General features: G+C 63.9%; 49 protein-coding genes (2 of these 49 cut by a window edge). 25 read left to right on the top strand and 24 right to left on the bottom strand.

The window, feature by feature from the left end; genetic code table 11:
* On the top strand, window positions 1-3 hold the 3' portion of the coding sequence (locus M2342_RS16660) for a hypothetical protein (RefSeq protein WP_264571838.1). The gene continues 303 nt to the left of window position 1, outside the view; 3 of the gene's 306 nt are visible here — the last part of the coding sequence; its start codon lies off the left edge, out of view; it ends in the stop codon at window positions 1-3.
* Window positions 4-136: 133 nt separating this feature from the next.
* On the opposite strand, the gene M2342_RS16665 is transcribed toward M2342_RS16660, so the two are convergent.
* The 4 genes from M2342_RS16665 to hisS form a co-directional block, all read right to left on the bottom strand.
* Window positions 137-922 (bottom strand): DUF4167 domain-containing protein, encoded by a 786-nt coding sequence (locus tag M2342_RS16665; RefSeq protein WP_264577223.1) that lies wholly within the window; start codon window positions 920-922, stop codon window positions 137-139.
* Window positions 923-1,195: 273 nt separating this feature from the next.
* A complete protein-coding gene (gene prmC, locus M2342_RS16670) occupies window positions 1,196-2,023 on the bottom strand; it encodes a peptide chain release factor N(5)-glutamine methyltransferase (protein WP_264579891.1) in 828 nt (275 codons plus the stop codon).
* Between the two features lie 82 nt (window positions 2,024-2,105).
* Window positions 2,106-3,185: a peptide chain release factor 1 gene (gene prfA, locus M2342_RS16675; RefSeq protein WP_264579892.1), complete on the bottom strand. Its 1,080-nt coding sequence runs from the start codon at window positions 3,183-3,185 to the stop codon at window positions 2,106-2,108.
* On the bottom strand, window positions 3,182-4,507 hold the full coding sequence (hisS, locus tag M2342_RS16680; RefSeq protein WP_264579893.1) for a histidine--tRNA ligase: 1,326 nt from the start codon (window positions 4,505-4,507) through the stop codon (window positions 3,182-3,184). Before hisS ends, prfA begins: the two co-directional genes overlap by 4 nt.
* A 95-nt stretch (window positions 4,508-4,602) precedes the next feature.
* Between hisS and M2342_RS16685 the strand changes: the two genes are divergently transcribed.
* The 4 genes from M2342_RS16685 to ppa all read left to right on the top strand — a co-directional run bounded on the left by M2342_RS16685 (window position 4,603) and on the right by ppa (window position 9,212).
* The gene (locus M2342_RS16685) at window positions 4,603-5,010 is read left to right on the top strand and encodes a GFA family protein (RefSeq protein ID WP_264579894.1); all 408 of its coding nucleotides are present in this window, start codon (window positions 4,603-4,605) and stop codon (window positions 5,008-5,010) included.
* Window positions 5,011-5,134: 124 nt separating this feature from the next.
* Window positions 5,135-6,598: a carotenoid oxygenase family protein gene (locus tag M2342_RS16690; RefSeq protein WP_264579895.1), complete on the top strand. Its 1,464-nt coding sequence runs from the start codon at window positions 5,135-5,137 to the stop codon at window positions 6,596-6,598.
* Window positions 6,599-6,685: 87 nt separating this feature from the next.
* Window positions 6,686-8,641 carry a M61 family metallopeptidase gene (locus M2342_RS16695; protein ID WP_264580068.1) on the top strand — a complete coding sequence of 652 codons (1,956 nt, stop codon included), beginning with the start codon at window positions 6,686-6,688 and terminating at the stop codon, window positions 8,639-8,641.
* A 19-nt stretch (window positions 8,642-8,660) separates the two neighbouring features.
* The gene (gene ppa / locus M2342_RS16700) at window positions 8,661-9,212 is read left to right on the top strand and encodes an inorganic diphosphatase (protein WP_181558429.1); all 552 of its coding nucleotides are present in this window, start codon (window positions 8,661-8,663) and stop codon (window positions 9,210-9,212) included.
* A 95-nt stretch (window positions 9,213-9,307) separates the two neighbouring features.
* Here ppa and M2342_RS16705 read toward each other — a convergent pair whose 3' ends face one another.
* Window positions 9,308-9,727, bottom strand: a complete 420-nt coding sequence (locus M2342_RS16705; RefSeq protein ID WP_181561271.1) for a hypothetical protein — start codon at window positions 9,725-9,727, stop codon at window positions 9,308-9,310.
* Window positions 9,728-9,883: 156 nt separating this feature from the next.
* Here M2342_RS16705 and gyrB point away from each other — a divergent pair, with 156 nt between their 5' ends.
* Window positions 9,884-12,418, top strand: coding sequence for a DNA topoisomerase (ATP-hydrolyzing) subunit B (gene gyrB, locus M2342_RS16710; RefSeq protein ID WP_181558428.1), 2,535 nt, complete (start codon window positions 9,884-9,886; stop codon window positions 12,416-12,418).
* Between the two features lie 889 nt (window positions 12,419-13,307).
* Here gyrB and M2342_RS16715 read toward each other — a convergent pair.
* Window positions 13,308-13,685 carry a winged helix-turn-helix transcriptional regulator gene (locus M2342_RS16715; RefSeq protein ID WP_264579896.1) on the bottom strand — a complete coding sequence of 126 codons (378 nt, stop codon included), beginning with the start codon at window positions 13,683-13,685 and terminating at the stop codon, window positions 13,308-13,310.
* A gap of 86 nt (window positions 13,686-13,771) precedes the next feature.
* Between M2342_RS16715 and M2342_RS16720 the strand changes: the two genes are divergently transcribed.
* Together M2342_RS16720 and M2342_RS16725 are read left to right on the top strand one after the other, a co-directional pair.
* Window positions 13,772-14,392 carry an FMN-dependent NADH-azoreductase gene (locus M2342_RS16720; protein ID WP_264579897.1) on the top strand — a complete coding sequence of 207 codons (621 nt, stop codon included), beginning with the start codon at window positions 13,772-13,774 and terminating at the stop codon, window positions 14,390-14,392.
* Window positions 14,393-14,436: 44 nt separating this feature from the next.
* The gene (locus M2342_RS16725) at window positions 14,437-15,075 is read left to right on the top strand and encodes a DsbA family oxidoreductase (RefSeq protein ID WP_264579898.1); all 639 of its coding nucleotides are present in this window, start codon (window positions 14,437-14,439) and stop codon (window positions 15,073-15,075) included.
* A gap of 66 nt (window positions 15,076-15,141) precedes the next feature.
* On the opposite strand, the gene M2342_RS16730 is transcribed toward M2342_RS16725, so the two are convergent.
* Complete coding sequence (locus M2342_RS16730; RefSeq protein ID WP_264580069.1) at window positions 15,142-16,041, bottom strand: LysR family transcriptional regulator; 900 nt, start codon at window positions 16,039-16,041, stop codon at window positions 15,142-15,144.
* Window positions 16,042-16,175: 134 nt separating this feature from the next.
* Here M2342_RS16730 and M2342_RS16735 point away from each other — a divergent pair, with 134 nt between their 5' ends.
* Both M2342_RS16735 and M2342_RS16740 read left to right on the top strand, forming a co-directional pair.
* Window positions 16,176-16,505, top strand: coding sequence for a nuclear transport factor 2 family protein (locus M2342_RS16735; RefSeq protein WP_264579899.1), 330 nt, complete (start codon window positions 16,176-16,178; stop codon window positions 16,503-16,505).
* The gene (locus M2342_RS16740) at window positions 16,502-17,281 is read left to right on the top strand and encodes an SDR family oxidoreductase (RefSeq protein ID WP_264579900.1); all 780 of its coding nucleotides are present in this window, start codon (window positions 16,502-16,504) and stop codon (window positions 17,279-17,281) included. The genes M2342_RS16735 and M2342_RS16740 overlap by 4 nt, the downstream gene beginning before the upstream one ends.
* A 276-nt stretch (window positions 17,282-17,557) precedes the next feature.
* Here M2342_RS16740 and M2342_RS16745 read toward each other — a convergent pair whose 3' ends face one another.
* From M2342_RS16745 to M2342_RS16765, 5 genes are all read right to left on the bottom strand, one after another.
* Window positions 17,558-17,734 carry a hypothetical protein gene (locus tag M2342_RS16745; RefSeq protein ID WP_264579901.1) on the bottom strand — a complete coding sequence of 59 codons (177 nt, stop codon included), beginning with the start codon at window positions 17,732-17,734 and terminating at the stop codon, window positions 17,558-17,560.
* A 383-nt stretch (window positions 17,735-18,117) separates the two neighbouring features.
* Complete coding sequence (locus M2342_RS16750) at window positions 18,118-18,774, bottom strand: flavin reductase family protein (protein WP_264579902.1); 657 nt, start codon at window positions 18,772-18,774, stop codon at window positions 18,118-18,120.
* Window positions 18,775-19,013: 239 nt separating this feature from the next.
* A complete protein-coding gene (locus M2342_RS16755) occupies window positions 19,014-19,775 on the bottom strand; it encodes a UTRA domain-containing protein (RefSeq protein ID WP_264579903.1) in 762 nt (253 codons plus the stop codon).
* A gap of 130 nt (window positions 19,776-19,905) precedes the next feature.
* Entirely contained in the window at window positions 19,906-22,734 is a 2,829-nt protein-coding gene (locus tag M2342_RS16760) for a TonB-dependent receptor (RefSeq protein WP_264579904.1), read from the bottom strand.
* A gap of 375 nt (window positions 22,735-23,109) precedes the next feature.
* Window positions 23,110-23,652: an HD domain-containing protein gene (locus M2342_RS16765; RefSeq protein WP_264579905.1), complete on the bottom strand. Its 543-nt coding sequence runs from the start codon at window positions 23,650-23,652 to the stop codon at window positions 23,110-23,112.
* A 150-nt stretch (window positions 23,653-23,802) separates the two neighbouring features.
* On the opposite strand from M2342_RS16765, the gene M2342_RS16770 reads away from it, so the two are divergent.
* From M2342_RS16770 to phnX, 5 genes are all read left to right on the top strand, one after another.
* On the top strand, window positions 23,803-25,938 hold the full coding sequence (locus M2342_RS16770) for a phosphocholine-specific phospholipase C (protein ID WP_264579906.1): 2,136 nt from the start codon (window positions 23,803-23,805) through the stop codon (window positions 25,936-25,938).
* An 88-nt stretch (window positions 25,939-26,026) separates the two neighbouring features.
* Window positions 26,027-27,931: a metallophosphoesterase gene (locus M2342_RS16775; protein WP_264580070.1), complete on the top strand. Its 1,905-nt coding sequence runs from the start codon at window positions 26,027-26,029 to the stop codon at window positions 27,929-27,931.
* Between the two features lie 55 nt (window positions 27,932-27,986).
* On the top strand, window positions 27,987-29,273 hold the full coding sequence (locus M2342_RS16780; protein ID WP_264579907.1) for a DUF5690 family protein: 1,287 nt from the start codon (window positions 27,987-27,989) through the stop codon (window positions 29,271-29,273).
* Complete coding sequence (locus M2342_RS16785; RefSeq protein WP_264579908.1) at window positions 29,251-30,420, top strand: TIGR03364 family FAD-dependent oxidoreductase; 1,170 nt, start codon at window positions 29,251-29,253, stop codon at window positions 30,418-30,420. The genes M2342_RS16780 and M2342_RS16785 overlap by 23 nt, the downstream gene beginning before the upstream one ends.
* Window positions 30,411-31,226 (top strand): phosphonoacetaldehyde hydrolase, encoded by an 816-nt coding sequence (gene phnX, locus M2342_RS16790; protein WP_264579909.1) that lies wholly within the window; start codon window positions 30,411-30,413, stop codon window positions 31,224-31,226. Before M2342_RS16785 ends, phnX begins: the two co-directional genes overlap by 10 nt.
* A 297-nt stretch (window positions 31,227-31,523) precedes the next feature.
* Here the strand turns inward: phnX and M2342_RS16795 are convergent, their stop codons facing one another.
* Window positions 31,524-34,409 carry a TonB-dependent receptor domain-containing protein gene (locus M2342_RS16795; RefSeq protein ID WP_264579910.1) on the bottom strand — a complete coding sequence of 962 codons (2,886 nt, stop codon included), beginning with the start codon at window positions 34,407-34,409 and terminating at the stop codon, window positions 31,524-31,526.
* Window positions 34,410-34,593: 184 nt separating this feature from the next.
* Here M2342_RS16795 and M2342_RS16800 point away from each other — a divergent pair, with 184 nt between their 5' ends.
* From M2342_RS16800 to M2342_RS16810, 3 genes are all read left to right on the top strand, one after another.
* Window positions 34,594-35,118 (top strand): MarR family winged helix-turn-helix transcriptional regulator, encoded by a 525-nt coding sequence (locus M2342_RS16800; protein WP_264579911.1) that lies wholly within the window; start codon window positions 34,594-34,596, stop codon window positions 35,116-35,118.
* A gap of 178 nt (window positions 35,119-35,296) precedes the next feature.
* A complete protein-coding gene (locus M2342_RS16805) occupies window positions 35,297-35,791 on the top strand; it encodes a GFA family protein (RefSeq protein ID WP_264579912.1) in 495 nt (164 codons plus the stop codon).
* A gap of 152 nt (window positions 35,792-35,943) precedes the next feature.
* Window positions 35,944-37,776 carry a diguanylate cyclase gene (locus M2342_RS16810; RefSeq protein ID WP_264579913.1) on the top strand — a complete coding sequence of 611 codons (1,833 nt, stop codon included), beginning with the start codon at window positions 35,944-35,946 and terminating at the stop codon, window positions 37,774-37,776.
* A gap of 166 nt (window positions 37,777-37,942) precedes the next feature.
* On the opposite strand, the gene M2342_RS16815 is transcribed toward M2342_RS16810, so the two are convergent.
* The 3 genes from M2342_RS16815 to M2342_RS16825 are packed head-to-tail and all read right to left on the bottom strand — an operon-like array spanning window position 37,943 to window position 42,119.
* The gene (locus tag M2342_RS16815) at window positions 37,943-39,472 is read right to left on the bottom strand and encodes a DHA2 family efflux MFS transporter permease subunit (protein ID WP_264579914.1); all 1,530 of its coding nucleotides are present in this window, start codon (window positions 39,470-39,472) and stop codon (window positions 37,943-37,945) included.
* Window positions 39,473-39,499: 27 nt separating this feature from the next.
* Window positions 39,500-40,654, bottom strand: coding sequence for an HlyD family efflux transporter periplasmic adaptor subunit (locus tag M2342_RS16820; RefSeq protein ID WP_264579915.1), 1,155 nt, complete (start codon window positions 40,652-40,654; stop codon window positions 39,500-39,502).
* Window positions 40,647-42,119 carry an efflux transporter outer membrane subunit gene (locus M2342_RS16825; protein ID WP_264579916.1) on the bottom strand — a complete coding sequence of 491 codons (1,473 nt, stop codon included), beginning with the start codon at window positions 42,117-42,119 and terminating at the stop codon, window positions 40,647-40,649. Before M2342_RS16825 ends, M2342_RS16820 begins: the two co-directional genes overlap by 8 nt.
* 90 nt (window positions 42,120-42,209) lie before the next feature.
* On the opposite strand from M2342_RS16825, the gene M2342_RS16830 reads away from it, so the two are divergent.
* Complete coding sequence (locus M2342_RS16830; protein ID WP_264579917.1) at window positions 42,210-42,848, top strand: TetR/AcrR family transcriptional regulator; 639 nt, start codon at window positions 42,210-42,212, stop codon at window positions 42,846-42,848.
* A 90-nt stretch (window positions 42,849-42,938) separates the two neighbouring features.
* Complete coding sequence (gene ald / locus M2342_RS16835; RefSeq protein WP_264579918.1) at window positions 42,939-44,057, top strand: alanine dehydrogenase; 1,119 nt, start codon at window positions 42,939-42,941, stop codon at window positions 44,055-44,057.
* Here ald and M2342_RS16840 read toward each other — a convergent pair.
* Both M2342_RS16840 and M2342_RS16845 read right to left on the bottom strand, forming a co-directional pair.
* Complete coding sequence (locus M2342_RS16840) at window positions 44,054-44,977, bottom strand: hypothetical protein (RefSeq protein ID WP_264579919.1); 924 nt, start codon at window positions 44,975-44,977, stop codon at window positions 44,054-44,056. The two genes, ald and M2342_RS16840, sit on opposite strands and share 4 nt — an antisense overlap.
* Before the next feature lie 2 nt (window positions 44,978-44,979).
* Entirely contained in the window at window positions 44,980-45,987 is a 1,008-nt protein-coding gene (locus M2342_RS16845) for an aldo/keto reductase (protein ID WP_264579920.1), read from the bottom strand.
* Window positions 45,988-46,156: 169 nt separating this feature from the next.
* Here M2342_RS16845 and M2342_RS16850 point away from each other — a divergent pair, with 169 nt between their 5' ends.
* From M2342_RS16850 to M2342_RS16865, 4 genes are all read left to right on the top strand, one after another.
* On the top strand, window positions 46,157-46,717 hold the full coding sequence (locus tag M2342_RS16850; RefSeq protein ID WP_264579921.1) for a nuclear transport factor 2 family protein: 561 nt from the start codon (window positions 46,157-46,159) through the stop codon (window positions 46,715-46,717).
* Window positions 46,714-47,205, top strand: coding sequence for a nuclear transport factor 2 family protein (locus M2342_RS16855; protein WP_181558419.1), 492 nt, complete (start codon window positions 46,714-46,716; stop codon window positions 47,203-47,205). The genes M2342_RS16850 and M2342_RS16855 overlap by 4 nt, the downstream gene beginning before the upstream one ends.
* A 132-nt stretch (window positions 47,206-47,337) precedes the next feature.
* Window positions 47,338-47,514, top strand: coding sequence for a YezD family protein (locus M2342_RS16860; protein WP_264571822.1), 177 nt, complete (start codon window positions 47,338-47,340; stop codon window positions 47,512-47,514).
* Window positions 47,515-47,619: 105 nt separating this feature from the next.
* On the top strand, window positions 47,620-50,070 hold the full coding sequence (locus tag M2342_RS16865) for a TonB-dependent receptor (protein WP_264579922.1): 2,451 nt from the start codon (window positions 47,620-47,622) through the stop codon (window positions 50,068-50,070).
* A 183-nt stretch (window positions 50,071-50,253) separates the two neighbouring features.
* On the opposite strand, the gene M2342_RS16870 is transcribed toward M2342_RS16865, so the two are convergent.
* A complete protein-coding gene (locus M2342_RS16870; protein ID WP_264579923.1) occupies window positions 50,254-51,720 on the bottom strand; it encodes a carotenoid oxygenase family protein in 1,467 nt (488 codons plus the stop codon).
* A gap of 217 nt (window positions 51,721-51,937) precedes the next feature.
* Between M2342_RS16870 and M2342_RS16875 the strand changes: the two genes are divergently transcribed.
* The gene (locus M2342_RS16875) at window positions 51,938-54,223 is read left to right on the top strand and encodes a S8 family serine peptidase (protein ID WP_264579924.1); all 2,286 of its coding nucleotides are present in this window, start codon (window positions 51,938-51,940) and stop codon (window positions 54,221-54,223) included.
* 99 nt (window positions 54,224-54,322) lie between these two features.
* Here the strand turns inward: M2342_RS16875 and M2342_RS16880 are convergent, their stop codons facing one another.
* From M2342_RS16880 to M2342_RS16900, 5 genes are all read right to left on the bottom strand, one after another.
* A complete protein-coding gene (locus tag M2342_RS16880; protein WP_264579925.1) occupies window positions 54,323-54,682 on the bottom strand; it encodes a HesB/IscA family protein in 360 nt (119 codons plus the stop codon).
* Between the two features lie 118 nt (window positions 54,683-54,800).
* Window positions 54,801-55,298, bottom strand: coding sequence for an SUF system Fe-S cluster assembly protein (locus M2342_RS16885; protein WP_181558413.1), 498 nt, complete (start codon window positions 55,296-55,298; stop codon window positions 54,801-54,803).
* Entirely contained in the window at window positions 55,295-56,506 is a 1,212-nt protein-coding gene (locus M2342_RS16890) for a cysteine desulfurase (RefSeq protein WP_264580071.1), read from the bottom strand. The genes M2342_RS16885 and M2342_RS16890 overlap by 4 nt, the downstream gene beginning before the upstream one ends.
* A 301-nt stretch (window positions 56,507-56,807) precedes the next feature.
* Complete coding sequence (locus tag M2342_RS16895) at window positions 56,808-57,560, bottom strand: SufD family Fe-S cluster assembly protein (RefSeq protein WP_264580072.1); 753 nt, start codon at window positions 57,558-57,560, stop codon at window positions 56,808-56,810.
* Window positions 57,560-57,671: the end of a hypothetical protein gene (locus M2342_RS16900; RefSeq protein WP_264579926.1), read on the bottom strand. The gene runs 233 nt beyond the window's last position; only the last 112 of its 345 coding nucleotides appear in the window; its start codon lies off the right edge, out of view; the stop codon is at window positions 57,560-57,562. The genes M2342_RS16895 and M2342_RS16900 overlap by 1 nt, the downstream gene beginning before the upstream one ends.

Here is a 57,671-nt window from a genome sequence, read left to right on the forward strand (position 1 = left end):
TAGGCCCACTCAGCGCCTGAAACGACAAGAGCACGATCAGCCTGCATGGCCGATCGTGCTCTTTTGATTTGGTCGAACCGGATCACAGCCCGGCCCGCGACGTCCGCACCTTCAAAGAGCGCGGTTCCGGATCAGATCATTCCGCCGCTTCGGTCGCACGAGGGCGACGGCCCCGGCGCGGCTTTGCGGGCGCTTCCGTGGCGTCATTCGCCTCTGCCGGCGCTTCGGCCCGATCCTCGGACTCGTCCGATTCGATGCGGGCGATGGAGGGCGGCAGACCGGGAAGGCCGATCTCGCCCTCATCCCGATCGGTTTCGTCATCATTGGCAACGCGCGGACGGCGCGGCTGACGCTCTTTGCGTTCAGCACGCTCCGGGCGCTCGGCGCGTTCCGGGCGTTCAGCACGCTCGGGCCGCTCTGCCCGTTCCGCACGCTCGCCCTGGTCCTGACGCGGCTCCTGCCGTGCCGGGCGATCCTGCCCGTCCCGGTCCCGCCCACGATCGCGGCGCGGGCGCTCGTCCTGATTGCGATTGTCCTGCTGACGGAAATCCTGATGGCGCGGTGCGAACTCGTCGCCATCCTCGCTGCCGTCGATCAGCTCGTCATTGTCGAAGCTGTTGTCCTGATCGCCATCGTCGTTGCGACGGAAGCGGCCCTGCTGCTCCTCCTGCCGCGCACGGTTGTCGGCGAGGACGCGAAAATAGTGATCGGCGAACTGCAGATAATATTCCGCGTTCACCCGATCGCCGGACATCTGGGCGTCGCGCGCCAGATTGCGATATTTTTCGAGAAGCTGAGGCGCATTGCCCCGTGCGCGGCTGTCGATCCGGTTGCCCGAATCGCCGTTACCGCGATTGCCTCCGCCCCCTTGGCGCGGGTTATTCCGACCGCGACGGCGACCGGCCTGACGATTATTGATCAAAGGTTCGTCCCTATGCTCTCGACTAAAACCCGGCGTTCCCGATCAATGGCCCCAAGCGCTATACAACACATCGTTGGCGGAACGGTTTTGACACCGCTCTCGCCCCGCGCTTCGGCCAACGGCTCCAATTCCAGAACGCCGCCAAAACTGTGGGAGCAGACCACTCACGCAAGCGCTTCGCGCGTTTGCAACAGTGGTCCTGAAACTGGCAGATAGTCGTTCCCGTGCATCAAACCAAGCGAAAATCGTTGGGAGCCGTGAAAAAGCGCAGCCCTATGCCCTGGTGAGCACCAGCGCCCGCGCCCGCCCGGCCAGATCGCGGCGCACCGCGACATGGAAGCCGGCTTCCCGAAACAGTGCGCCGGCCGTCTCCTCCTGGTCGAAACCGATCTCGAAGATCGCTGCGCCTCCTGCGGCGAGGCGGTCGCCCGTCTGCGCGGCGAGCCGCCGATAATCGTCCAGCCCATCGGCTCCTGCGAACAGGGCGCTGGCTGGCTCATGATCGCGCACCTGCCGGGGCAGCATGGCGGACGTGCTGATATAAGGCGGGTTGCAGAGAATGAGGTCGAAGCACTCCTCGATCCCGTCGGCCCAGTCCCCCGCGCGGATCTCCGCCCGCGCCTCCATCCCGCAAAGCCGGACATTCGCCCGTGCGATCTCGATCGCAGCCGCAGAGGCATCGACGCCGACACCGCTCGCCTCCCGCCAGACATCCAGCGCCGCCAGCAGCAGCGCCCCCGAGCCGGTGCCGAGATCGAGGATGCGTCCCGGCGGCCGCCTCCCCTCGAACTGCGCGATCGCCGCCTCGATCAGGGTCTCGCTGTCCGGTCGCGGCACGAGCACGCCCGGCGCGACCTTCAGGGTCAGCGTCCAGAAATCCCGCGTGCCGGTGATGTAGGCGATCGGCTCATGCGCCAGCCGCCGGGCGAGCAGCGCATCCGCGCCCTCGGGGCAGGAGAGCCGGGGCAGGGCAAGGATCATCTCCTCGCGGCTCATCGCCAGCGCGTGGGCGGCAAGCAGTTCAGCATCGAGCCGGGGCGTATCGCTGACCGCGCCCAGAGCGGTCGTGGCGGCGCGCAGCCAATCGGCCAGCCCGCTCACAAGCTCGTGCTCCTGCGAAGGCAGGAGCCCAGGGCAAAGCAGCCCCCCGCTCCCGGCTTCATGGTCGACACACCCCCGCCGCTCACGCCGCCATGTCGAGCTGCGCCAGCCGCGCAGCCTCATCCTCGGCGATGAGCGCGGCGATCACCTCGTCTAGTCCAGGGCCTTCGAGAATTTCCGGCAGGCGATGCAGGGTCAGGTTGATGCGATGATCGGTCACGCGGCCCTGCGGGAAATTATAGGTGCGGATGCGCTCCGAGCGGTCGCCCGAGCCGACCATCGCCTTGCGCGCGCCCGCATGCTCCGCCTGCGTGCGCTCGCGCTCGGCTTCATAGAGGCGTGTGCGCAGCACCTTCATGGCCTTCGCCTTGTTCTTGTGCTGGGACTTCTCGTCCTGCTGCGTCACGACGAGACCCGTCGGCAAATGGGTGATGCGCACGGCGCTGTCGGTCGTGTTCACATGCTGCCCGCCCGAGCCGGACGAGCGATAGACGTCGATCCGCAGGTCAGTCGCCTCGTTGATCTGCACGTCGACATCCTCGGCCTCGGGCAGCACGGCCACGGTCGCCGCCGAGGTGTGGATGCGCCCGCCGCTCTCCGTCACCGGCACGCGCTGCACGCGATGGACGCCGCTCTCGAACTTCATGCGCGCGAACACCCCAGTGCCGGTCACGCTGGCGATCACTTCCTTGAAACCGCCCGCTTCGGACGCGCTGGCCGAGATGATCTCGACGCGCCAGCCCTGCGTCTCGGCATAGCGCTGATACATGCGGAACAGATCCCCGGCGAACAGTGCAGCCTCATCGCCACCCGTGCCGGCGCGAATCTCCAGCATGGCCGGACGGGCATCCGCCGCATCCTTGGGCAGTAGCGCCACGGCCAGCGCATGTTCGGCCTGCGGAAGCCGCGCGCGCAGGCTCTCCAGTTCCTCCTGCGCCATCGCCTTCATTTCGGGATCGGCGAGCATCGCCTCCAGCTCACCCTGCTCGGCGCGCAACGCCACAAGCGCCCGCGCGGCCTGCACCACCGGCTCTAGTTCGGCATAATCCTTGGACAGCCGCACGAACTCCGCCGGATCAAGATCCGGCCGGGCCATCTGCGCCTGCACCTCCTCCTGCCGCCGGAGGATCGCAGCGATGCGATCGGGGGAGATGGTGGTCATGCCCCGATGTCGGTCAGCAGAACCGTTGCGTGAGGAACCAGACCATCCACGTGATCAATTTCAAAGCTTCGACGGATAATTGCTTCTAGTTTTTTGGGCTCAAGGGAAGTGTCGAGGTCTTCCCGGCCAAATGCCAAACGAGCACAAACAGCCCCGGATGGGGCCGAGCCGGGCAGATTGGTCTTGATGATCCAGTCCGAATTGAGGCTACGTGCCTTTTGATAACGCTTCTTGAGGGATCCCGACACGATCGGTTCAACGGTGATTCCGTTGCGCCGGAAAAGTGAAGCAATCTGGAGAGCGAACATCTCCGAACCAATATCGTCGGCAACCACTACGAGTTCAGGGCGCTGCTCTCTCGGCGCATCCAGCAGCATCCCCAGCCGCTCAATCCCCGCCGCCCAACCGACCGCCGGCGTCGCCGGGCCGCCCAGCGTCTCGATCAGCCCGTCATAGCGGCCACCGCCCAGCACCGTCCCCTGCGCGCCCAGCCGATCCGTGACGAACTCGAAGGCGGTGTGGCGATAATAATCCAGCCCGCGCACCAGCCGGGCATTGCGGGTCCACGCCACGCCAGCCGCCTTCAGCCCGTCGGTCACCTTCTCGAAGAAGGCCTGCGCCTCGTCGGTCAGATAGGCGTCGATATCCGGCGCGTCCGCCACGATTGCCTGATCGCGCGGGTCCTTGCTGTCGAGGATGCGCATCGGGTTCTTTTCGAGCCGGGTCAGACTGTCTTCGCTCAGGCTCGCCTTGTGGCCTTCGAAATGCGCAACCAGCGCAGCGCGCCAGGCATCACGGCTTGCGGCATCCCCCAGCGTGTTGAGCGTCAGCGTCACGCCCTCGCTGATGCCCAGCTCCTTGAGCAACTGATCGGCGAAGATCAGCAGCTCGGCATCGGCCAGCGGCTCGGCCGCGCCGATGATCTCGGCATCGATCTGGTGGAACTGGCGATAGCGGCCCTTTTGCGGCCGCTCATAGCGGAACAGCGGCCCGTGCGTCGCAACCTTGAGCGGCGCATATTGCTGCCAGCCCTCGGTGATATAGGCCCGCGCGATGCCGGCGGTGAACTCCGGACGCAGCGTGAGCGAATCCCCGCCGCGATCCTCGAAGCTGTACATCTCCTTGGAGACGACATCGGTGGTTTCGCCCAGCGAGCGGGAGAAGACTGCCGTCTGTTCGAATACCGGCACTTCGATCCGCCGGAAGCCATAGAGTTTGCGGACTTTCTCGAACGTTTCGAGCACATGCGCGAAGCGGTCCGCGCTGTCGCCGATCATATCCTGAGTGCCGCGAACGGGCCGGGGTGTCTCGATTTTCGCCATGGCCGCGCCTCTAGCGGGAATCGCGCTTTAAGGAAACCGGCTTGCAAGGGCAGCTTGTTCTCTTTATGTTCCTTCGTGAGCTTGGGGAGACAGTGATGAGCGACAGCTTCGAAGGCGGATGTCAATGCGGCGCGGTGCGTTACCGGGCAACAGGAACGCCTGAGCATGTGGCGCTCTGCCATTGCGCGGACTGCCGCAAATCATCTGGCGCGCCGATGGTGCTCTGGGCCGCCTTTGCGGAAAAGGCGGTGACGGTGCTGACTGGCAATGTCAGCGATTATCAGTCCTCCCCGTCCGTGACCCGGAGCTTCTGCCCCGTCTGCGGCACGGGCCTGTTCTTCACAAATCCGGAGGCCTTGCCCGGGCTGATCGATATCCAGGCCGCCACGTTCGACGATCCCGAGGCGCTGCCGCCGCAAGTGCAGATCCAGACCGCCGAGCGGCCGCACTGGATGACCACACTGGACGCCCTTCCGACGTTCGAGCGCTTTCCCGGCGAATAAGGTTCGCCCCGTCCTTTTCCTCCGAAGCGCGCGACAAGGCTGAGGGTTTGACACGGATCAACGCCGCCCCTGCCGAAAGCGGCCATTCACTCGACTTGTTGAGAGATCAATCAAGGAGAGTCGGATGGCCCACTACCCCAATACGCCCGGCATGACAGGCGTGCTGCGCCCGTTGCGCATCGAAGGCGACATTCTGGATATGGAAGTCGAGGGGGAAATCCCCACGCAACTCAATGGCACCTTCCATCGCGTCCACCCCGATGCGCAATTCCCGCCGATGTTCGAGAACGATCAGTTCTTCAATGGCGACGGCATGGTCAGCCTGTTCCACTTCCATGATGGCAAGGTCGATTTCCGCCAGCGCTACGCGCAGACCGACAAGTGGAAGGCCGAGCGGGCCGCCGGCAAGTCGCTGTTCGGCATGTATCGCAATCCGCTGACCGATGACGAGAGCGTCAAGGGCATGATCCGCGGCACGGCCAACACCAACGTCATGGTCCACGCTGGCAAGCTCTATGCAATGAAGGAGGACAGCCCCTGCCTCATCATGGATCCGCTCAGCCTGGAAACCGAGGGCTACACGAATTTTGACGGCAAGATCAAAAACCAGACCTTCTCCGGCCACGGCAAGATCGACCCCGTCACCGGCAATTTCTGCAACCATGGCTATGCCGCGACCGGCGTGCTGACCGATGATGTCAGCTATTTCGAGATCGACCCGCAGGGCAATGTGCTGTTCGAGACCTTCTTCAAGGTCCCCTATTACTGTATGATGCACGACTTCGGCCTCACCCAGGATTATGTGATCTTCCACATCGTGCCGATCACCGGCAATTGGGATCGGCTGAAAGCCGGCAAGCCGCATTTCGGCTTCGACAAGACGCTCCCGGTCTACCTCGGCGTGCTGAAGCGCGGCGCTGATGGCTCCGACATTCGCTGGTTCAAGCGCGACAACTGCTTCGCCAGCCATGTCATGAACGCCTATCAGGACGGCACCAAGATTCACTTCGACACCTGCGAGGCGAAAGGGAACAGCTTCCCCTTCTTCCCAGACATTCATGATGACAGCTTCGATCCGGTGGCCGCGCGTCCCTTCCTGACCCGCTGGACGGTCGACCTGGCCTCCAACGGCGACGAATTCACCAGCATCGAGAAGCTCACCGACTGGATCGACGAATTTCCCCGCATCGACGAGCGCTTCGTCGGCCAGCCCTATCGCCACGGCTGGGGCCTGGTGATGGACCCGGACATGCCGATGGACTTCCTCCGTGGTCGCGCCAGCGGCTTCAAGATGAACAAGATCGGCCATTGGGATCTCGTCGCACGCACCGAGGATTGCTGGTGGGCGGGTCCGGAATCGATCATCCAGGAGCCCTGCTTCGTGCCGCGCTCGGCCGATGCGCCGGAGGGCGATGGCTACATCATCGCGCTCGTGGACAATCTCATCACCAACTATTCCGACCTGGTGGTGCTCGACGCGCTCAACCTGCCCGCCGGGCCAATCGCCCGCGCCAAGCTGCCCATCCGCATCCGCTCGGGCCTGCATGGCAATTGGGCGGACGCCAGCAAGCTGCCGCGCGCGGCCTGAGGCCGAGCATAGGATATAGACCGAGGGGGTGGACGCCTTGCCACCCCCTTGTCATGCTGGGCGCATCTATTTCCCCGGAGTGCCATGATGCGCCGTTGCCTTTTGCCTGCCCTTCTTCTGCTGACTCTGCCCGCAAGCGCGCTTTTCGCTCAGGATGCCGCCGCGCCGCCGCCGCGCTCTGCCCCCGCGGCTCTCCCGATCCTGAGCACCGTGCCGCAAGCGCGGGACATCGCCTGGACCAGCGGCACGCTCAAGCTGGAGGTGGATGCGACCGATGTGGACCGGCGCATCATCACCATCCGCGAGACCATCCCCATGTCGACCGGTGGCCCGCTGACCCTGCTGCTGCCGGAATGGCTGCCGGGCCACCACGCCCCGCGCGGGCAGATCGAGAAGATCGCGGGCCTGAGCTTCACCACGGCGGACGGCCGGCCGTTGCGCTGGAAGCGCGACCCGCTCAACGTCTACGCCTTCCACCTCTCCGTGCCGGACGGGGCAGGCGCCGTGATCGCCAATTTCCAGTTTCTGGCGCCCACCGCGGGCAATCAGGGCCGGATCGTGATGACCGACTCGCTGCTCAACCTGCAGTGGGACAGCGTCTCGCTTTATCCGGCCGGCTTCTACACCCGCCGCATCCCGATTCAGGCCAGCGTCACGCTACCGGAAGGCTGGAGCGCGGCGACTGCGCTGGCCAGTGAGCGCGACGGCAAGACGGTCCGCTACGAGGAGACCGATTACGAAACGTTGGTCGATTCGCCGATCTTCGCAGGGCTCCACAGCCGCGAGATCGCGCTGGCGCCAGACGTGCGGCTGAGCGTCTTTGCCGATACGCCGGAAGAACTCAAAGCCACCGAGCCGCAGATCAACCTGCATCGCCGCCTTGTCGATGAGGCGGTCGCGCTGTTCGGCGCGCGCCATTATGATCGCTATAATTTCCTGCTCTCCATCTCGGACAAGCTGGGCGGCATCGGCCTGGAGCATCACCGGCTCAGCGAAAATGGCGTCCCGCTGGGCTACTTCACGCAATGGGAGGCTGCGCTGGGCGACCGCGACCTGCTCGCGCACGAATTCACCCATAGCTGGAACGGCAAATATCGCCGCCCGGAGATGCTCTGGACACCCGATTTCGCCACCCCCATGCAGGACGATCTGCTCTGGGTGTATGAAGGCCAGACCCAGTTCTGGGGCTATGTGCTCTCCGCCCGTTCGGGACTGCTGAGCAAGGCCGAGACGCTCGATGCGCTGGCCGCCATCGCGGCGCGGCTCGACGCGACCAGAGGCCGCACCTGGCGCCCGGTGATCGACACCACCTACGATCCGATCATCGCGGCCCGCCGCCCCAAGGCCTGGACGAGCTGGCAGCGCCCGGAAGACTATTATAATGAAGGCCTGATGATCTGGCTGGAAGTGGACGCCATCATCCGCCGCGAAACCGCCGGCGCGCGCGGCATTGATGATTTCGCCAAGGCCTTCTTCGGCGTGAACGATCGCGACTGGGGCGTGCTGACCTACAATCGTCAGGATGTGATCGACACGCTGAACGGCGTCGTCGCTTATGATTGGGACGGGTTGCTGCGCGAGCGGATAGAGCAGACCAATAGCGAGGTCACCAAGGCCGGGTTCGACCTAGGCGGCTACAAGCTGACCTACGGCCTTATCACCAACTCGACGATTCGGGCCGCCGAGACCGTGGGCAAATATGTCGACCAGAGCTTCGGCCCCGGGCTGATCGTCGGGGAAGATGGCGTCGTGCGCTCCGTCATCTGGGATAGCCCCGCCTTCAAGGCAGCCATCGCGGTCGGCGATTCGATCACGGCGGTTGGCGACACCGAGTTTTCCGCCGATGTCTTCCGCGAGGGGGTCCGGGCAACGGCCCAAAAACATCCGCTCGTCCTGACCCTGAGGCGGGACAAAAGATATCGCACGATCACGCTCGATTATTCCGGCGGCCTGCGCTATCCGCGCCTCGAAAAATCACAAGAGGGTTCAACCAGTCTCGACCGACTGCTGACAGCGCGGACCGGCGAGACTTCCGTCAATTAACCTGTGGGTGCGAAAAACCATGAACATCGATATGATTCCTGTCGGCAGCAATCCGCCGGAAAGCCTCAATGTCGTCATCGAGGTGCCGACCGGTGGCGAGCCGGTGAAATATGAGTTCGACAAGGCATCGGGCGCCCTCTTCGTCGATCGCATCCTGCACACGCCGATGCGCTACCCCGCGAATTACGGTTTCGTGCCGCACACCCTCTCGCCCGATGGCGATCCGCTCGATGCGCTGGTCGTGGCCCGCTCGCCCTTCATCCCGGGCTCAGTGGTGCGCGCGCGCCCCATCGCCGTCCTCAATCTCGAGGATGAGCATGGTGGTGACGAGAAGCTGCTCTGCGTCCCCGACGACGCGACCTTCCCTTATTACGCCAATGTGACCGAGAAGGAGCATCTGCCCGACATCGTGTTCAAGCAGGTCGAGCACTTCTTCACGCACTATAAGGATCTTGAGGCCGAGAAGTGGGTGCGTGTCGGCACCTGGGGCAACAGCGCGGAAGCTCGCCAGATCACGCTGGAAGCCATTGAGCGCTACCAGCAGAACAAGGCCGCGAAGAGCGCCGCCTGATCGTTTGGCCCACTGCACGGGCCCCGCAGATACAGAAAGAGGCTCCCAGCGCACCGCCGGGAGCCTCTTTTTTATAAGATCATGCCGGAATGAGTTCAGCTCGCGGTCTTCACCTTCTCATAGGGAACGAACTTGCCGAGGCTGACGAAGCCGCGCGGGAAGTGGCCGGCGCGATCCACCAGCCGGACGATATCGACATCGCACAGCTGCGAGCTGCTCGTCTTGGTGACGAGAATATCGTCATCGTCGAGGGACGAGGCGCCGCTCACCGGCCGGTTGACGTAAAGCTTGCCGCCGACCTCATAGATGATCGCCGTCTTGTCGATGATCTGCGTCGAGCGCACGCTGCTCAGGCTGATGCACCGGACCGGCTCTCCGGCGGTGCGCCCTTCCAGCGCCTTGGCGAGCTTGGCGTCAGCCTTGGCCTGCGCCTCTGCTGCGCGAGTCGATTGGGCGGCGGCGGGCACCGTAGCGACCATCGCGACCCCGATAATGCCTGTGAACAGGCGAGACATGAAACGCATCCTGCGTCCTTTCCGGTTTCCCATTTCCCGCGCCCGATTGCCGCTCTACCCCCTTCTGCCTGAATGGGCCATGAGCGCCCCTTCCCGCGCGGTGAAAAAACAGCATTTCGCTTCCGTTCGTCGCCCCCTTTTCCTATAGGCTGGGGCATGACGGACAATAGCAATACGACCCCCGCTCAGAACGCAAATGATTATGGTGCCGACAGCATCAAGGTGCTGAAGGGCCTGGACGCCGTGCGCAAGCGCCCCGGCATGTATATCGGCGATACCGATGATGGCTCCGGCCTGCATCACATGGTCTTCGAGGTGAGCGACAACGCCATTGACGAGGCGCTGGCCGGACATTGCGATCTGGTGCTGATCGAGCTGAACCCGGACGGCTCCGTTTCGGTCGAGGATAATGGTCGCGGCATCCCGACCGACATTCACCGCGAGGAAGGCGTTTCGGCGGCCGAGGTCATCATGACCCAACTGCACGCCGGCGGAAAGTTCGAGAACACCTCCGACGACAATGCCTATAAGGTCTCCGGCGGCCTGCACGGCGTCGGCGTCTCCGTCGTCAACGCGCTTTCCGAGTGGCTGGAGCTGACCGTGTGGCGCGAAGGCAAGGAGCACTGGATGCGCTTCCGCTATGGTGATGCGGAAGGCCCGCTCGTCGTGCGCGGCGATGCGCCCGTGGTCGACGGCAAACCAAAAAAGGGCACGCGCGTCACCTTCCTCGCCTCGACCGACACGTTCAAGAACGTCACCGAGTTCGATTTCGACAAGCTGGAGCATCGCTATCGCGAACTGGCTTTCCTCAACTCCGGGGTGCGCATCCTGCTGCGCGACAAGCGCCATGAAGAGGTGAAGGAGCACGACCTGTTCTACGAGGGCGGCATCGCGGCCTTCGTGAAATATCTCGATCGCAACAAGAACGCTCTGATGCCCGACCCCATCGCCATCTCGGCGGACCGGGACGGCATCGGCATCGATGTCGCGCTGGAGTGGAACGACAGCTATTACGAGAACGTCCTCTGCTTCACCAACAACATCCCGCAGCGGGACGGCGGCACTCACCTGGCGGCCTTCCGCGCCGCGCTGACCCGCACGCTCAACAGCTATGGTGACAAGTCCGGCCTGCTCAAGAAGGAGAAGGTCAGCCTGACCGGTGAGGACATGCGCGAGGGGCTGACCGCCATCGTTTCGGTCAAGCTGCCCGATCCCAAGTTCAGCAGCCAGACCAAGGACAAGCTGGTCTCCTCCGAGGTGCGCCAGCCGCTTGAGAGCCTGATGGCCGACAAGATGCAGGAGTGGCTCGAGGAAAATCCCGGCCACGCCAAGTCGATCATCCAGAAGGTCGTCGATGCCGCCGCCGCGCGCGAGGCTGCCAAGAAAGCTCGCGAACTGACGCGCCGCAAGGGCGTGATGGACATCGCCTCCCTGCCCGGCAAGCTCGCCGACTGTCAGGAGCGCGATCCCGCCAAGTCCGAACTGTTCCTCGTCGAGGGCGATTCGGCCGGTGGCTCCGCCAAGCAGGGCCGCGACCGGCATTTCCAGGCGATCCTGCCCCTGCGCGGCAAGATCCTCAATGTCGAGCGGGCCCGGTTCGACCGGATGCTGGCTAGCCGCGAGATCGGCACGCTCATCCAGGCGATGGGCACCGGCATTCGCGACGACTTCAATCTCGAGAAGCTGCGCTACCACAAGATCGTCATCATGACGGACGCCGACGTGGACGGCGCGCACATCCGCACGCTGCTGCTGACCTTCTTCTACCGGCAGATGCCGCAGATCATCGAGGCAGGCCATCTCTACATCGCCCAACCGCCGCTCTACAAAGCCACGCGCGGGCGCAGCGAAGTCTACCTGAAGGACGAGGCCGCGCTCGACCAGTATCTGGTCGACAATGGCGTCGATACACTGGTGCTGGAGACGGAAACCGGCACCCGCTCGGGTCAGGACCTGCGCGACCTCATCGACCATGCCCGGCGCAGCCGCGCGCTGATGCGCTATGTGCCGCGTCGCTATGACGGTGCGATCGTCGAGGCGCTGGCGCTGGCTGGCGCGCTGGCCTTCGATCTCTCCGACGATGCCCGCGCGCAGGCGCTCGCCCGCGCGGCGGAATGGCTGGACCGGACCGACGAGGAAGGCCGCTGGACCGGCCGCCTCTCGGCCGAGGGCGGCTATCATCTCGAGCGGCTGGTGCGCGGCGTGACCGATCATCACATCATCGAGCCGGCCTTCCTCAATTCCGCCGAAGCCCGCAAGCTGGATACGCTGACCAAGGAGCAGGCGAGCCTGTACGCCAGCCCAAGCCACCTGCTCGCCGCACGCGCGGCCGCCGCTCAGGCGCAGGCCGAGAGCGAGACGGAAGACAGCGACGGCGAAGAGACCGCCGCACCCACCGCTGCGCAGGCGCGCGGCGTGCGGATCACCCGCCCGTCCGAACTGCTCGACGCCGTGCTGGCCGCCGGCCGCAAGGGCCTCGCGATCCAGCGCTACAAGGGCCTCGGCGAGATGAACGCCGACCAGCTGTGGGAAACCACGCTCGACCCCAATGTGCGCTCAATGCTCCGCGTCGAGATCGAACAGGCGGACGTCGCCGACGAGATCTTCACGCGCCTGATGGGCGATATCGTCGAACCACGCCGCGAGTTCATCCAGGACAACGCCCTCAACGTCGCCAATCTCGACGTTTGAGGCGGTGTAGGTTGTAGGTCTTGCCGGTGTGCCGGTCCGCCGACCGGAACGATATTGTCGTCCACGTCCATAAACTTACGTGGACGCAGCCGGTGCCTCGTTGATCTCGCTGCTGATGAAGTCCAAGCTGGCTAGGCGGCTATTGGCCGGGAACCGGATGCCGTGAGATGGTAAGATACTGATCGCAACTCCTCTGTGCAGTGAGGAACTGCGATAGGATCGGAACCGCATTGAATGCCGGGGCACCTTGCTCCCCAGGATGACTGCCTGTGCCATGCCGTTCATCCCAAGGCGGCAGCGTGACGATGATGGCGCCCCTGCCGGGATCATGACGCATGGGTTCTCCCGGCACGGAGCATCATAACGCTCCAAATCAGCCATGAGCTCACCGATCAGCCTCAGCGCCCGGGCGCGCGGTCACGGGAGGCTCCGTCAGCGAAGGCGAAACCGCCACTTACTGCTCCCGCCGGGAACCCATCATGTCAGCCGCGGGCGAAGGGAGGAAAGGGCCGTAGGAACCATCGAAGCCCAAGCTCACGAGATTGGCATGTAACTGCTTGATCATGCACTTCTCCTTTACACGAGCAGTCCATCTTTCGCCTGAGCCAGGCCGCCAGCAGCTCGAAGAGCGGGTCGAGCTTGCTCGGCCCCTCCGGTGCCTCGCAAGCCAGGTCTCGACGGGGCCTGACCGCAGACATTCGAGAAGGGCATTTCCAGAAAGAAGACCGGTGCGCTCGGCGATCTGCCAGATCCACAGGTAATCGCGGTAATCCCAGCGCCAGATGACGCAATAGCCCATGTTCAACCCTGCTGCCCCGCTCAAAGTCAGGGACAGTTTGTATTAGGGGGGCACTTCCCAGCAGCAATCAACAATGGGATCCCCTAGGCCCTAATTCGAATCATACCGGCTGCGGGCGTTCTGGATGTTTTCCTGATTGGCGTTGGCCCACACGGTTAGCGCCATGACAGGCCCAAGGAGCGAAACGCCCATTCCGGTCAGCTCATAATCCACGCGCGGCGGGATCGTCGGAAACAATGTCCGCTTAACCAGTCCGTCGCGTTCCAGTCCGCGCAAGGTGATGGTTAGCATCCGTTGCGAGATGCCATTGATCCGACGGCGGAGCTCATTGAACCGTACCGGCCCATCTTTGAGTGTGGCGATAATGTACAGGCTCCATTTGTCGCCCACCAAGTCGAGAATTTCCCGAACCATCCGGCAATCTTCCCCAGGGCCAGGGGTAGGAAAATCAATGTCACCTGGTTTCATTCGAGTGCCTTCTTGCGAGGGATGATTTGGTCACTTTAATAGTGTCAGTAACATTAAGTTACTACCCTGTCTTCGTCGGAGTGACCATGACCAACATTCTCCTCGTTACATCGAGCCCTCGCGGTGCCGAGAGCCTGTCCACCCGCTTCGCGACCGAGATCGCCGAGGGCCTCCAAGCGCGCTTGGGCGGTACTCTTCTGAGGCGTGACCTTTCGGTCAACCCGCCGCCACATATCGGCCAAGCCTATATTCACGGCCGCGGCGCGGCGCCTGAGGCGCGCACGCCCGAGCAGGTCGAGGCTGTCGGCCTCGCCCAGAAACTGGTCGATGAGGCGAAGGCAGCTGAGGTGATCGTCCTGGGCTCCGGCATGATCAACTTCGGCCCCTCTTCGCAGCTCAAAGCCTGGTTCGATCATATCACATGGCCGGGCGTGACCTTTGGCTACAACAAATCCGGCAGCCCACGCGGATTTCTGACCGGCAAGAAAGTCTATCTCATCACCGCCGCAGGCGGCGTCCTCTCCGACGGCGAATGGGCTGCGTACGATTTCCAGACCGGCTATCTGCGCCATCTTCTGGCCTTCATCGGCTTGACCGACGTCGAGATCGTCCGGGTGGAAGGCACTGTCTTGGGGCCTAAAGCGGCTAAGGGCGCCATCGCCGCTGCCGAACGTCAGGTTCGCGCAGTCCTAGAAAATGCGGCCTGATTCTGAGGTCGTTCATCCACAGCGTCGATCCTAGGAGCGATATCATGCTGCAAATCACGCTATATACCGAGATCAGCTGTCCCTGGTGCTTCATCGGGCACCACCGTCTCGACAAGGTTCTGGCCGAGCGCTTCCCCCAGCTCGACGTGGATATCCGTCAGCAGGCGGTCCTTCTGCTTCCGGATGCACCACCAGAGGGCCTGTTCATTCCCGACCTCCTTCGCTCGCGTTATGGCGTGACGGATCCCAAGGCGGCGTTTGCCCGTCCCGAGGCAGAGGCGCGCATGTCGGGCCTCCGCCTTGACCTGAGCCGGCAACGCTGGGCCTACAGGACGCAGCCCGCGCACGGGCTCATCCTTGCGGCCCGCGAACGAGGAACCCAGCATCGACTGGCGGTAGCGATCACCGACGCTTATTTTCTGGAAGCGAGGAACATCTCGAAGGCCGATGTTCTCGCCGATATCGCCATAGCCCATGGATTTGAGCGCGATGAAGCCCGTGTGATCGCGCTTGATCCCGAGCAGCACCGCCGTGCCGAGCAGGAGGCTGCGCAATCGACAGCTGCCGGAGTCCGATCCGTCCCGCACTTCGTTTTCGGCGGGCGCATCGCCGTCAACGGAGGACGTAGCGAAGACGAATTGGCATCGGCCATTCGTCAAGCAATGGGCACCGTCTTCAGCTAGCCGCAGCGCCCGGTTGATAGAGGCTCCATAACGCGCAGCGGACTGTTCGAGAAACTGCCTTCCATGTCAGAGGTCATGTGCGCACTTGCGCGCCAAATCGACAAAAGCCTTGAATGCGGCAGATGGATTGCGCCGGCTGGGATAGTAGAGGGCAAGTGGCGCGATGGGTGAGGTCCAATCCTGGAGGACTTGCACCAGGCGTCCGTCGGCGAGTTCCTTCCTGACGTCGGACTCCATGAAGAAGCCAATCCCGACGCCGTTCAACACGGCCGTGCGGGACAGGCTGGCTTCATCCAGAGTGATCGGACCCTTGACATCCAACTGAACGGATTGCCCGTTTTTCTCGAAATGCCAACGGAACAACGCGCCATTGGGTAGCCTGACGCGGAGACATTGATGGGAATGCAAGTCGGCTGGAACCTGGGGCTTGCCCTGCTTTTCAAAATAGTCCGGCGTGGCGACGACGGCGAAATGACGGGAAGCGCCGAGAGGCACGGCGATCATGTCGCTGGGAACCAAGTCCGCAGATCGAACGCCGAGATCGAAGCCTTCACCGACGATATCGACCAGCCGCCCCTCCGTGACGAGGTCGATGTGGACCTGCGGATAGCGGCGCAGAAACGGAAGCACGAGCGGAACCATGATTTCCCGTGCCGCTGTCGGAAACGCGTTGATCCGCAAGGTTCCCGAAGGCACGTCCTGCTGCGATCGCACGGCCTCCATCGCCTCATGGATCTCCTGCAACGCAGGCCCCATCCGGGCGACGAAGGTGTGCCCCGCATCGGTCAGCGAGACGCTCCGGGTCGTTCGGTTGAAGAGGCGCACACCAAGCTGACGCTCCAGCTTGCCGATGGCGTTGCTCAATGCAGACGTGGAGGTGCCAAGATCGATCGCGGCAGCACGGAATGATCCCCTGCGCACGATTGCCACCACCGCGTCGAGTTCGGTCAGACTATGACGTTTCATTGTCCCGATAACCGCAATACTGCATCCCACTTTATCCCGATTTTCGTGCGCCCGGTCCAACGCTAAATTGGTGTCCTCCGCACACAGATTGATGACCACCCGGTCATCCCAGCTTGCGGCAGGAATGAAGACCTATGACGATCGACTTGCCCGACGCCATCGCCAGCTATTTTGCCGCCGATGAAACAAAAAGTGCCGAGCGCGTGGCGCAGTGCTTCACGGAAACAGCTATCGTGACGGACGAAGGGGAAACCTATAGCGGACGCGAAGCGATTCAGGCTTGGAAGGCCTCTTCCTCTACGAAATACAGCTATACGGTCGAGCCGTTCTCGATCGCGGCAGATGGCGACCGGCTGGTGGTGACAGGTCATCTGGAAGGCGACTTTCCGGGAAGCCCGATAGACCTGCGTTATATCTTCGTCCTGGACGGCGAGAAGATCGCGGCTTTGGAGATCGTCCTGTGAGCCCGTTTCTCACGCTCCAGGGCAAGCGGGCCCTGATCACCTCCGGGACCCGGGGCGCCGGAGCGGCAACGGTCCGTCTCTTTCGTGACCTGGGGGCCCAGATCCTGACCACAGCGCGGACCCAGCCAAGTGGCATAGCAGATGAAGAATTCGTCGCCGCGGATCTGACCACTTTGGCAGGATGCGCGCAAGTCGCGGCAGGGGTTCGAGAGCGCATGGCCGGCGTGGACATCATCGTCCACATGCTGGGCGGCTCGTCGTCTCCTGCAGGCGGCTTCGCAGCCCTGGGCGAAGAGCAATGGCAGAAGGAGCTCGACCTCAATCTCATGCCGGCAATCCGGCTCGATCGGGAGTTGGTGCCGGACATGGTGTCTCGCAGGAGCGGCGTCGTGATTCACGTCACCTCGATCCAGCGCGAAATGCCCCTACCGGACTCGACCACCGCCTACGCTGCCGCCAAAGCGGCGCTGTCGACGTACAGCAAGGCGCTCTCGAAAGAAATATCGCCCAAAGGCGTGCGGGTGATGCGCGTTTCTCCCGGCTGGATCGAGACAGAAGCATCGATCGACCTCGCCACTCGGCTGGCGGGAGAACATGGCGGCGCCGTGGAACGCGGCAAGAAGATGATCATGGATGCCCTGGGCGGGATCCCGATCGGCAGGCCCGCGAGGCCCGACGAGGTTGCCAGCCTCATCGCGTTCCTCGCCTCCGATCGTGCCGCAGCCATTACCGGCACCGAATATGTCATCGACGGCGGAACTGTGCCGACCGTGTAATGCGCCAGCTGCCGGAGGATGGCCCCTGACAGCGGGGCCGACGGACGCGTCGGATCACGCTTCCTCGTACGAGAACGGGTCACTGCCGCCGAACGACCGACCGCTTCAGCCAAACCTGCGGTTGGAAACGACGCGTTGTACCAAGTCCCGTCATTCACTACCGCGCGCGTCGCATGAACGAAGAGCGAATTTCGACGACACGGCTGAATTAACCTCCTGGCGTCAACAGTCCCGATCGACATCATTGGCGCGCCGGGCTGCTTTCCGACGACCTCGTCATAGCGATCGTGCCTGCAATCCATCCTCGGCGCTGCTTCGCCGCCCGCCCATACGGTCGCAGCAGGTCAGGATGCGGATCTTTTGATCCTTCGGTTCGGCGTTCTGGCCGCCGATTGCGTCATGCCTGATCCCGATCCTGTCCGCCTTGTGCTCGGACGGGCCAGAGCCGAGCATGTCGAATGTCTGCTCATCGGCGGTCGCCCCGTCGTTCAGGGAGGGCAATGCACCGGGATCGATCTGCGCGCACTTGAAGCGCGGCTCGTCAAAGAAGCGCGAGATGCCTTCGCCCGGTCAACGGCGGATGAAGGAGACATAGCACAGGCCAAGTCTGCCATCGGACGCTACTACTGCTGCGAATAGATACGTCGATTGCCGGTTCAACCGGGATCGGGCGCGTCAGATTCTTAAGAGCAATCGCGCCTGACAAACGGCCTCGCCCCCCGTTCGGCAAGGTCGCTCGCCGTTTCGGCCCGTCAACCGCTGCAACGGTCGTCGGTACCGATGTCGCCCAGTTGGGAGACTGGGGGAAGCGTAAGCTAGGGATTTCGGGCAGGCGGTTACTTGGAAAACTCTCGCTTGCGATCGACGGGCGTAACCGGGCCGCGTCGCCATTTCTGGACCAGAGCATCGGCACGCGTCTCATAATAATCGGCCGGGCCGCCCCCGCGGGACACCGGCACGGCATGGGTGGTCTGATAGATGCCGTCGAGGATGCAGTCCTGATTGATGTGCACATGCACGACCTGGCCGAACACCACGCGGAAGTCGCTGGGAACGCCATCCAAATCCTTGAGGTGGACAATCTCCGTCACCTTGCATTCGAACTGGGCTGGGCTCGCCGCCACGCGCGGCGGTGCGACATCGATCGAGGCGATCTTCTCGATCCCTGCCATCTCGAACTCGTCGACCTCCGGACCCACCTCGTCCCCGGTCAGGATCATCACGTCAGTGACATCGCGGCCAACCAAGTTCCACACGAATTCACCGGTTTCCCGCGCATTGCGGACGCTGTCCTTCTCCCCGCCGGACGAGAAGCCGATGATCAGCGGGCGATAGCTGGCGATGTTGAACAGGCTGAACGGGGCGAGATTCGCGACGCCGTCGGCGCTGACCGTACTGATCCAACCGATCGGGCGGGGCGCGACGATCGCGTTCGCCGGCTGATGCTTGAGACGATGGCCCTCAGCGGGGCGATAGGAGTGAAATTCTCTCATGATGGCACAAGTTCCCTGGCAAGCTTCGTATAGCCGGAATTATTTCCGGTTCCTGACTCGCTAGGCCTATAAATCGTGTCTGCGCCTGCGTCTAAGACATTTTTGGACAAGCCGATGGGACGTTTCCCATCGCCAATCAGCTCCGCCGCGCTGGGCGGTCGCAGGTGGGCCATTGTGCGGTAGCTGTCCTTCATCGTCGCCCTGCGGATCATTGCGACACGAAGTTGCCAGTCGTCAGTTCAGGATTGCGGCGGTTTCACACTGGTATCGACATGCACACGGATTGCGTCGTGCCGCCAGAATTCCTGATCATATTCAATCACCCGGCCCTGCTCGTCAAAGCTGGTGCGCACCACCAGCAGACCGGGTGTACCGGTCTTGACGCTCAGCCCGTCCGCAGCGGACTTCACCAGCGCGCACGGACGCATGTCCACCCGGTTGCGAGCCACCGAAAGGCCGTAGCGGTTGCTCAGGATCTGCGTGAGCGAACCGTTGAGATCATGGTCCAGCAGTCCTGGGGCCAGCGCACAATCCACCATGATACGCTCGACCAGTACAGGCCGCCGGTCGATGGAGCGGCGACGGGAGATCATGAACAGGCGCGACCCCGGCGCCACTCTGAAAATGTCTGCCACGGCCGATGCGGCAGGGATTTCCTCCGTGCTCAGCGTCTCCGTCGCGGGCAAGCGGCCCTGCTCGGTGACGTACGTCATGAACCCCGCCCAACGGGTCGGATCGTAAGTCACCGGCGGCGGGGAGACATACCAGCCGGAGCGATCGCGCCGGTAGATCAGTCCCTCGGCCTCGAGCTGGAACAGCGCCTCGCGTATAGTCCCGCGCGCGGCGCCGCTCTCGGTCTGGAGTTGCCGCTCCGACGGGAGGCGCGTGCCGGGCGGCAGTTTGCCGGCATCGATGCCTTCCGCGATGCGATCGCGCAGGGCAAGATATTGGGGCATGGCCTGGGGCGGCTTGTCGGGGTCCGGTTGTGCTTTGCTGGTCATGCCCGTGGAACGATCGCTCTCGATGCGCGATCATGCGTTGCGGCCTGCCTGCTGGCAAGCGCTACGAAGAAAGAAGCGCCGGATGCCATAGCGGCATCCGGCGCCCGATCATCTTAGCTTAACACGTGGATCAATACACATAGGTTAGACGGAATGTGTAAGTGCGCCCCGGCTCCATATAATCCTTCTGATAGCTCGGATTATCGCCCTTGGTGGTGTAGTATTTCCAATCATCGAGCAGGTTGCCGACGTCGAAATCAAAAGCAAGCCGATCATTGACGTTGTAGCGCGTGTGCAGATCGACACTGCGATTGTGCTGCACCCACTTGTCCACGGCATTGTCGCGCAGGGATTCGATGAACTTGCCGCGATAATTGTACGAGATTTTGGCCTCGAAACCATATTTCTGATAGGTCAGCGCAGCATTGTACAGCACGCTGGGCGTGTTGATTAGCGACGTCGGGCGACCCTTGCGATAGTCAAGGCCCGTCTCGGCCGAGCTGTGCTGGAGCGTGAGATTGCCCGAGAAGCCGAAGCCATCGAATGGGGCCGGCAGCCCCTGGAAGCTGCGGATGAGATTGAACTCGACGCCATAGACTTCCGCCTTCTCGCCGTTCTTCGGCTGGCTGATCTCGATGGTGCCGTTCTGCGTGTCGGCATTCACTTGGCTGCCGTTGGTGAAGATGAAGTTGTCGATCCGCTTATAGAAGCCGGCGACCGAGACGAGGCTCGACGCATCGGGATAATATTCCATGCTGAGGTCGGCATTATAGGACTTGGCAGGCTTCAGGTCCGGGTTGCCGCGGCTGATTGCAATGATCTCATTCGTGGCGGAATCGCGCGTAACGCTTTGACCGGATGAGATATAGCCATATTCAGGCGGTGAGTAGCCCGTCCACAGCGCGCCGCGCACGACGAGGCTGTTCGTCGGCCGGAAGGTGGCGGTGAGGCTTGGCAGGAACTGGGTGCTATTGCTGTCCGTGCTGTCGAAGCCGCTGTTGTCGCCGTCATCGCTCCAGAACTCGTTATGAACCTCCCGATGCTCCATGCGGGCACCAGCGACGAGGCTGGCCCGCTCGTCGCCGAACTTCGCCAGAGCGTAACCTGCCCAGAGGGTCTCACGCCCGCTCTTGTCATCGCGAAGCAGGTCTTCCTCATCGACCCCGGAGCCATTCACCTTCGCGGCAGCGTCAATCGCGGCGATGACGGCGGCCGGGTTGAAGACGGCGCCATAATAATATTCGCCGCTGAGCATGCTGGTGACGTCCTTGTCGATCAGCCCCGACGTCGCCAAAGTCTTGCCGTCGAGCGAGGTGCCGGAGAAATCGCCATCGTAGAGCGGCGTGTAATCATATTTGCGCTTGGACCGCAGCCATTTGACGCCTGCCTGCACATAATCGAGCACACCGCCGACCTCATAGGTCAGGTCCGCCTTGATGGCGAAGCGATCGTCGCTCTGCTTGTCGCGAGAATGGCTGGCACCATCGAACGGGAGCAGGCTGGGATCGCGCTCGACGAATTCTGCGAACGCAGGCATGCTGGCATGCGGGAAGCGCGGATCATTGGAGACCCAGTCGAGACCGGTGGCGTTGAGCGGGAACGTACACTTGTCGCAATTGTAGCCGACCGAGTAGTTTTCCGGGTTCTCGCGCGAACCGCCGGAGTAACTGCCGCTGAACACCAGCGTCATCTTGTCGGACTGCCAGCGCCCGCCAGCTTCCACGGTGCCCAGCGTCTGATTGAGATTGATCGTGTTCATGCTGCGCGCGAACTGGAAGGCTTCCGGATTCCAGACGCCCGAGCGACCTGCCAGAGACCAGTAGCCGCGCGTTGCACGGTCGAGATCCGAGATCACGCCGTCGCCATCCTGATCGACGATCTGAGCCGTCGTGTAGCCATAGGTCTTGTACGTACTGCCGTTGCGAATGATCTGGCCGTCGACCATCTGCGAGGGTTGCAAGAGGCTCGTATCCTCGACATTCGTCTGGACGAGCCGCGCCGTCGGGCGATTGCGGTAATCAGTGTAATCATTGGTGCCGCGCTGTTCCTGCCGGGCGATCTGGCCCCGCACATAAAGCTCCAGCGCATCGCCCTTATAGTCGAGGCTGAAATTGCCGCCGTATCGCGTCTGCTCCAGGCGGCGGTAATCGAGATCGATGCCGGGCAGGTGCATGTTGGCTTCGGAGATGGCTTCTTCCGAATCCTTGCGCCACTTGTGCGGCTCCCATTCGCCGTCATTCTCGGTTTCCTGGCCATTGCCATGGCTCACGCCGTAATAGCCGGTCACGAAAAAGCCCCAGCCGTCTCCGAACTTCTTGCCGAAGTCGAGTTGGCCTTGGTAGCTCTCCGCATCCTCGCCGGCGGAATGTGCGCGCCCGTTCAGCCCGGCAGAAGCGTAGGCGCGCAAGATGGTCGGCTTGGAAAAGTCGAACGCGGTAGGGGTGCGGAAATCGATGGCACCCGCAATGGCATCGCCGTCCATGTCCGGCGTCCGCGTCTTGGACACGCGGATGGCGGCAAGGCCATTGGGCGGCAGGACGGTCAGCGACACATCGCGGCTGCCGGGATCGGTCTGGGCGACGCGCACGCCGTTGATGCTAACCGCATTATAGGTGCCTGAGAGACCACGGATCGCGACATATTCGCCCTCACCCGTATCCTGATTGACGATGACGCTGATGCCGGGAACACGAGCGATGGCATCCGCCACATTCGCGTCGGGCAGCTTGCCCAGATCGTCGGCCGAGACCTCTTCGATGACGTTGAGCGCGTCCTTCTTGGCGGCAATGGCGCTTTCCGTGCTGAGGCGCTGGCCGGTGACGATGATGGTGGCAGACTGGTCGGCGTCCACCTCCGCCTCTGCCGCGTGAGCGGCAGTGCCGGTAAAAAGGATGGCGCCGGCCGCAGCCGAGCCGAGCAGATGCCGTGAAAAACGGCGCGCAGAGTAAGATACGGTCATTGATACCCCCTCGATATCCTCGAGCAAAACCCATGCGGCATCACAGGAGAGAACATCGTTCGTTCTCCGGGAGCCGCGACGTCCGTCCGGATGCAGCAACTACATTATCTTGTCCGCGCCCCATTCGGTGCGCCGCGACTCATCGCCTCGGCGCAATTGGTCTACACCAGTTTAAAATGACATCGGCGTGACAGGAACAGGGGCAGACGGTCAGCAATGTTCAAAAGAGCACATATGCTGTTGATTTTCGATGCCACTTTTTCTCGCACCTGCACAACGGCTGCGCAATCGGCATAACCGTGCAGATTCTCCTTGTACGCCATGGTTCGACCATGACCTTCCGGGACGCAAAGCAAAAAGGGCAACTGCCCTCGCCTATTTGCGGGCGGCAGCGAGGCTTTCCAGCAAGGGAAAATAGCTCTCCAGAGGCGGGACAAGCAGACCTGGCTGCTTGCCGGCATCATCATAGCGACGCAGGTGGATGCTATCCTCGAAGAAATGCTCAGCGGCAAATCGGTTCGCTTCGTCAACCACCATAGGGCCGCCTTGCAGGCGCAGGCTCAGCACAGACGCATCACTCAGACCCTCAGTATAGCCGCGCTCAACAGCACACAGATAGCGCTTCGCGTCGACGTGCATCCGCACTGGTTCCGTCACCGCCGGCCCGAACCATTGTGCCAAAAAGGCGGCGCCGGTCACCTCGTGGCGCGCATCGACATTCAACTGCTCGGCCGCATGGCCCGCGTCATCGATGAACTGACCGATGTCGTGCAGGAGCGCCGCAGCGACCAGACTGTCCGTTCGGCCGTCGCGCCGGGCCAAGCAGGCGCATTGCAGCGCGTGAGCCAACTGGGTGGCATTCTCGCCATAATATTCCCGCCCGAACCGGTCGAACATCATCCGGATCTGATCGATCATGGTGGCCGTTACTGACAATATATCCCCCTGCCGGCCTGCTGCCGGCGCTCCAGCGCATCCGGGTCCAGCGACCTGTCGCTAAACTGTCTTTATTGGACTATACCAGAAGACAGGATCGTGGCTCTATCGCAGGGATCGGAGGAAGGGAAGATGATTCGAGGGGACAGGCGGGATTTTCTGCGACTTGCGGGAGGCAGCGCCATCGCTGCCGCCTATCCCGGCCTCATCGAGCGCGCCCTCGCGGTGGCCCCCGCCAGACGTTCCGGCACGCTGCAGGATGTCGATCACATTGTGATCCACATGCAGGAGAACCGCTCGTTCGATCATTATTTCGGCCGGATGCGCGGCGTGCGCGGGCTGGGCGACCCCCGCCCCCTGCGGCTGCCCGGCGGGCGGGCGGTCTGGGCGCAGCCCTCCGGCGAGCATCCTGACGGGCACGTGCTCCCCTATCACGGTGATTCGGCCACCACGCGCGCCTTCTATGTCGACGGCGCAGACCAGTCTCACCAAGAGAACATGTGGATCTTCAATAGCGGGCGCTATGATCGCTGGGGCCACACCGGCGAACTGAAGCACCGCATGCTCCACTATGACGCGAGCGATCTGCCCTTCTATTTCGCCCTCGCCGACGCCTTCACCGTCTGCGACGCCTATCACTGCTCGACGATGACGCAGACCTACCCCAATCGCCTGCATCTCTTCACGGGATGCAATGGCGGCGGGACGGTCGGCGGCGATCCGCAGATGAACAATTATGGCGAGGACGAAACGCCGAGCGCCGACATGCGCGAGGACAGGAAGCTGCGCGAAGACGCCTATAACTGGACCACTTATGCTGAGCGCCTGCAGCAGGCGGGGATCGACTGGAAGGTCTACCAGGAATACGACAATTTCGGCGATAATCTGCTCTCGGTCTTCCCGCCGTTCCGCCCGTGCACGCCGGAGTCCGAGCTGTACAAGCGGGGCCGATCGTGGGTCAGCGAACATAAGGACGGCGCAGATCGCAAGCGCTCGGACGGCGAGCAGCTGGTGGCGGCCTTTCGCGACGACATTGCCAATGGCCGCTTGCCACAGGTGAGCTATGTCGTGACGGCAGCCGCGCTGTCCGAACATCCCAAAGCCGAGCCTTCGACCGGCGAGCATGTGACTGCCGGACTCATCAACGCGCTGGTCGATCACCCGGAGGTGTTCGCCCGCACCGTCTTCATCCTCAATTATGACGAGGCCGGCGGTTTTTACGATCATATGCCGCCGCCGGTGCCGCCGGTCGGCCGCTATCGTGGCCACTCGACAGTGCCGCTCGACGGGGAGACCAAGGATACCACCGGCGAGCCCGTGAAAGTGCCGGGGCAGAACCCCATCGGCCTCGGCATCCGCACCCCGACGATCGTCGTCTCGCCCTGGAGCCGGGGCGGTCAGGTCTGTTCGCAGCTGTTCGACCATACCTCCGTCATCCGGCTGATCGAGGAGCGCTTCGGGGTGCAGGAGCCCAATATCAGTGCCTGGCGGCGCTCGGTTTGCGGCGACCTGACATCCACCCTCGATTTCTCGAAGGCGGACGTCGATCTATCCCAGCTCGACTTCAGCGTGACCGCTGATTTCGCCAGCCGCAATGCGGTCTCCAAGGCGGCCGCAGAGTTCGGCATTCCCGCCAGCCAGGCGCCCGGTGGGCAGTATGAGGGGCAGCGGCCCCACCGCCCGTTGCCCTACCGCTTCGATACCGCAGCCACGCTGCCCCCGGCGGACAAACTGCGTATCGAGATGCGCAACAGCGGCCCGGTCGGGGTCACCTTTACCGTGCATGACAATCTCGACCGTGAGGAGCCCTGGCACTTCACAATCGGGGCAGGACACAGTCATGCAGAGGAAGACTGGTATCCGGGCGGCGCGGCCGACCGCTACGATCTCACGCTGCGCGGGCCGAACGGCTACTGGCGCCGCTATGTCGGACCGTGGGATGGGCATGTCGAGGCCAGCCTTGTCGAACATGCCGACAAGGGCGCAGTGGAATTGCGCCTCGCTAACAGCGGCCCCCAGCCGGTCACGTTCCTCGCCGCGATGGATGGGGCCTATCCAAACACCGGCGCGCGCGACCGCAGGCTCACGGTGGCGCCGGGCGCAACGGGCGAGCTGCTATTCCCGCTCGACGCCAGCGACCATTGGTATGACCTTACCGTCACCACCGATCGCGATCCGGCTTTCCTGCGGCGCTTTGCCGGCAAGGTAGAAACTGGGAGGACCGGCAGGACGGACCCTGGCATCGGGGTAATGCGGCTGACGGTATGAGGGCGGCGCCGTGGACACGAACTGCCCCACGCCACCACGTTTCGGACAGCGGCTCGCAATGCTACCTCGGCGGGCAGCGTTGCTCCCTGTGCTCGCTGTGCTGACAGCCGGCACGCTGCCGACGGCGGAGTGGCACTTCGCGCCGGACTATACGCTCATCCCGGCACCGGACGCCCCGGAACAGCCGGTTCAGTCCTTGGCAGCGCCCATGATCGCGCCGCCCGCCTGGGTGCCCCCGCGGCTCTATGGCCAGACCGCCAGCGAGGTGCCTTCGGATCTGACGCATTTCCCGGTGCCGCTTGCCGGCCCCTTCAGTATGGAACTCTGGCTGAACGACCACGTCAACCGGCCGGTCGGCGTCCTAATTGGGGGCCGCGATGCGACCGGCAGCACGCGCTGGTCGCTCGGCGATATGAGCCGGCTGGGCAACGACAAGTTCGACCATGGCGCGTCGCTTGTCTTCGGGCCGGTCACGCTTGAGCCCACAACGCGAGATCACCGGCTGGCACCATGGCGCGCCTATCTGCACCACCTTGTCGGCACGTACGACGGGAACCGCTGGCGCCTTTATCACAATGGGCAGCTGGTGGGAGAGGCCGAGGGATTGGCCCAATCCGTAACCGACCTCGGCATTGCCGGCTATTTCGGTGCCGAGCCCTTCATGCGCCTACCCAATCTGGTGCGCGATGCAGCCTTCTTCGACCGGGCGCTGACCCCGGCCGAGGTGGCGACCCTCTGGACCGTTCGCCAGACCGAGATCACCGACGCAAGCCGGGGTACGGAACCCGGCCTGCGCTTTACCGCCGGCCCCTATCTGACGCCGCCCGGCACCACCGAGCAAAAGCTGCTCTGGGAAACCAATGTCCCCGCCAGCGCCTCGCTCGACTGGGGCAAAAGCACAGCCTTCGATCATCACCAGACCTTCGCCACGGCGGACCGGCCCCATCGCGCGACGCTTGGCCCGCTACAGCCGGACACGGTCTATTTTTACCGCGTTCGCGCGACCGGCGCCGACGGCGCGGCGACCGACAGCGGAACCCTTGCTTTCCGGACGATGCCGGAGCCGGGCGCCCCGCTGGTGTTCGCAGCCATCGGCGACACGCAGGAACGCCCTTTCATCAATTTCCGCCTGTCACAGCTTGCCTGGGAGCAGCGTCCGCATTTCCTGCTCATCGCCGGCGACCTTATCGGCGGGGAGGAAGACGAGCGCCGCTGGCACTGGACCGACGAATATTTTGTCGGCATGGGTCCGCTGATCGCGCGCGTGCCGGTGCTGGCGGCGCGCGGCAATGGCGATGTGGACGTGGCCGATCCTGCGAGGGATATCCGCCTCTTCACCAATTTTGACCGCTACCACAATCAGCCGGACCTTGGACCGGACGGGGAACATCGCGGCTATTACAGCCGGGTGATCGGCGATGCGGAGTTCTTCGTGCTCGGCGGCAATCTGGCCCTGCGCGAACGGCAGGCGCCGGGCTTCCGGGGCGAGCAGCGCGCATGGCTCGCAAGCGCACTCGCCCGATCGACGGCGCGCTGGAAGATCGCCGTGCATCACCAGCCGGCGTGGAGCGCCGACGATGACGATTATGGCGACAGCTATGCCGGCCCGACGACAGGCGGCGACCCGGAAATCCGCAAGGACTTCGTGGATCTTTACGAGCGCCATGGCGTCGACCTCGTGCTCTCCGGCCATATTCACAGCTATGAGCGCAGTTGGCCGATCCTGAACGGCAAGCCGGCCTGCGGCGGCGTAACCTATATTCAGATCGGCGGCGGCGGAGGCGACCTGGAGCGCGCCATGCCTGTGCGCAGCAACACGGCGGCCGCGCAGTTTCGCGGACATCATGTGCTATTGGCGCGGCTGTGGAAGGACCGGCTGGAGTTGTCGATGAGCGACAGCACGGGCGCTGTTCGGGATCTGATCACGCTGGAGCCGCGCAGTCAGGTCGGGCTCCGTTGCACCCAGCAATCGTCCCGAACCGTCACAAAATAGTCTTCTAACTGGTCCATACCAGATTTAGACCTTCTTTGACGAGTCCTTCATCCGAATGCGTCCATCCGCTCATGGTTCGACGACCAGCACTGCCGCGCTCACGGTGGGCGGCATTGCGGCCTTCAGTGCCTATTTTGCCATGTACGCGTTCCGCAAACCCTTTGCGGCCGCCACGTTCACGGATATCGAAGCGTGGGGCCTGGCGATCGACTATAAAAGCGCCCTGCTCATCGCTCAGGTGCTGGGCTATGCACTCTCGAAGCTGATTGGCGTGCGGGTGATCGCTGAGTTCGGCCGGCAGGGCCGCGCAACGGCCATTGCCGGGCTCATCGGGCTGGCCTGGCTGGCACTGGTCGGCTTTGCGCTGGTGCCGGCTCCCTGGAACATCGCGTTCCTGTTCTTCAACGGCCTCCCGCTCGGCATGATCTGGGGACTGGTCTTCTCGTATATCGAGGGTCGCCGCGCTTCGGAAGCGATGGGAGCGCTGCTTTGCGCCAGCTTCATTGTGTCGTCGGGCGTGGTGAAGTCGGTCGCAGTGCTGCTCATGAACTGGGGCGTCAGCGCCTATTGGATGCCCGCCGCAACCGGGCTGCTCTTCTTTCCGCTCCTCTTCGTGTCACTGCGGATGTTGGAGCACCTTCCTCCGCCCGACGCACGCGACGAAGCGGAGCGCACGGTCCGCACACCCATGCACCGCGCCGATCGGGCCGCTTTTCTTGCGAACTACGGCTTTGCCATGCTGCTGCTTGTCGCCGGCTATGTGATGCTGACTGCGATCCGCGATTTCCGCGACAATTTCGCGGCGGAACTGTGGGCCTCCATGGGCTATGGCGGCGTCGCCTCGGTCTTCTCGGAAAGCGAATTGCCGATTGCTGCCCTCGTGCTGCTTGCGCTCGGCCTTCTCATGCTGGTGCGGGACAATCTGCGCGCGCTATTGGCCATGCATGGGATCGTGTTTCTGGGAGCCCTGCTGCTCGGTGTCTCCACACTGGCGTTCCAGTCCGGGCTGCTCTTGCCGCTGCCCTACATGATCCTGACCGGCGCGGGCCTTTATTTCGCCTACACGCCGTTCAATGCAATGCTGTTCGATCGGATGATCGCGGCCATCGGCCATGCCGGCAATGCCGGCTTTCTCATCTACATTGCCGATGCTTCCGGCTACGCGGGCAGCGTTGCACTGCTGCTCTACCGCAGCTTCGGCGCGGGCAGGATCGACTGGCTGCCTTTCTATATCGACCTTGCCTATGTGACATCAATCTCCGTGGGCATCATGACCCTGCTGTCGGCAGCCTATTTCCACTTCCATCTGGGAAAACGCCATGGCCAGCCTGCGCGTTCCTGATCTCATCATCGTCGGGGCCGGCATTGTCGGCCTGGCCCATGCGCTCGCCGCCGTGAAGCGAGGCCTTATGCCCTTGGTCGTAGACCGGGACGCGCAGGCCAATGGCGCCTCCATCCGCAACTTCGGCTTCGTCACCGTGACCGGGCAGGAACGGGGCAAGGTCTGGTCGCTCGCCCGGCGCAGCGCGCAGGTCTGGCGCGAGGTCGCACCGCAGGCGGGCATCGCCATTGAGCAGGAAGGCTTGCTGCTGCTGGCGCGTCGGCCGGAAGCCGCCGACGTGCTTCACGCCTTCCAGCGGACGGAGATGGGGGAACAATGCAGTCTTCTCGACCGCGCACAGGTCTCAGAGCGTTTTCCCATGCTGCAGGGCTGCTTTTCGGCAGCGCTGCTGAGTGGGGAGGATCTGCGCGTAGAATCGCGCACGGCCATTCCGCTGCTGGCGCGCTGGCTGGCCGACGCGCATAGCATCGATTTTCAGCGCGGTACCGCAGTGCGTGCTGTCGAAACGGGCGTTGTGCACCTTGCCGATGGCCGCACGCTCAAGGCCCCGCATATCATCGTCTGCCCCGGCGACGACCTGGTCACGCTGTTCCCGCAGGAGATCGCGCAGGCCCGCGTCACCCGCTCCTTCCTGCAAATGCTGCGTCTCGTCCCGCCCGGGTGGCGCCTGCCAGCGCCGGTGATGAGCGACCTCAGCATGGTCCGCTATCTGGGCTATGCCGCCCTGCCCGAGGCCGCGGCGCTGGAAGCCCGACTCCGCGCCGAGGCCGCAGAGGCTCTCAATTACGGCATTCACCTGATCGTGGTTCAAAGCGCGGACGGCAGCCTCGTGGTGGGCGACAGCCACAGCTACGGCGCTACGCCCCCGCCTTTTGCTAGTGCCGTCGTAGACAGCGCCATCATTGCCCAGTTCGTGCAGATCTTCGGCGCGGCCCCGCCGGTGACCGAGCGCTGGACCGGGACCTATGCCAGCGGCAGCGGCCACAGCCTCGTTCGCGAACCCATGCCAGGCGTGCGCCTGGTCATCGTGACCAGCGGAACCGGCGCTTCAACCAGCTTCGCGCTGGCCGAGGATGTGGTCGACCGCATTCTGTCTGGCGGCGATTCATCAAACAGCGGATCGGAAGGAAAAGATTTATGCGCGTAGGTCTGAAAGCGGTGATCTTCGATTGGGCCGGCACGATGATCGATTTCGGGAGCCGAGCGCCGGTTATAGCCCTCTGCCATGTCTTCGAGGCGCATGGCGTGCCGATTACGGAAGCCGAAGCCCGCGAGGATATGGGCCGCGCGAAACGCGACCATATCGGCGCGCTGCTGGTCAAGCCGCGGATCGCTGCTGCGTGGCAGGCCGCAAAAGGCTCGCTCCCAAGCGTGGTAGACGGCGACATGATCTTCAACGCCATCGGAGACTCGATGCGTGCCGCCGCTCGCGAATGCGCAACGCTCGTTCCGGGCGCCGCAACCGTCGCGCAATCACTGCAGGCGCAAGGCGTGAAGATTGGTTCCTGCACCGGCTACAGCCGCGATATGATGGACGACATCCTGTCCATGGCGAAAGCGCAAGGATATGATCCGAACCATGTCGTCTGCGCGGGCGAAACGCCTTCAGGGCGCCCCTCACCCTTCATGGTCTGGCAAAACCTGATCGCCCTCAACGTCTGGCCTGCAGAGGCCTGCCTGAAAGTGGATGATACCGAAGTCGGCATCATGGAAGGCCGCGCCGCAGGTGTGTGGACGGTCGGTGTCGTCCGCAGCGGTAACATCGTCGGCCTCTCGGAAGATGCGCTGATGGCGCTTCCGGTCAGCGAGCGCGAGGCGCGTCTGGCCGCCGCGCGAGAAACACTGCTCGCAGCTGGCGCGCATCTGGTGATCGACACGGTCGCTAACCTAACGGATGCGCTGGCTCAACTTCCCACTGCAGCGGGCCTGCAATCCAACGCGAAGGTCACATAGCTGCCGACATATTAGCCAGCTGAACCGAGGGCGGCTTTGATGCCGCACGGTTCAGAAGCAGCGCGGGGCATAACCCCTTCGGCAACCGTTCGAGCGACATGTCCGACGGCCCATTTGTCCCGATGACCGTCGATCTAGCTGGCCAGCGCCTGATCAAACGACGGGAGCGATCAGGACGTCCTTCGCGCGGTCAAATATGTCCCAAGCTGGCGAGGCCATCAAACGCCAAACGCAAGTTCGATCGCCTTGCAACGCTCGGGGCCTGCGAAGTTGAGGATCAACTTCGCTTTCGATGCATCAACCGCCGAAGTGGAACCGCGCGCCGACCTTGAATGCGCGGCCGACAGGATCGAACAGGATCTGGTTGGTGCCGCCGGACGGTCCTGGCAACGAGGGCGGATCACGATCGAACACGTTGTTCACCGTGGCGAAGAGCTGGAACGTCCTGCCAATGCCAGCGTCGACATTCACGCGCGCCGTGAGGTCGAGATAGAAGCGCGCCGGCACCCGATTATTGTCCACGCTGTTGGGCAAGGTGATCGAGTAACCATCCTGATCGGGGCCGATGAAGTTCGTCCAGTAAATGCCCGACGGGATGTAGCGGCCATGTCCGGTAAGCTGGACCTTTCCGGCGGTCAGCGTCACGACGCCATCCAGCACATAATCCGGCACGCCAGGGATCGTGCCGGTGCGCACGCCGGTCTGCCCCGCGCGATCCACCGCGCCGAGCGAGTCGACGGTGGTGAGTTCCTGCGTCACATTGGCTATGAGCTGCGCGTTGAGATCGCCCCAGCCACCGAGCGGCTGGCGATATTGCAGCTCGATGTCGAAGCCGCTGGTTTTCAACGCATTCGAATTGAGGATCACGTCCCGCACCTGCAGGATTTGATTGTTCGCATCCCGCGTGATCTGATTGCAGAAGGTGGTGGCACCCTGCGCACAACGGTTGACCAACGTCTGCGCGCCAAGCGCCCCGATCGCCCCGGCAACCTTGATATTATAGTAGTCCACCGACAACTTCATGCGCTGCAAAGCGCCGCCGCGCGGTGTGATGACCACGCCGCCCGTCCAGCTGTCCGCCGTCTCAACGGAGAGGTCGGGATTGGATCCGGTGAGCACGAACGGATTGGTTTGCAGGCCATTGTTCAATGGATCGGACAAGCCAATGGAGCGCAGCGTCTGCGGCCCGAACAGTTCGAAGATGTTGGGCGCGCGAATGTCTCGCGAGCGTGTGCCGCGCAGGCGCAGGCCATCGATCGGCTCATAGACGAGGCCGGCCTTCCAGGTCGTCACCGCGCCCGTCGTACTGTAGTCCGTCCGCCGGATCGCGCCATTGAGGTCTAGCGCGGCGCCGAGCGCGCTGTCCCGAAGAACAGGCACCGCGATTTCGCCGAACACTTCCTTGACCGTGACGGCACCGCTCAACGCGGACCCGTTCAATGCATAAAAGCCGTTCGCTGCTGAAACCGGATCAGCCGTGCCATCGACCTTGTCGCGGCGATATTCGCCGCCCACCGCGACACTTACCGGGCCCGCCGGCAAATCAAACAGCTCACCACGCACGTCGAGCCCAACGACGTGTTGGTCGTTCACGGTGCGCTGGAAGCCATCGTCGGTGATATAAGCGGCGGCCGCAGCGCTATACCGCCCCTCGCCAAAGGGGTTGAAAGCGACGCATGCGGGATCGTCGTTGGTTGTGCTTGCGTCCGCATTCACACGGCAAATGGCGTTTCCGCCGGACTGAACCGCATCGACCGCCCGGCCCAGCTTGGCAAGATTGACGAGGTTCGTCGCGCTCTGGGTGAAGTTGGTGCGGCCATATTGATAGAAGCCATTCAGCGTCCATCGGTCGCTCAGCCGCGCTTCGAGACCCAGCACCCCACGATAGGTTTCGGTTGTGGATGTCGCCACGCCCGGTCCCAAATCGAAGGAGGCCTTGCCGAGAATGAAGGAAGCGACGCCGTTGGCATCCATCGCTGTCTGGACAGACTGCGGGATGAAGGGGTTGTCCCGCTTGATGCGTCCCAGGAGCGTCCCGTTGAAATCCCGGAAAATTGCGCCCTCGACCGTGCCCTTGACCCGCCCATAGGAAACGTCGGCGCTCAGCGTCACATCGTCGCTCAGGTCAGCGGTCAGAGCACCGTAAGTGGACACACGCTCCAGCGGCACCTTCAGGCGCAAACTCGACACAAAGCCGTTCCGGCCCTGCCCCTCGCCACCGAGCATGAACAGCGGCCCAACGAGCGTGCCATATTGGAAGCGTCCGGGCGTGCCATCCGCCAGGAACTTGGTGCCGCGCAGTGGATCGCTCGCGGTTGTGCCGATCACCGCACCGGCAGCGTTGTAGGACCGGTTGATGAGCCCGCCGGACGACATGGTGGACGTATTGACACCAGGCACGATCAGATTGGCAGGCTGGCCACCCGCGCCCGGGGTATTGCCGAGGATCAAGGTCTGACTGTTGCACCAGCTGCGTGTGGTGCAGTCACCCAAACCCTCAAGCTTTTCATATTCGACGGCCGCAATGACGTGAATGCGGTCGCCCAGGCTCATGCCGCCGGACAGGCTGGCGAACAGATTGCCATCGTCGCCACGCTGCGACACGCCGGCAGAAAATTCTCCGTCGAGCCCGGTTTTCCGGCGATCAAGGATGAAGTTCACCACGCCGGCAACCGCATCAGACCCGTAGGCCGCCGATGCGCCGCCCGTGACCACGTCCACGGTCTTCAGCAGTGACGATGGAATCAGATTGGTGTCGACCGATCCCTGCACCGTGCTGGGCACGAAGCGCTTGCCGTCCACGAGGACAAGGGTGCGTTGGGGTTCGAGACCACGCAGATCGAGCAGCCGGGCGCCGATATATCCGCCGAGATTGGCCTGCGCCGCCGGCCCGCTGGAGGCGCGAAAACTCGGCAGCTGATTGAGCGCCTCGCCGACATTGTTGATGCCGAGGGCTTCGAGGCGCTCGGAGCCGATGCTGGTCACGGGCGTGGGAGCGTTGAAACCACCGCCAAGGCGCGTACCGGTGACCACGATGGCCTGCTCAGGCGCGCTTTCAGCTGAGCCTTCCGCCTCGTCCTGCGCGGCGACCTGCGCGCTGGCCGGTTGAGCCGCCGTCATTGCGATCAAGCTCATGATCGCCAACACGCTCGCGCCTGCGCGCACATGGATGGTCGTTCGCATCTTTCAGATCTCCTGTCCCTCGGGCTTCTCGAGCGGCCCTCAGGGGCGTTGTGTATCAGGGTACATAAAATGTCAAAGCGATTGAGCCGGATCGTGGGGCGACAACGCGAACGTTTTACAGAGGGCTCGTGATCGCTAATGAAGACAGCCTTTTCCCGGGCATTGACGCGGCAGTGGAGACGGAATGACCCCTGAAGAATTCAAACCCGCTCCATCCGAGGATCAGCCGTCGCATCATCAAGGCTATTCTTCCGGAGACGCGCGCGATGAGGTGGAGTTCGAGCTGACCCGCTTATTGTCGCTGTCGGCGCGTCGCTGGGGGACGTATGTCGAAAGCCGGATGATGCCGGCCACAGGTCAATCGCGATCCCGTTGGCAAACCCTGTACGTCTTGAGCGTTGCCCCGCCGCCAGTGACGACCTCCCATCTCTCGGCTCGTCTCGCCATTCAGTGGCCACCGCTGATCAGGACGCTCAACTCTCTGGAGAAGGACGGGCTGATTCGCCGCATCGACAATCCTGCTGACAAAAGATCACGCTATATTGAGATCACCCCCGCCGGCCTGGATGTGGTCGCTCAGGTGCAGCCAGCATTGTCCCAATTTCGATCCAGAGCCTTTACCCAGCTCACCACGGAAGAGATGAATATTGCCACCCGCATTCTGGAGAAAATTATTCAGGGTGTCTCGGATGCGCAATGCGAGCCCTGAGACCAGCCTGGCTGGAGCGGGCGGCCGCCTTGCTCGGTTCGCGCGTGACCTGCGCAGCGCGTTGCCCTTTTTACGGCGTGCAGTAGCGCTTTAGCTTCGACAAACTTTCTGCGAGGGTGCTCGCTTCGTTCCGGCAGACACCTGCTGTCGGAGCGTTCTTGTTGGAGAGGAGAAGCGGATGATCGAGCTCGACAAAACGTATCAGGGCGGATGCCTTTGCGGCGACGTCCGTTATGAGCTTGATGGGCCGAGCCTGTTTGAGATGCAGTGCTGCTGCGTAGACTGCCAAAAGGCGACTGGCACGGGGCACACCACCATCATCGGCGTTCATAAGAGCCAACTGCAGGTTACCGGCACGGTCACAACCTATACCAATCTTGGCGAAAGTGGCGGGACGGTAACCCGTCACTTCTGCGGCCGGTGCGCTGGACGACTATATACATCAGGTTCCGGCCCCGGCGAGATGATCATGATCCAGGCGGGCTCGCTGGACGACCCCAATGTCGTTGAACCGCAGCAGGTCATTTACCTCAAGCAGGCGGTGACGTGGGACCATTTTGATCCCGCAATCCCGCAGTACGAGATGTACGGCCAACATACCGACGAAACCCTCGCCGCTCGGGCTGGCAAGGTGGACAAGCTGCGCTACAAGGGTCGGCCAAAACCTGAATAGCAAGCGGTTGGCGCAGGATTGTTGCGCTATACTTCCCGGTCGTCCGGCCTGCTTGTGGTGATTTTGCGTCCCCGGCCGTTTAGACAGACTGCGCTCTGCGCGGAAGGCCGCGCATTAACCTTTTCGTCGCGCCTGCCTCATAATGAAAAACCATGCGCTTAGCGACGATCACAAACTGGGCTTATGGTATGACCGTAGCGCTCACGCTCGTATCGGGAACAACGATGCTGCTTGCTTCTCACGCCCAGGAGGAGGAGCGCGCGGCCGTCGAGAACCGGTACCGGCTCGATCAGGCGACGTCGAAACTCGACAGAGAGATTTCTGCGCTCTCTGATCATGCCCGGCAGTATCTCAACACCGGCGATCCGACCTATCGCCTGCTTTACCAGCGGAATGGGGCTACGCTTGGAACGATCGAAAGTCGAGTGCGGCATCTGAGCGATGCTGGCGCCACGCAAGAAGAACTGGGCGCCCTGAAGGAGGCGATCGGCTGGGCCGATACGCTTCATGATGAACAGCGGCAAGCGCTCGCCGCATACGAGCGTGGAGACATGCAGACCGCGAGGGAAATCCTCTTCGGCGCAGAATATGAGCGCGAGTTTGATCGCGCCCACATGATGATAGAGCAGTTTCAAAGCCGACTCGATCAGCGAACCCAAGCAGAGGTCGATGCCGCAGAAAGCATCGCCCGCGTCTGGAAAACTATATCCGAAATCGTGCTGGCTCTCACCGGCGTCATGTTCCTTGGCGTGCTCTACTTCATCTTCAAGCAGCGCGTATTGAAACCAGTGGTTCGGCTGAGCGACGTGGTGAGCCGACTCGCGGCCCAGGATTATGCGGTGGAGCCGCCACCAGTCGATCGGATCGACGAGATTGGCGACATGGCGCAGGCGATCCGCATCTTTCGCGAGAATGGTCTGGAACGCCAGCGCCTTTCGGCGGAGCGGGACGCAGAACTCGCAATACGCGATCTTCTCTCCAAGATGACGCAGCGCATGCAGGGCTGCGACACTCTTTCCGAGCTGGAGAACGTGGTGAAGCGCTTCGTTCCCCAAATCGCTCCGGAATTTGCTGGCCGTCTCTATCTCTGGGACGAGCGACGCGGCGCTGTTGTTGAAGCCTGCCACTGGCTGGCACCCCGACATTCCCGTCCCGAGTTTGCCCCTCTCGCGTGCTGGGCGCTCAGGCGTGGACTGCCGCACCAACCGGCCGGCGCTCAGATCGATGTGCCATGCGAGCATCTCGATCAGGCGAGCGGCCTGCCAATTCCGGACACGCTCTGTCTGCCGCTTGCCGCGCAACGTCAGGTGCTCGGCATGCTCTATTTCGAGCCTTTAAGGCCTGATCGCCATCCGCCGATGCCGCTGGCGTTACTTCAACTGGTCGCAGAAAATATCAGCTTGGCGCTGGGCAATCTGCGGTTGCGCGATACTTTGCACGAGATGGCGATGACCGATCCGCTCACCGGCCTTGCAAACCGGCGGCGGCTTGATGGCCAACTTGTCGAGCTGATCACTGATGCGGAGCGGAAAAGAAAGCCGATCAGTTGTCTGATGATCGATGTCGACCATTTCAAGCACTTCAATGACGTGTTCGGCCATGAAGCCGGCGATGTCGTGTTGCGGCATGTTGGTGCTGTCCTCAAGGACGCGATGCGTGAGGAAGACCTCTCATCCCGCTATGGTGGCGAGGAGTTCCTGGCCCTTCTCGTTGGATTGGATGCCGAACAGGCTGAGAAAAGGGCGGAGATGATCCGCATGCAGATCGCGAATTTGCAGATCACGTTTGACGGAAATAACCTTGGCCCAGTGACGGCATCGATCGGTGTCGCCACCGCGCCGCTGCATTGCCAAGCTGAGGAACTGGTGGAGACCGCCGATGCAGCGCTCTATCGGGCCAAGTCCTCAGGCCGGAACAGGGTGGTAGTCGCCTTCCCGGAACAGAAGGCCCCCTCTGGCGCGACACGGGCTAAATCGAGCGGCTAAGCCAAGCGTCGGACTATGGTGCTCTAAATCGCCAATGGCGTTGCTGGCGATCAGGCCGACAGAGCAAGTTTCCCCCAGCTCCATGAAGACAGGTACCGGCTTGGTCGCATTCGTGGCATGGCTGCATCGCTGGCACCCCGGTGGGACAACAATTATTCCGGTCTGCTCAATGCGCCGCGCCCGGATCGACGGCCCTTTTCGGCCGGGGCGCGAACCATACTGCTGCAGCAGCGAACACGAAGGCGGCTGCGGACAGCAGGAACATGTGGTTGATCGCCACCGTCAGGCTTTCCTGCTGGACGGTCTGCTCGATCACCCCGCGCACCTGATCGAGCGAGAAGCCGGCGCCTTGCAGCGCCTCACGCGTCGCCTCGCTGTTCATGGCGCCGACCATCTCGCTGCGCGCCGTCACAGCACTATTGGCCCACATGGTCGTCGCGACGGAGGTGCCGATGGCACCCGCCATCGTGCGCAGGAAGCTCATCACGCCTGCGGCCGACGCGGTCTCGTCCGGGTCTACCGCCGAGAGCGCAATCGTGGTGAGCGGAATGAAGAAGAAGGGCATGCCGATGCCCTGCATCAGCTGCGGGAAGGCCAGCGTCCAGAAGTCCGCGCCCGACGTCCAGTGCGCCCGCAGCAGCGACGTGAGGCCGAGCCACAGGATGCCGAATGTCACCAAAATGCGCGGATCGACCTTGTTGGTGAGCTTGCCGACGATGGGCGACATGATGACGGCAGCCACGCCCATGAAGGCGGTCACATAGCCCGCATCCGTGGCGGTATAGCCAAGGTCGGTCTGCAGCCATTGGGGGATGAGCACCACCGCCGAGAACATCGTCCCGAAGGCAAGCGACAGGCTGAGCACCGCCGCGGAAAAGCCGCGATGCCGGAACACCCGCAGATTGACGATCGGTTGCGCCTCAGTCAGCTCCCAGGCGAGGAACAGCGCGAAGCCGATCAGCGCGATGATCGCCAGGATTACGATCTTGCTGTCCCCGAACCAGTCATGCTCGCGGCCAATGTCGAGGATGATCTGCAACGCACCGATCCACAGGATCAGCAGTGCCAGACCGATCGTGTCGACACGCATCTTCTCGGTCTTCGTTTCGGCGCGGCTCAGGAAGCGCACGGCGCCATAAGCGCAGAGCGCGGCGACCGGCACGTTGATGAAGAAGATCCAGTGCCAGGACCAGCTATCGCTGATCGTGCCGCCCAGGATGGGGCCGAGGATCGGCGCGATCACGGTGGTCATCGCCCACAGACCCATTGCCTGCCCCTGCAGATGCTTGGGGAAGATGCGCATCAGCAGGGTCTGGCTAAGCGGCATCAGCGGCCCGCCGCACAGCCCTTGGCCGATGCGGAAGGCGACCAGCATCCCGAGGCTACTCGACAGGCCGCAGAGCACCGAGAAGATGCCAAAGCCGATCATGCCGAAGGTGAAGGTACGCACGGTACCGAAGCGCCCCGCCAGCCAGCCGGTCAACGGCACGCAGATCGCTTCCGCCACCGCATAGGAGGTGATGATCCACGTCCCCTGCGAGGAGGAGATGCCGAGCGAGCCGGCGATATGCGCCACCGAGACATTGGCGATGGTCGTATCCAGCACGACCATGAAATTGCTGAGCGCGAGCACGGCGCCGGCAATCACCAGCGCAGCGCCCGAGAGCGGCGTGAAATCATCCGCCTTGCTGGCCATGCCTATGCCCTTCCTATCCGGTCGCGCTCACTGCGCCGATGTATCGACCTCGGCGGTCATCGAGAGCCCGACCCGCAGCGGATGCGCGGCCAGCTCCTTGGCGTCGAGCGCGACGCGCACTGGCAGGCGCTGCACCACCTTGATCCAGTTGCCCGTCGCATTCTGGGCGGGGATCAGCGCGAAGGCCGATCCGGTACCACCCGAAAAGCCGACGACACGGCCATGATATTCGACACTGCCGCCATAGAGATCGGACACCAGCGTCACGGGCTGGCCGGGCTTCACCTTGGTGAGCTGGCTCTCCTTGAAATTGGCGTCGACATAGACCTGACCGACCGGCACGACGCGCATCACCGTCGCGCCCGGCGCGATGCGCTGGCCGACCTGCACGGTCCGGTTGGCGATGACGCCATCGATGGGTGCGCGGATGACGGTTCGCTCAAGATCGAGCTCGGCCTGCCGCACCTTTGCCTTGGCGGCGAGAACATCCGGATTGGTTTCAACCGTGCTGCCCTGGATCAACGCATCGTTGGCGGCGAGATTGCCGGCCGCGACGCCGCGCGAGGCGCTGGCCTGCGCCATGGCGGCTTTGGCCTGCTCCAGCGCCGCACGCGCGCTGGCCAGCGCATTGGTCGCCGCCGTCAGTTCATCACCGGAGACCGCGCCATTGGCGGAGAGCGCCTTGCGCCGGCTATAATCGACCTGCGCCTTCTCGAACGAGGCCTGCGCCGCGACGAGTTGGGCCTGCGTGCTGCGGATGTCCGCGCCCCGGGCGAGAACCTGATCGGACAGCGCGTTACTTGTCGCGCTCGCCTGCCCGAACTGGCGGCGCGCCTTGGCCAGCTCGGCCTGCGCGGTCGCGAGGGCAATCTGCGCATCGCGATCATCGAGCCGGACAAGGATGTCGCCCGCCTTCACGCTGTCCGTGTCCGTCTTGAGCACGGCCGCCACCTGTCCGCCGACCATGGGGGTAATCTGCGCGGTATCTGCGCCGACATAGGCATTGTCGGTCTCGACATAGTGGCTGCCGATGGCGGCATACCATCCGCCATAACCGATGCCCGCGAGCAGAACCGCGCCGGCAATCGCCAGCAAAGCCGTCTTGCGCCGACTGCGGGAGGGCGCAGCGTCCGACGTTTGCGTTGCAGTAGCGGCGGGGAAGTGAGGGTCAGCTTCAGCCATGGGTAGCATCCTTGGTGGGCGTCGTTTGGGCAGCCGTGCCCGTATCGGTAAATCCGCCGCCGAGCGCACGGACGAGTGCAACGTCGAGCGTGAAGGCCCGCGCCTGAAGATCGGCCACGATGCGCTTGGCCTGCAGCGCACGGTCCTGCGCGGTCAGCACATCGAGGAAGGTGGAGAGCCCGCCCTCGTATCGCTGCGTGGCAATCGCATACGCCGCCTCGAAATCCGCGAGCGACTTGCGCGATTGCTCAAGCTGAACGGCAAGCGCGCGCTGGCTGACGACGGCATCTGCGACGGCACGATAGGCATCGGTCACGGTCCGGTCGTAGCTCGCCACGGCCTCGTCATAGCCGGCGCGGGCGCCTTTATACTGCCCTTGCAGCGCGCCACCACGGAAGATCGGCAGGGTGATCGCCGGGCCGACACTGCCATAGTCGGAGCCGCTCTTGAACAGGTTGGATAGCCCGAGCGACTGAAAGCCGAAGATCGCGGACAGGTTGATCGCCGGATAGAAATCGGCGCGGGCAACCTTGATGCGGCTCGCCTCGGCCTCCACCCGCACACGCGCGGCGGCGATATCGGGCCGGCGGCCGACCAGATCGGTGGTGACATTCTCGGGAATGCCCCGCGCCGCGATGGTCACGGCCGGAGGCATGATCGCCAGACCGCGATCGGGGCCGGCGCCGAGCAGGGCTGCCAGCCGATTGCGAGCCAGCCCGATCTGCTCATCAGTGGCGGCGAGATCGCTGCGGGCGGCCGGAACGGCAGCGCTGGCCTGCTTGAGCTCTGCCTGGGTATCGAGGCCGGAGGTCACGCGATCGCTCACCAGGCCCTGCGTCTTCTCGCGCACCTCCAGCGCCGTCTGCAGCACCGCCCGCTGCGCGAACAGCCGCGCCAGATCGGCATAGGCGTCCGCGACATTGGTGGAGAGCATCAGCGCCGCCTGCTGATAATCGAGCTGCGCCGCCTCGGCATCCGAGCGGGCAGCGGCATAGGCCGCGCGATTGCGACCCCAGAGGTCAAGATCGAAACCGAGCGCGGCTTGGACATTGCCCGAGCTGTTCCAGCCCTGCGGCACGAAAGCCGGCGGAATGCCGTTATTATAGCTTTGCTTGGCAGCGGAGCCGCCGGCGGACACATCAAGCGAGGGCAAGCGGGCCGCGCCGGACTGCTGGGCGATCGCCTCGGCCCGGCGGACGCGCGCTAGCGCAACCGCGAGATCGGGCGATCCGGCCAGCGCCTCCTGAATCAGCCCGTCGAGCTGCGGGTCGCCATAGCTGGCCCACCAATCCGCCTTGACCCAAGGCGCGCCCGGGGCAGTCGGAGCCAGGCTCTGGCTCGCCGCGTAATGATCGGCCGGCGCGATCGCCGGTGCCGGCCCCATATGGGGGACGGCCGCGCAGCCGGGGAGAGTCAGCATCGCGAGCAGGGCACCAGCGCGTCGAGACAGGAAAGTCGTGGCCATGAATCGAAAAACCGTACTGTTGGGTACAGTCAGCGCTCTGATCCTCAACGACGGGGTTGTCAACAGAAAACTGTACTGTATAGTACGGTTATGGAGCAGGATACTGAAACACTCCCCGTCACGCGCCGGGAAAGCCGCAAGCACGACCGCCGGCAGGCCATTGTCGACGCTGCGCGCACCTCGTTTCTGGAGCATGGTTATGCCGGCACGTCGATGTCCGGCCTGCTCAAGACCCTCGGCGGCTCCAAGGCGACGTTGTGGGGCTATTTCCGATCCAAGGAAGACCTGTTCGCCGCGGTCGTTGAGGAAGTCAGCCTGCAGTTTCGCGCCGAGATTCAGGATGTGCTGGCGACGAAGGCCGATCTTGAGTGCACGCTCATCGCCTTCTGTCGCGCCTTCCTGCGCAAGATCACGTCACCCGATGGGCAGGCCACCTGGCGGCTGGTCGTTGCGGAGAGTGGGCGCTTTCCCGAAGTCGGCAAGATTTTCCATGAGCGGGCCGCCCGGCCCGTCCAAGGCGCATTGCAGGCTTTCTTTGCCCGGCAGGTCGCCAGCGGCGCGATGATCGAGGAAGATCCTGCAGTCATGGTGGAAGCCCTGATGGGCCTTTGCATCGGCCAGCACATGCGGGCGATCTGGGGATTCGAGCGACTGAACGACGCCGAGATTGACGTCTATGCGCTGCGCTTCACGCACATCTTCATGCGGGCCTACGCGCGGGGCACCTGAGATCCGGGCGGCGCATCGTCGCCCGCGCGGCCCGCCGCCTCATTGTCTCCAACACATCCTCTCCTATGTGCAGAAGACAGGAGAAAATCGATGCGCATCGGGACAGTCAGGGAAATCAAGAACCACGAATATCGTGTCGGCCTCACCCCGGAGAGCGTGCGGGAACTGGTGGCGCATGGCCATGAAGTCTGGGTCGAACAGGCCGCCGGTTTGGGCATCGGCAGCAGCGATGAGGATTATCGCGCCGCCGGGGCGATCATCCAGCCCGATGCGCGGACGGTGTTCGATCAGTGCGAGATGATCGTCAAGGTCAAGGAGCCGCAGGCGGAGGAGCGCGCAATGCTTCGGCCCGGGCAGATCCTCTACACCTATCTCCATCTCGCCCCCGATGCCGCCCAGACTGCCGATCTGCTTCGCTCCGGCGTGACGGCAATCGCCTATGAAACGGTAACCGGCCCGCAGGGCACGCTGCCCTTGCTCAAACCGATGAGCCAGGTGGCCGGGCGGATGAGCATACAGGCCGGCGCGACCGCGCTTGAGAAGGCGCATGGCGGGCGCGGCGTCCTGCTCGGCGGCGTGCCGGGCGTCCTGCCGGCGAAGGTGGTCATTCTCGGGGGCGGCGTGGTCGGCTTCAATGCCGCGCAAATGGCCACAGGATTGGGCGCCGACGTGACGATTCTCGACCGCAATCCGGATGTTCTGGAGCGCCTCGGCACCCACTTCGAGGGGCGCGCGAAGACCCGCTTCTCCGGCCGGGCCGCGCTGGCGGAAAGCCTTGTCGATGCCGATCTGGTGATCGGCGCGGTGCTGGTGCCCGGTGCTACCGCGCCGAAGCTGGTCTCACGCGACATGCTCTCGTCCATGAAGAGCGGCGCAGTGCTCGTCGATGTCGCGATCGATCAGGGCGGCTGTTTCGAGACCAGCCGGCCTACCACTCATGCCGATCCGACCTTCATTGTGGACGGCATCGTGCATTATTGCGTCGCCAACATGCCCGGTGCCGTCGCGCGGACGAGCACCTACGCGCTGAACAACGTCACCCTGCCCCATGCGCTCAGCATCGCCGATCTCGGCTGGCGCGCCGCGCTTGCCCGCGACCCGCATCTGGCCAATGGCCTCAATGTCCATGCCGGCAAGGTCAGCTGCCCCGCCGTCGCGGAGGCGCTGGGTTATGAGGTGGAGCCGGTGAAGGCCGTGCTCGGGCTCTAGATCCCGGAAACGGTCGGCCTCTCGCCAAAAGGCATCAACGGGCTGACGCCCAGCACATCGGCCAGCGGTCTGCCATCGCTGAGCCGCCGGAACAGCGCATAGGCAATCCAGCGGGCGCGACCATCGACATTCGGCGCGCCGCGCCCTGCCAGATGATCGCTGATCCGAACGGTGCGGGTCTCCAGCGATATGCGCGTCAGCCCGGTCCGGTTTTCCACCCCGACATGCGCGTGCTGCGCGGAGAAGGCGATGATCTCGCCCGGCGCGATCAGCACCGGCATGCCCTGAGCGGCATCGATGGGGGCGAGCGGGCGCGGCGCCATGCGGCCGCGATCGGCCGAGGCACTGCCGGTGCGCCGCCGGGCCATCGCCTCGGAGAGATCGAAATCGGCACTGTCATTCGGGATCGGCCGGTCGAACAGCTCGGGGAGAAACGCAAAGGTGCGCCCGCTTGTGATCGGCCAGACCGGTGCCCACCAGTTGACCTGCGCCGCCAGATTGGTGCCCCAACTATCGCGATGAAAGCCGACCGTCGCCGTGCTGCGCGCGCTGTGCGGCTGGTTATCCGCCGGCACTGGCGGCTGGAAGCGCAGCAGCAGCCGATCCCGAGCCACGTCGTCGGCCTGCAACCCCACCGCCTCGAACAGCGCGCGCCATAAGTGCTTGGCTTGCGCGTCATTGGAGAAGGCGCGCTGTACGGCGTCGAGCGTTTCCGCCAGCGCCACCCTGTCCAGCGCCGCGTGAATGCGCTCCGGATCGTGGGGCGCGAGGTGCTGCTCCACGAAGGCGCGCGCATGATCCGCCAGCGCGCGCATCGACGGAAGCGCCCGGAATCGGACGATATCCCCACGATAGAGCTGGCCATGCAGCGCATCGACCGACACCGCCGGTGCCGCGTAGATATCCGCCGCAGCGGCCATGCTCAGTTCCGCACCTGCCGGCCTTCGATGGGATAGGCCGGATCGGTATAGCCATGGGTGGAGGCATAACCGGGGGCCACCAGTCCGTCGGCGAAGGCCTCGTCCTCGGGGCCCATCGATACGCTCAGCGCATCCAGATAGGCATCCCATTGCGCCTCGGTGCGCGGGCCGGCAATCGCGGCGCTGACGAAGCGGTTGCGCAGCACCCAGGCCAGCGCAAAGGCGACGGTGCTCACGCCCTTGGCAGCGGCATGGGCATTGACCGCCTCGGCAATGGCCAGCGATTCGGTGCGCCACTCCGTCTGCTTGAGACGGACATCGCCCCGCGCCGCGCGGGAATCGGCCGGCGGCGGTCCGTCACCGGCATATTTGCCGCTCAGAACGCCCCGGGCCAGCGGGCTGTAGGGCACCACGCCCAGGCCATAATGGCCGGCGGCGGGCATCTGCTCCACCTCAACGAGGCGATCGACCATATTATAGAGCGGCTGACTGGCGATCGGCCGATCCATGCCAATGGCGTCCGCCGCGCGGCAGATCTCGGCAATGCGCCAGCCGCGAAAGTTCGACACGCCATAATAACGCAGCTTCCCCTGCGCGATTAGATCGTCGATAGCCCGCAACCCTTCCTCGAAGGGCGCATGAGGATCGGCCTTATGGAAATAAAGGAGGTCGATATAGTCGGTGCCCAGCCGCTTGAGGCTCGCCTCAACATCCTGCACGATCCATTTGCGCGATTGCCCGCCCTCATTCGGCCCCTTCCCGAAGGCATGGCCGAATTTGGTGGCGACGACCCAATGATGCCGGTGGTCGCGGATCGCCCGGCCCACCACTTCCTCAGATTGGCCGCCATTATAGCCGTCGGCGGTGTCGAGAAAATTGATGCCCTGATCCCGCGCCTTGTGGATGATCCGCGTCGCCGTGGGCTCGTCCGTCGCGCCGCCGAACATCATGGTGCCAAGGCAAAGTGGCGAGACCTTGAGGGCGCTGCGCCCCAGATAGCGATAGTCCATAGTCCCTCTCCTCTCCCTCCTGACACGATCGTGCGATTGGCAATCGCTATCATGCTAAGCAATCGCCGTCAGCCTTGAGGACAGCGCATCCATTCAAATTTCCATCTTCGGCCATTAGCCTCCGCTCGATGATGCCCGGCAAGGGCGCATAGAACAGAGGGAGAGTGCGATGCGTGATGCAATTATAGCTGCAGGCCTGCTGGCCATGGCCGGACTGAGCGGGGCGAGCCTCGCGGAGACGCCAAAAGCGCCGCTCACCGTCGAGCAACGGCTGCAGCGGGTGGAGGATGAGCTGGCGATCCGGCGCATCATCGTCGATTATGCCGCCACGCAGGATGCGCGCGACTATACGGCCTATGCGAATCTGTTCGCCACCGATGGCGAATGGGCGAACGGTAAGGCCGTCCACAAGGGGCGCGCAGCAATCCGCCAGCTGCTCGTCAACCTCTACGGCACGCCGCCCGCGGGCTTCGTGAACAACGAGAACTATCACCTCACGTCCAACATCCAGATCGACATCGACGGTGACCGGGCAACCGCGCACTCGCGCCACCTGCTCATCTGGCGCGGCCCGAATGGCGAGCCCGTCCCCGCGCTCGCGGGCCGCTATGAGGACGAATTCATCCGCGAGAATGGCGAATGGAAGATCCGGCGCCGCGTCGATTATCCGGTGATGCCCACCGCCGAGGAATGGATGAAGGTCGTCCGCGCGCGTCAGGCCGCGCAATGATCGCGCTGCGCCCCATCGCCGCGATCGCGCTGCTCGCCGGCGCCGCTCTTCCGGCCAGCGCCCAGCGCGACGAAACCGCCGATCGCGCCGCCATCCACGCGCTGCTCGTCGCTTATGGCAGCACGCTCGACGCGCGCGACTTCGCGGGGTTCGGGCGACTGTTCGGTAAGGATGGCGTCTATGCCGCGGGCGGTGGCGCAGAAGCGCGGGGGCCGGCTGCCGGCGAAATGATGCGCAAGGTCTTCGCCGGCAATGCCATGGGCTTTGCAGAGCCGAATTATCACCTGTTCTTCAACGAGGTCGTGACCTTCACCGGCGCGGACAGCGCGAGGGCGACATCCATGTCGCTCTACGTCGTGCCGGATGAGCGGAACCGGCCCACGCCCATGCTTATGGCCGCCTATGAGGACGATCTGGTCCGCGAAGACGGCCGCTGGGTTTTCGCGCGCCGGTCTGTGAAGGGGCTCATGCCTGCGCGCCGACCTTAGCGGAGCTGGGGCGGCGCAGGAGGAAGCTGCCGTTCCTCGCGGAAAAGCAAATGTTCATCGCAATCCTATTGTCAATATAATCGATTGAGTTAAGTTATCGCCTCCGACCCGGCAAAAAAGGAGGAACGGCCGATGTCCACGCCCACGCCCCATTCGGCTGCCCAGAGCGGGGATGACCCCCATGGCAGCGCGCTCTCTCTGATTCGGCAGCATCTTGACCGCCTCAAATTCGGCGCCGTGCATCTGACTGTGCACGAAGGCCGCCTCGTCCAGATCGAGGTGACCGAGAAGACCAGGCTGACCGCCTAACCCTTTCCGACGGGCCGCCTGGCCGCCCGCGCGATAACAGACCCATAGCATGATGCTGACCGGACCACTGGAGGCATCCCTTTTTTCAAACAAGGGGATTTCACCATGGTCAACAGACCGCTTCTTTCGCTGAGCGCGCTCGCCGCAGCTCTTCTCTTTCATGGCACCGCACAAGCGGACGAAACCGCAGGCGCAGCGCCCGCGACCGGCTCCCACAGCACGGCCGCCCCGCATGAAGACCGCAGCGCCCCGCAGGATATCGTGGTGACGGCGCGCCGGCGCTCCGAAACCTCGCAGGAAATCCCCATTGCCGTCTCCGTGGTCGGCGGCGCCCAGCTCGACAGCACCGGCGCCTTCAATGTCGGCCGTCTCCAGCAGCTTGCGCCCACGCTGCAATTCTATTCCTCGAACCCGCGCAACACGGCCGTGAACATCCGCGGCATCGGCGTGCCCTTCGGCCTCACCAGCGACGGCTTCGAGCAGGGGGTCGGTATTTATGTCGATGACGTCTATTATTCGCGCGTGGCCTCGGCCACCTTCGACTTTCTCGACGTTGCGCAGATTGAAGTGCTGCGCGGGCCGCAGGGCACGCTTTACGGCAAGAACACAACCGCCGGCGCGATCAATATCACCACCAACCAGCCGACCTTCGATTTTGAGGGCAAAGCGGAGGTCAGCGTGGGCAGCCTGAACTTCAAGCAGGCCAAGGCCGCCATTTCCGGCCCGCTCTCGGATACACTGGCCGCGCGTATCGCCGTCTCCAGCACCAGCCGGCGCGGCACGATCTATAATGTCACGACCGACCGGTGGATTCAGAGCCAGGACAATATCGGCCTGCGCGGGCAGTTGCTCTGGAAGCCCACCGATACCTTCAGCGCTACCCTGGTCGGCGATTACAGCAAGCAGGATGCCATCTGCTGCGGCTCCGTGTTCGTGCGCACCGGCGCCACCCAGCGCCCGCTCAATCGCCAGTTCGCCGCCTTGGCTGCGGCGCAGAACTACGCGCCACCCAGCCTCAACGGGTTCGACCGCCTCACCGATCTCGATGCCAGCCTCAATGCCGGCAACGTGATCGGCGGCGTCGCCCTGCGGTTGAAGTGGGATGTCGGCCCCGGCACGCTGACTTCCGTGACTGCCTGGCGCAGCTGGAACTGGAAGCCGGAGAACGACCGCGATTTCACCGGCCTGCCGATCGTCACCCTCTCGCAGAACCCCTCCCAGCAGGATCAGTACACGCAGGAGCTGCGCTATAATTACAGCGGCAAGCAGTTCGATTTCGTTCTGGGCGCCTTCGCCTTTAACCAGCGGATCGACACGCAGGGAACCGAGCAGCATGGCGCGGCATCCAGCCGCTGGACGCTGAACCCGAGCAGTGCGTTGGCCAGCAACCCGGCGGTGCTGAACGGGCTGACCGCGCGCAACTCGCAATATCTCAAGAGCACCAGCCTGGCGCTGTTCGGCCAGCTGGCCTGGAAGGCCACCGACGCGCTAACCATCCAGCCCGGCCTGCGCCTCAACTATGACAAGAAGGAAGGCTTCTACCAGCGCCGCGTCTTCGATGGGCAGGGCGTGGAAATCCTCGCGACGGACACGGGCGCAGTGCGTGCGGCGCAGCTCGGTGTCTTCACCCCGCAGCTCAGCGCGCCGGAGGCCAGCGACTGGAACTTCAGCTACGACCTCACGGTGAGCTACCGCGTCGCCCCGGACATTCTGACCTATGCGACCTATGCCAAGACCTTCAAGACGGTCGGCATCAACCAGAACGGCCTGCCCACGGATGCCGCCGGCAATCCGATCCTTGCCGCCGGGCAGATCCGGCCCGAGCAGGTCCAGCATTTCGAGGCCGGCATCAAGGCGCAGTTCTGGGATCGCCGCGCGACGCTCAACCTCTCGGCCTTCCGCACCGACATCAAGGACTATCAGGCCACGGTGAACAACGGCCAGTTCGGGGTGCTGCGCGGTTACCTCGCCAATGCCGACAAGGTCCGCTCGCAAGGCGTGGAGGTCGACTTCTCGGTGCGCCCGAGCCAGCGCTTCAATGCCTATGTGAATGGCGCCTACACTGACGCCACCTATCGGCGCTTCGTCGACGCGCCCTGCCCGCCGGAGCTTTCTGGCGGCACGGCGGCCGGGAGCAATTCGCCGAGCGCGCCGGGCACGCCCGGTGGCTTCAGCCCGGCCAATTGCGACATCTCCGGCCAGCGCCTGCCGGGCGTCTCCAAATGGGCGCTCTCCTTCGGTGCGGAAGGCAATGTACCGGCCACCCTGCTTGGCCAGACCGGCGAGGTGTATCTCGGCTATGACGGCAGTTATCGCTCTAACTTCTCGTCCAACGCTTCGCCCTCGGCTTACACCTGGATCGATGGCTACAGCCTGTCGAACGTCCGGCTGGGCTTCCGGACGGATGCCGGCCTCGACATCTTCGGATGGGTGCGAAATGCCTTTGACGAGAATTATTACGAGCAGCTGTTCGTCGGCCCCGGCAATACCGGCCTGATCGCCGGCCTGCCCGGCGACCCGCGCACCTGGGGGGCGACAGTGAAGGTCTCGTTCTGATGGCAAGGGGGCGGGAGGCTGAAAACCTCCCGCCCTAATGCGCGCCAGAAACCATCACCCCCTCCGTTCGTGTCGAGCGAAGTCGAGACACGGGAGTACAGCGCTGGGCGTGTCTCGACTTCGCTCGACACGAACGGGAGGTAGAACGAGATTTGGTCCGCGGCTTTCGGAGGGAGAGCCCCCTCAAATCCCCGCCAGCTGCGCCCCAGTCGACCAATTACCGTGCAAACCCTGCCGGATACGCACCGGTAGCTTAGCCCGGGCGATCGGCCCTTCATCGACATGCTGGGCATCGAAGAAGCACAGCTCCGAATAATTGGTCACGTGATTGTCGACCAGCGCGATGACATAGCCCTCGCCTTCCGGCGCATCGGCCGATTTGGGGACGAAGCACGGCTCCTGAATGCCGCATTGCGGCCCCGGCCACCAGATCCTGGTCTTCCCGGTTGCCAGATCGATATGGGCCAGGCTGTTGATCATGCCGACGAACGGCCCGCCCGGACCTTCATAGGGTTTCTCGCGATCCATCACCAGCATCCAGCCATGGCGATAGGCCTGCGTGGCGTAGCGGTCATCGATCCGGGGAAACTCGTCGGCGAGGTTGGTCAGCTTCTCGATGCTTTCAAACTCGTCGCTGTTGGACGCCATGTCGACGCTCCAGCGGCTGAGATAGCCGAGCCCCGCAATCGGGTCGAACGGCGCGCCGTGAATATCCGGGAAGAAGGGGAAGCTGTTGTTGGCCGCCACCGGATGATCGAAGTAGATCCGCGTGCCCTCGTTGAAGGCATTCATCACATGCCCCACGAAGCAGTTGGACGGCGCCTTGAACCAGCGCATGTCCGCCGCCGTGGCGCCGGCCTGCCGGGGTAGCACGGCAAGCCAGACCGGCTGGGTGGTGTCAAACCCGAAATAGGGCAGGCGCTTTTCCAGCCGCTCCATGCTGGTGAGCAGCGGCATGACCGAGAAGACCGCATAATCTTCCGTCACGCCGAAATCATGCATCATGCACAGATATTTGTTCTGGAAGGGAATCTCGAACATCAACTCACCGGTTGGCGAGATTTCCATATAGCTCATGTCATGGGTCATCGGCCCTTTGGACATGTAAGAGAAGGCGCACATATTGCCGGTGGCCGGGTCGATCTTCGGATGGGCGCAGAAGGTCTTGCTGTCGATCCGACCGCCGAAGTCGGTGTAGCCATGGGTCTCCAGCGTGTTCGGGTCCATGAGCAGGCAGGGGCTGTCCTCCTTCATGGCGTAGAGCTTGCCGGCATGGACCAGCACATTGGTATTGGCGGTGCCGCGAATCTGCCCCTCGACGCTCGGGTCGTCGGTCAGGTGATTGCGGTACATGCCGAACAGCGACTTGCCGGCCTTGTTCTCCAGCTTCCATTTGTCGGTCTGCGCATAACGCTGGCGGAAATCGACCTTGCCATCCTTGACCCGGAACATGCTGACCATGCCATCGCCATTGAAGAACTGGTCGTCCTCGAATTTGGGCGCGAACTGATTGTCCGGGTGGACGCGGTGGAAGGCGCCATCCAGATCGGCGGGGATTGCCCCCTCGATTTCGACGTCGTGAATGTCGCCCTGCAAACGGAGCGGGCGAAGTGTACCGGTGAAACCGAACGTGTTGGGGAAATGGGCCATGCGTCGCTCTCCTCGATTCTCTCTCTCGCGCCTGATCTACCGGCCCGCGCATCTGCAGAAATTGATCGAGCGCAATCCACGCCTGGATCATCTCGTCGCCTGATTGGACAGGCTGGCAACCGCGCCCTCGCAGCCCCTGTTTTTGCGAAACAGCTCGTTAACCAGGCGACGCTAGTGTCGCAGCGCGCATCGTTGCGCGGACGGGGAACCTGCAATCATGCGGCATGTGATCGCTTTTGGCTCGGTAGTGGCGCTGCTGACGCTGGCCGGCTGTGGGGGTGGCGGTGGCGCGCTTAACTCGACGCCCACACCCGCACCGGCTCCCACACCGACACCGACTCCGACCCCGGCACCCACGCCCGCGCCGACCCCCAGCACGGTCAATTACGACACCAGCGAATACCGCAATTCCTCCGGCCTGCCTTATCATGGCGCGATCACTGCCTATCAGGCGGGCGCCAGCGGCGCGGGTGTGACGGTCGGCGTGGTGGACAGCGGCCTGTCGGATCCGACCGGCGAGTTCACCGGCCGGATTAGCGCCGCCTCCGCGGACTTTGCCGGCAACAGCAGCTATGCGGATGTGGAGGGCCATGGCACGGCGGTCTCGGCCGTGCTCGCCGCGGGACGCAACAACCGGCGCGTGATGGGCATGGCCTGGGGCGCGACCGTGATGGCGTTGCGGACCGACGACCAGTCCGACTGCGACGCCAATGGATGCAAGCACAGCACCACGGCCATCGCCAACGCCATCGACCATGCCCGGATCAATGGCGCGCGGATCATCAACGTCTCGCTCGGCGGTGGCGCGGCCCCCAATTATCTGCTGCAGGCGGTGAAGCGCGCCACCCAGGCCGGCATTATCATCGTCATTTCGGCCGGCAATAACGAGGACGGCCAGCCCATGATGGCCGCGCCGGACGAGCTGGCGCAATCCTTTGCCAACCCGGCCTATAGCAACGGCCTCGTCATCATCGCGCCATCGGTAAACAGCAATGATACGGTGAGCAGCTTCTCCGCCGGTGTCGCCGGCTTCGAGAGCGTGAGCATCGCCGCGCTCGGCAGTCGCGTCCTGTCCTTCGATCACACCGGCACTGACTATCTCTACTCCGGCACATCGTTTGCAGCGCCGCAGGTGGCCGGCGCCGCTGCGCTACTGGCGGATGCCTTCCCCAATCTCACCAGCGCGCAGATCGTCGCGCTGCTCAAGAACAGCGCGCGCGATGTCGGCGCGCCGGGCGCGGATGCGCGCTATGGCGTGGGAATATTGGATATCGCCAAGGCCTTCCAGCCGGTCGGGGCGCTCAGCATGGCTGGCACACAGATCGCGCTCTCACCCCTTTCGACCGGCATACTGTCCGCACCGATGGGCGACGCCACGCCTGCCGCGCTGGATGCGGTTGCGCTGGACGATTATCAGCGTGCCTATCGCGTGGACCTGACCCCGCGCTTCGCCCGCCCTGCACCGCGCCGTGAGTTCGCCGCTGCGCTCGACACCGCCCAGCGCCATCTCAACCTCGGGACGCCGGCGCTCAGCCTGTCGCTCAATCTCCGCCCGACCGTGGAGGCAGCCACCACGCGCGATCCCTTCGCGTTCCGGCAGTCGGACGAGGCCCGCACCCGGCTGCTCTCCGGCACGCTGAGCGCGCAGATCGCGCCCCACGCGCGCGTGATGCTGGGCTTGCGGACGGGCATCGCCGCGTTGGAACAGCGCCTCGCCGACCGTGCCGGCCCCAGCTTCCTGATGGCGGATCATGGCTTCGATGCCGATCATGCCGACCGGCAGGCGCACGCTGCCGTCACCGTCTCGCAGCAGCTGTCACCGGCGCTGACCGTCATCGGCGGGTTCGAGCGGGGCGATATGCAACGTGCCGCTCTCGCGGATGCCGAGCAGTGGCGCGCCACGCCCTATCATGCGGCGTCGCTCTCGCTCGACTATCAGCGCGGGGCGATCGGCCTCACTGCCGGGACGACGATGCTGGACGAGCAGGCCACGCTGCTCGGCGCCCGCTTCTCCGCCAATTTCGGTGCACAGTCGGCGCGCAGCCTGTTTACGCGGCTGGGTGCGCGCGCCGACCTGCCGGGCGCCGTCCGCCTCTCGGCCAACTGGCAGCGCGGCTGGACCCGCGCCGCGGCCGGCGGAGCCTTGCGCGAAGGCGGATCGCTGGTCAGCCAAAGCTGGTCGGCCGATCTGGCCCGTGGCGATCTCTTCGCGCCCGGCGATCTGCTGGGTCTGCGCATCTCCCAGCCGCTGCGCGTCATCGCCAGCCGCTTCACGCTGATCGTACCGCAGACCTGGGACTGGGAGCAGGAAATCGCGACCGACGCGCGCGTGCCGCTCAACCTCGTGCCGCGCGGCCGCCAGCGCGATTATGAGCTGAGCTATGGGCGCGGCATCGGCCCCGGCTGGCTGGGCGCCAACCTCTTCCTGCGCGAGCAGGGCAGCAACATCGCGGCCATACCCGATGAACTGGGCATGGCCCTGCGTTGGTCGGTAGGGTTCTGAGGCTCGAGTGCTGCCGAACGTGGGCTGACCAAACCGAGCCCCCCTGTTCCTGTCATTCCCGCGAACGCGGGAATGACGAGAGGGGAGAACTGCCCGCCTTCAGACGGTGAAGCTTTCGCCGCAGCCGCAGGCGCCCTTGGCATTGGGATTGTTGAACACGAAGCCGGCGGTGAAATCGTCTTCCACCCAGTCCATGGTCGAACCGATCAGGTAGAGCACCGAGGCGGCATCGATGAAGAACAGCCCGCCGGGCGTCTCGATGCGCTCATCGAACGGCGCGACCTCGCTCACATAATCGACGGAATAGGCCAGCCCCGAGCAGCCACGGCGCGGGGTGGAGAGCTTGACCCCAATAGTGCCCTCAGGCGCTTTGGCCATCAGCTCCGCGACGCGCTGCTCGGCGGCCGGCGTCAGCGTGACGGCGGCGGGCAGCGGGCGCTTGGTGGTGGTCGTGGTCATCAGTCTCACTCTCACTCAATGTCCGTGCAGTCTTCAAAAGAAGAACCCTTCGACAAGCTCAGGGCGAACGGACAAGAATTGTTCCCAACTCGCCAAAAGGTCTCCTTTTGGCGAAGCGTTACAGCATCCCCAGTTCCAGCTTGGCTTCATCGCTCATCTTCTGCGGGTCCCACGGTGGGTCCCAGACGAGATTGACGTCCACCAGCCCGACGCCGGGCACCGATCCCACGCGCATTTCCACTTCGCCCGGCATCGATTCCGCGACCGGGCAATGCGGCGTCGTCAGCGTCATGGTCACGGCGACATGATTGTCCTCGCCCACCTCGACCCCGTAGATCAGCCCGAGATCGTAGATGTTCACGGGGATTTCCGGATCGAAGATGCTCTTGAGCGCATCGATCACCGCATCATAGGTCGCGCCGCCCGGCTCACCGGCGGGCGCATCGCTGGGCTTCTGGGCGAGAAAGCCCTCCAGATAGTCGCGCTTGCGGGCGACCTTGTCCGAGGCGTTTTCCGCAACGCCGGAAGCATCCTCCACCACATCGCTCACGCGAGCGCGCGGCGGCGGAGCGACGCCTTCGACTTCCTCGGTCCTGATTCTGCTCTCGTCATTCATCCGAATATCGTCCTGACCCGATCGAGGCCACGCAGCAGCGCCTCGATATCGCTTTCATCATTGTAAATCCCGAAGCTGGCCCTCGCCGTCGCCTCGACTCCAAGATGCGCCATGAGCGGCTGTGCGCAGTGATGGCCCGCGCGGATCGCCACGCCGCTCTCATCCAAGATAGTGCCGATGTCGTGGGGATGAACCCCCTCCATCACGAAAGAGACGATTCCCGCCGCATCCTCCGGCCCGAGCAGGCGGATGGTGTTGATGCCGCGCAACGCCTCACGCGTGCGTGCGACCAGTGCATCCTCATGGGCAGCCATGCGATCGAGCCCGATCGCCTCGACATAATCGATTGCCGCCGCCAGCCCGATCGTCTCGATGATCGCGGGCGTGCCTGCCTCGAACCGCGCGGGGGGCGGTGCATAAGTGGTGCGGGCGAAGGTCACCTTGTCGATCATCGCGCCGCCGCCATGATAAGGCGGCATGGCCTCGAGGATCTCGCCCCGCGCCCACAGTACGCCGATGCCGGTAGGGCCATAGAGCTTGTGGCCCGAGAACAGGTAGAAATCGCAGCCGAGCGCCTGCACGTCGATGGCGAGACGCGGTGCGGCCTGGCAGCCATCGACCAGCAGCAGCGCCCCGGCACCATGGGCAATCTCCGCGGCGCGCCGCACGTCCAGCACGCTGCCGAGCACATTGGAGACATGCGCAAGTGCCACGAGCTTGTGCTCCGGACGGATCATCGCCGCCATGGCATCCAGATCGATGCGACCATCCGGCGTCAGCGGCACGACGTCGATTTGCGCACCCGTGCGCTGCGCAATGAGTTGCCAGGGCACGATGTTGCTGTGATGCTCGAGCGTCGAGAGCAGGATGCGGTCGCCGGCCTTGAGATTGGCGCCGCCCCAGCTCTGCGCGACGAGATTGATCCCCTCGGTCGCGCCGCGCACGAACACGATCTCATTCTCGCTCGGCGCGTTGATAAAGCGAGCCACGCGACGGCGCGCGGCCTCGAACGCCAGCGTCATGTCCGCCGAGCGCGCGTAGACGCCGCGATGGACCGTCGCATAGTCCGCGCCCATTGCCCGTATGGTGGCATCGATCACCGCCTGCGGCTTCTGTGCCGTGGCGGCAGTATCGAGATAGTGCCAGGGCTTGCCGTCAGCGGTGACGAGGCCGGGGAAATCGGTGCGGCGGCTGTGGAGCGCGTTCATGGTTGCGGCGGAGGGTGTCTCGACTTCGCTCGAAGCGAACGAGGTCTTGGTCGTAATCACGCTGACATCTCCGAATAGAGCGCGCGAGCGCGAACCCGAGGCCGGAATAACCCGATCAACCCCACCCTTCCGTTCGTGTCGAGCGAAGTCGAGACACACCCAGCACCGTCCCTTCCCTTGCTCCTGTCAAGGCAGGAGCCCAGGGGGGCAAGGGCAGTCGGTTGCGCCTTGGGCTCCTGCCTTCGCAGGAGCACGGGGGCGGTAGAGGCCAGCGAACCATTCAGAACAGCACCATACCGCGTCATCCCAGCGCCTCCAACCGGGCCCGCGCTACCGTCGCGAACCGCTCGCGCTCGGCCTCGTCGGCCATGTCGTCGAACAGTCCGGCGATGAAGGCTTCGAGCAGCAGCGCCTTGGCGCTTGCCGGATCGATCCCGCGCGAGGCCATGTAGAACAGGGCAGCGGCATCGAGCTGGCCGATGCTGGCGCCATGGGCGCACTTCACGTCATCGGCGAAGATCTCCAGCTCTGGCTTGGCATTGGCCGTGGCGGTACGGCCGAGCAGCATCGCCTTGAAGCTCTGCGCGGCATCGGTCTTCTGCGCATCGCGCGCGACGCGGATCTGCCCGAGATAATTGGTCGTCGCCTTGCCCGCCGCGATCGCCCGCACGGTCTGTGCACTGGTCGCTTCCGGCTCGGCATGGTTGAGCGTCGTCACCAGTTCGATGGTCTGCGAGGCGCCGCCGATCAACGCCGCCTTCAGCTCGAAATGCGCATGGCGAGCGAGCGTCACGTCGAAGGTGACCCGCCCCAGCGTGCCGCCGCTGTTCAGCAGATGGACGTTGAGCGTGCCGCCCGCGCCGATCTCGACCAGATGATCGCGCACGATGCTCTCGCCGTCCGCGCCATCCTGCAGCAGCGCCAGCGTGCGCACTTCGCCGGGCGCGACGACGATCCGCTCGGGCGCGCCCACGGGCCAGACCTGCGCCGCAGCGTCGAGATCGCTATAGCGCCAAGCCTCGTCGCGGCGCGTGGGGAGCGTTGCCGGTGACATCATGCGCCGCCTCCCGCACGCTCGGTCGACAGATACTCGCGAATGCGCGCGACCAACGAGGGCCGGGCCTTGTCCACACAGGCGCGCACCTCGTCCTGCGACGCCTTGCCC

The sequence above is a fragment of the Sphingobium sp. B8D3A genome, assembly GCF_025961995.1.
Classification (GTDB): Bacteria; Pseudomonadota; Alphaproteobacteria; order Sphingomonadales; family Sphingomonadaceae; genus Sphingobium.

Bases quoted from the DNA above. Each gene is read 5' to 3' on its own strand.
- M2342_RS16705 (WP_181561271.1), bottom strand. From the start codon at position 9,727: ATGTCTCGCCTGTTCACAGGCATTATCGGGGTCGCGATGGTCGCTACG.
- ald (WP_264579918.1), top strand. From the start codon at position 42,939: ATGCGCATCGGGACAGTCAGGGAAATCAAGAACCACGAATATCGTGTC.
- M2342_RS16845 (WP_264579920.1), bottom strand. From the start codon at position 45,987: ATGGACTATCGCTATCTGGGGCGCAGCGCCCTCAAGGTCTCGCCACTT.
- M2342_RS16735 (WP_264579899.1), top strand. From the start codon at position 16,176: ATGACGATCGACTTGCCCGACGCCATCGCCAGCTATTTTGCCGCCGAT.
- M2342_RS16745 (WP_264579901.1), bottom strand. From the start codon at position 17,734: ATGCTCGGCTCTGGCCCGTCCGAGCACAAGGCGGACAGGATCGGGATC.
- M2342_RS16830 (WP_264579917.1), top strand. From the start codon at position 42,210: ATGGAGCAGGATACTGAAACACTCCCCGTCACGCGCCGGGAAAGCCGC.
- M2342_RS16730 (WP_264580069.1), bottom strand. From the start codon at position 16,041: ATGAAACGTCATAGTCTGACCGAACTCGACGCGGTGGTGGCAATCGTG.
- M2342_RS16875 (WP_264579924.1), top strand. From the start codon at position 51,938: ATGCGGCATGTGATCGCTTTTGGCTCGGTAGTGGCGCTGCTGACGCTG.
- ppa (WP_181558429.1), top strand. From the start codon at position 8,661: ATGAACATCGATATGATTCCTGTCGGCAGCAATCCGCCGGAAAGCCTC.
- M2342_RS16815 (WP_264579914.1), bottom strand. From the start codon at position 39,472: ATGGCCAGCAAGGCGGATGATTTCACGCCGCTCTCGGGCGCTGCGCTG.
- phnX (WP_264579909.1), top strand. From the start codon at position 30,411: ATGCGCGTAGGTCTGAAAGCGGTGATCTTCGATTGGGCCGGCACGATG.
- M2342_RS16785 (WP_264579908.1), top strand. From the start codon at position 29,251: ATGGCCAGCCTGCGCGTTCCTGATCTCATCATCGTCGGGGCCGGCATT.
- M2342_RS16820 (WP_264579915.1), bottom strand. From the start codon at position 40,654: ATGGCTGAAGCTGACCCTCACTTCCCCGCCGCTACTGCAACGCAAACG.
- gyrB (WP_181558428.1), top strand. From the start codon at position 9,884: ATGACGGACAATAGCAATACGACCCCCGCTCAGAACGCAAATGATTAT.
- M2342_RS16725 (WP_264579898.1), top strand. From the start codon at position 14,437: ATGCTGCAAATCACGCTATATACCGAGATCAGCTGTCCCTGGTGCTTC.
- prfA (WP_264579892.1), bottom strand. From the start codon at position 3,185: ATGACCACCATCTCCCCCGATCGCATCGCTGCGATCCTCCGGCGGCAG.
- M2342_RS16810 (WP_264579913.1), top strand. From the start codon at position 35,944: ATGCGCTTAGCGACGATCACAAACTGGGCTTATGGTATGACCGTAGCG.
- M2342_RS16765 (WP_264579905.1), bottom strand. From the start codon at position 23,652: ATGATCGATCAGATCCGGATGATGTTCGACCGGTTCGGGCGGGAATAT.
- M2342_RS16760 (WP_264579904.1), bottom strand. From the start codon at position 22,734: ATGACCGTATCTTACTCTGCGCGCCGTTTTTCACGGCATCTGCTCGGC.
- M2342_RS16720 (WP_264579897.1), top strand. From the start codon at position 13,772: ATGACCAACATTCTCCTCGTTACATCGAGCCCTCGCGGTGCCGAGAGC.
- M2342_RS16880 (WP_264579925.1), bottom strand. From the start codon at position 54,682: ATGACCACGACCACCACCAAGCGCCCGCTGCCCGCCGCCGTCACGCTG.
- M2342_RS16715 (WP_264579896.1), bottom strand. From the start codon at position 13,685: ATGAAACCAGGTGACATTGATTTTCCTACCCCTGGCCCTGGGGAAGAT.
- M2342_RS16755 (WP_264579903.1), bottom strand. From the start codon at position 19,775: ATGACCAGCAAAGCACAACCGGACCCCGACAAGCCGCCCCAGGCCATG.
- M2342_RS16825 (WP_264579916.1), bottom strand. From the start codon at position 42,119: ATGGCCACGACTTTCCTGTCTCGACGCGCTGGTGCCCTGCTCGCGATG.
- M2342_RS16800 (WP_264579911.1), top strand. From the start codon at position 34,594: ATGACCCCTGAAGAATTCAAACCCGCTCCATCCGAGGATCAGCCGTCG.
- M2342_RS16690 (WP_264579895.1), top strand. From the start codon at position 5,135: ATGGCCCACTACCCCAATACGCCCGGCATGACAGGCGTGCTGCGCCCG.
- M2342_RS16805 (WP_264579912.1), top strand. From the start codon at position 35,297: ATGATCGAGCTCGACAAAACGTATCAGGGCGGATGCCTTTGCGGCGAC.
- M2342_RS16695 (WP_264580068.1), top strand. From the start codon at position 6,686: ATGCGCCGTTGCCTTTTGCCTGCCCTTCTTCTGCTGACTCTGCCCGCA.
- M2342_RS16895 (WP_264580072.1), bottom strand. From the start codon at position 57,560: ATGTCACCGGCAACGCTCCCCACGCGCCGCGACGAGGCTTGGCGCTAT.
- M2342_RS16840 (WP_264579919.1), bottom strand. From the start codon at position 44,977: ATGGCCGCTGCGGCGGATATCTACGCGGCACCGGCGGTGTCGGTCGAT.
- M2342_RS16750 (WP_264579902.1), bottom strand. From the start codon at position 18,774: ATGAGAGAATTTCACTCCTATCGCCCCGCTGAGGGCCATCGTCTCAAG.
- M2342_RS16890 (WP_264580071.1), bottom strand. From the start codon at position 56,506: ATGAACGCGCTCCACAGCCGCCGCACCGATTTCCCCGGCCTCGTCACC.
- M2342_RS16850 (WP_264579921.1), top strand. From the start codon at position 46,157: ATGCGTGATGCAATTATAGCTGCAGGCCTGCTGGCCATGGCCGGACTG.
- M2342_RS16685 (WP_264579894.1), top strand. From the start codon at position 4,603: ATGAGCGACAGCTTCGAAGGCGGATGTCAATGCGGCGCGGTGCGTTAC.
- M2342_RS16855 (WP_181558419.1), top strand. From the start codon at position 46,714: ATGATCGCGCTGCGCCCCATCGCCGCGATCGCGCTGCTCGCCGGCGCC.
- M2342_RS16865 (WP_264579922.1), top strand. From the start codon at position 47,620: ATGGTCAACAGACCGCTTCTTTCGCTGAGCGCGCTCGCCGCAGCTCTT.
- M2342_RS16780 (WP_264579907.1), top strand. From the start codon at position 27,987: ATGCGTCCATCCGCTCATGGTTCGACGACCAGCACTGCCGCGCTCACG.
- hisS (WP_264579893.1), bottom strand. From the start codon at position 4,507: ATGGCGAAAATCGAGACACCCCGGCCCGTTCGCGGCACTCAGGATATG.
- M2342_RS16860 (WP_264571822.1), top strand. From the start codon at position 47,338: ATGTCCACGCCCACGCCCCATTCGGCTGCCCAGAGCGGGGATGACCCC.
- M2342_RS16795 (WP_264579910.1), bottom strand. From the start codon at position 34,409: ATGCGAACGACCATCCATGTGCGCGCAGGCGCGAGCGTGTTGGCGATC.
- M2342_RS16870 (WP_264579923.1), bottom strand. From the start codon at position 51,720: ATGGCCCATTTCCCCAACACGTTCGGTTTCACCGGTACACTTCGCCCG.
- M2342_RS16885 (WP_181558413.1), bottom strand. From the start codon at position 55,298: ATGAATGACGAGAGCAGAATCAGGACCGAGGAAGTCGAAGGCGTCGCT.
- M2342_RS16770 (WP_264579906.1), top strand. From the start codon at position 23,803: ATGATTCGAGGGGACAGGCGGGATTTTCTGCGACTTGCGGGAGGCAGC.